Annotated in this window: 49 protein-coding genes (1 of these 49 cut by a window edge); 27 read left to right on the top strand and 22 right to left on the bottom strand. The window is 70.9% G+C overall.

The window, feature by feature from the left end; all coding sequences use genetic code 11:
- The 4 genes from M2352_RS03835 to M2352_RS03850 form a co-directional block, all read right to left on the bottom strand.
- Positions 1-759 carry the 5' portion of a COG4223 family protein gene (locus M2352_RS03835; RefSeq protein ID WP_264663180.1) on the bottom strand. The gene continues 1266 nt to the left of window position 1, outside the view, so the window shows 759 of its 2025 coding nt (coding positions 1-759); its start codon is at positions 757-759; its stop codon lies beyond the left edge, outside the window.
- A 141-nt stretch (positions 760-900) separates the two neighbouring features.
- The gene (locus tag M2352_RS03840) at positions 901-1677 is read right to left on the bottom strand and encodes a uroporphyrinogen-III synthase (RefSeq protein WP_264665298.1); all 777 of its coding nucleotides are present in this window, start codon (positions 1675-1677) and stop codon (positions 901-903) included.
- A gap of 2 nt (positions 1678-1679) precedes the next feature.
- Positions 1680-2606 carry a hydroxymethylbilane synthase gene (hemC, locus tag M2352_RS03845; protein ID WP_264663181.1) on the bottom strand — a complete coding sequence of 309 codons (927 nt, stop codon included), beginning with the start codon at positions 2604-2606 and terminating at the stop codon, positions 1680-1682.
- Positions 2607-2677: 71 nt separating this feature from the next.
- Entirely contained in the window at positions 2678-4264 is a 1587-nt protein-coding gene (locus tag M2352_RS03850) for a hypothetical protein (RefSeq protein ID WP_264663182.1), read from the bottom strand.
- A 170-nt stretch (positions 4265-4434) separates the two neighbouring features.
- Here M2352_RS03850 and M2352_RS03855 point away from each other — a divergent pair, with 170 nt between their 5' ends.
- The 3 genes from M2352_RS03855 (at position 4435) to M2352_RS03865 (ending at position 10109) form a co-directional block, all read left to right on the top strand.
- The gene (locus M2352_RS03855) at positions 4435-6945 is read left to right on the top strand and encodes a helicase-related protein (RefSeq protein ID WP_264663183.1); all 2511 of its coding nucleotides are present in this window, start codon (positions 4435-4437) and stop codon (positions 6943-6945) included.
- Between the two features lie 114 nt (positions 6946-7059).
- Positions 7060-9252, top strand: a complete 2193-nt coding sequence (locus M2352_RS03860; RefSeq protein WP_264663184.1) for a VTT domain-containing protein — start codon at positions 7060-7062, stop codon at positions 9250-9252.
- Entirely contained in the window at positions 9249-10109 is an 861-nt protein-coding gene (locus M2352_RS03865; protein ID WP_264663185.1) for an endonuclease/exonuclease/phosphatase family protein, read from the top strand. Before M2352_RS03860 ends, M2352_RS03865 begins: the two co-directional genes overlap by 4 nt.
- On the opposite strand, the gene mutS is transcribed toward M2352_RS03865, so the two are convergent.
- Positions 10082-12721 carry a DNA mismatch repair protein MutS gene (gene mutS / locus M2352_RS03870; RefSeq protein ID WP_264665299.1) on the bottom strand — a complete coding sequence of 880 codons (2640 nt, stop codon included), beginning with the start codon at positions 12719-12721 and terminating at the stop codon, positions 10082-10084. The two genes, M2352_RS03865 and mutS, sit on opposite strands and share 28 nt — an antisense overlap.
- A gap of 186 nt (positions 12722-12907) precedes the next feature.
- Between mutS and M2352_RS03875 the strand changes: the two genes are divergently transcribed.
- The 5 genes from M2352_RS03875 to pip all read left to right on the top strand — a co-directional run bounded on the left by M2352_RS03875 (position 12908) and on the right by pip (position 18001).
- Positions 12908-13411, top strand: a complete 504-nt coding sequence (locus M2352_RS03875; protein WP_264663186.1) for a hypothetical protein — start codon at positions 12908-12910, stop codon at positions 13409-13411.
- A 126-nt stretch (positions 13412-13537) separates the two neighbouring features.
- Complete coding sequence (locus M2352_RS03880; protein WP_264663187.1) at positions 13538-14233, top strand: EAL domain-containing protein; 696 nt, start codon at positions 13538-13540, stop codon at positions 14231-14233.
- 14 nt (positions 14234-14247) lie between these two features.
- Positions 14248-15741, top strand: coding sequence for a fused MFS/spermidine synthase (locus tag M2352_RS03885; RefSeq protein ID WP_264663188.1), 1494 nt, complete (start codon positions 14248-14250; stop codon positions 15739-15741).
- 88 nt (positions 15742-15829) lie between these two features.
- Positions 15830-17011, top strand: a complete 1182-nt coding sequence (locus M2352_RS03890) for a cyclic nucleotide-binding domain-containing protein (RefSeq protein ID WP_264663189.1) — start codon at positions 15830-15832, stop codon at positions 17009-17011.
- A 39-nt stretch (positions 17012-17050) separates the two neighbouring features.
- Entirely contained in the window at positions 17051-18001 is a 951-nt protein-coding gene (gene pip, locus M2352_RS03895) for a prolyl aminopeptidase (RefSeq protein WP_264663190.1), read from the top strand.
- 47 nt (positions 18002-18048) lie between these two features.
- Here pip and M2352_RS03900 read toward each other — a convergent pair whose 3' ends face one another.
- From M2352_RS03900 to trpS, 3 genes are all read right to left on the bottom strand, one after another.
- Complete coding sequence (locus M2352_RS03900; protein WP_264663191.1) at positions 18049-19719, bottom strand: sensor histidine kinase; 1671 nt, start codon at positions 19717-19719, stop codon at positions 18049-18051.
- A 179-nt stretch (positions 19720-19898) separates the two neighbouring features.
- Entirely contained in the window at positions 19899-20516 is a 618-nt protein-coding gene (locus M2352_RS03905) for a pyroglutamyl-peptidase I family protein (RefSeq protein WP_264663192.1), read from the bottom strand.
- 16 nt (positions 20517-20532) lie between these two features.
- Positions 20533-21531, bottom strand: coding sequence for a tryptophan--tRNA ligase (trpS, locus tag M2352_RS03910; RefSeq protein WP_264663193.1), 999 nt, complete (start codon positions 21529-21531; stop codon positions 20533-20535).
- 234 nt (positions 21532-21765) lie between these two features.
- Here trpS and M2352_RS03915 point away from each other — a divergent pair, with 234 nt between their 5' ends.
- From M2352_RS03915 to M2352_RS03935, 5 genes are all read left to right on the top strand, one after another.
- Positions 21766-22512, top strand: a complete 747-nt coding sequence (locus tag M2352_RS03915; protein WP_264663194.1) for an ABC transporter permease subunit — start codon at positions 21766-21768, stop codon at positions 22510-22512.
- 51 nt (positions 22513-22563) lie between these two features.
- Complete coding sequence (locus M2352_RS03920) at positions 22564-23412, top strand: hypothetical protein (protein ID WP_264663195.1); 849 nt, start codon at positions 22564-22566, stop codon at positions 23410-23412.
- Positions 23409-25112 (top strand): oligopeptide/dipeptide ABC transporter ATP-binding protein, encoded by a 1704-nt coding sequence (locus tag M2352_RS03925; protein ID WP_264663196.1) that lies wholly within the window; start codon positions 23409-23411, stop codon positions 25110-25112. The genes M2352_RS03920 and M2352_RS03925 overlap by 4 nt, the downstream gene beginning before the upstream one ends.
- 164 nt (positions 25113-25276) lie before the next feature.
- Entirely contained in the window at positions 25277-27145 is a 1869-nt protein-coding gene (locus tag M2352_RS03930; protein ID WP_264663197.1) for a sensor histidine kinase, read from the top strand.
- A gap of 43 nt (positions 27146-27188) precedes the next feature.
- Positions 27189-28424 carry a class I SAM-dependent methyltransferase gene (locus tag M2352_RS03935; RefSeq protein ID WP_264663198.1) on the top strand — a complete coding sequence of 412 codons (1236 nt, stop codon included), beginning with the start codon at positions 27189-27191 and terminating at the stop codon, positions 28422-28424.
- 14 nt (positions 28425-28438) lie between these two features.
- Here the strand turns inward: M2352_RS03935 and ccmB are convergent, their stop codons facing one another.
- From ccmB to M2352_RS03955, 4 genes are all read right to left on the bottom strand, one after another.
- A complete protein-coding gene (ccmB, locus tag M2352_RS03940) occupies positions 28439-29104 on the bottom strand; it encodes a heme exporter protein CcmB (protein WP_264663199.1) in 666 nt (221 codons plus the stop codon).
- Positions 29101-29796: a heme ABC exporter ATP-binding protein CcmA gene (ccmA, locus tag M2352_RS03945; protein ID WP_264663200.1), complete on the bottom strand. Its 696-nt coding sequence runs from the start codon at positions 29794-29796 to the stop codon at positions 29101-29103. The genes ccmB and ccmA overlap by 4 nt, the downstream gene beginning before the upstream one ends.
- A gap of 289 nt (positions 29797-30085) precedes the next feature.
- Complete coding sequence (locus M2352_RS03950) at positions 30086-30469, bottom strand: membrane dipeptidase (RefSeq protein WP_264663201.1); 384 nt, start codon at positions 30467-30469, stop codon at positions 30086-30088.
- A 31-nt stretch (positions 30470-30500) separates the two neighbouring features.
- On the bottom strand, positions 30501-31589 hold the full coding sequence (locus M2352_RS03955; RefSeq protein ID WP_264663202.1) for a lipase family protein: 1089 nt from the start codon (positions 31587-31589) through the stop codon (positions 30501-30503).
- A gap of 416 nt (positions 31590-32005) precedes the next feature.
- On the opposite strand from M2352_RS03955, the gene M2352_RS03960 reads away from it, so the two are divergent.
- The 9 genes from M2352_RS03960 to M2352_RS04000 all read left to right on the top strand — a co-directional run bounded on the left by M2352_RS03960 (position 32006) and on the right by M2352_RS04000 (position 43844).
- Positions 32006-33679 (top strand): putative transporter, encoded by a 1674-nt coding sequence (locus M2352_RS03960; RefSeq protein ID WP_264663203.1) that lies wholly within the window; start codon positions 32006-32008, stop codon positions 33677-33679.
- 16 nt (positions 33680-33695) lie between these two features.
- Positions 33696-35387, top strand: coding sequence for a putative transporter (locus M2352_RS03965; RefSeq protein ID WP_264663204.1), 1692 nt, complete (start codon positions 33696-33698; stop codon positions 35385-35387).
- Between the two features lie 222 nt (positions 35388-35609).
- Positions 35610-36380 carry a class I SAM-dependent methyltransferase gene (locus M2352_RS03970; protein ID WP_264663205.1) on the top strand — a complete coding sequence of 257 codons (771 nt, stop codon included), beginning with the start codon at positions 35610-35612 and terminating at the stop codon, positions 36378-36380.
- A 133-nt stretch (positions 36381-36513) separates the two neighbouring features.
- Positions 36514-37317 carry an ABC transporter ATP-binding protein gene (locus tag M2352_RS03975; RefSeq protein ID WP_264663206.1) on the top strand — a complete coding sequence of 268 codons (804 nt, stop codon included), beginning with the start codon at positions 36514-36516 and terminating at the stop codon, positions 37315-37317.
- A 173-nt stretch (positions 37318-37490) separates the two neighbouring features.
- Complete coding sequence (locus tag M2352_RS03980; RefSeq protein WP_264663207.1) at positions 37491-38345, top strand: transporter substrate-binding domain-containing protein; 855 nt, start codon at positions 37491-37493, stop codon at positions 38343-38345.
- A 78-nt stretch (positions 38346-38423) separates the two neighbouring features.
- Positions 38424-39128 carry an ABC transporter permease gene (locus M2352_RS03985; RefSeq protein ID WP_264663208.1) on the top strand — a complete coding sequence of 235 codons (705 nt, stop codon included), beginning with the start codon at positions 38424-38426 and terminating at the stop codon, positions 39126-39128.
- Between the two features lie 12 nt (positions 39129-39140).
- Positions 39141-39833, top strand: a complete 693-nt coding sequence (locus M2352_RS03990) for an ABC transporter permease (protein WP_264663209.1) — start codon at positions 39141-39143, stop codon at positions 39831-39833.
- 33 nt (positions 39834-39866) lie between these two features.
- A complete protein-coding gene (locus M2352_RS03995) occupies positions 39867-40766 on the top strand; it encodes a sensor histidine kinase (RefSeq protein ID WP_264663210.1) in 900 nt (299 codons plus the stop codon).
- Positions 40767-40910: 144 nt separating this feature from the next.
- Positions 40911-43844 (top strand): ATP-binding protein, encoded by a 2934-nt coding sequence (locus M2352_RS04000; protein WP_264663211.1) that lies wholly within the window; start codon positions 40911-40913, stop codon positions 43842-43844.
- Between the two features lie 43 nt (positions 43845-43887).
- Here the strand turns inward: M2352_RS04000 and M2352_RS04005 are convergent, their stop codons facing one another.
- Positions 43888-44913 carry a DUF5666 domain-containing protein gene (locus tag M2352_RS04005; protein WP_264663212.1) on the bottom strand — a complete coding sequence of 342 codons (1026 nt, stop codon included), beginning with the start codon at positions 44911-44913 and terminating at the stop codon, positions 43888-43890.
- Complete coding sequence (locus M2352_RS04010) at positions 44910-45767, bottom strand: DUF6502 family protein (RefSeq protein ID WP_264663213.1); 858 nt, start codon at positions 45765-45767, stop codon at positions 44910-44912. Before M2352_RS04010 ends, M2352_RS04005 begins: the two co-directional genes overlap by 4 nt.
- 178 nt (positions 45768-45945) lie before the next feature.
- On the opposite strand from M2352_RS04010, the gene M2352_RS04015 reads away from it, so the two are divergent.
- Positions 45946-47046, top strand: a complete 1101-nt coding sequence (locus M2352_RS04015) for a multicopper oxidase domain-containing protein (protein ID WP_264663214.1) — start codon at positions 45946-45948, stop codon at positions 47044-47046.
- Positions 47047-47132: 86 nt separating this feature from the next.
- Here M2352_RS04015 and M2352_RS04020 read toward each other — a convergent pair whose 3' ends face one another.
- The 3 genes from M2352_RS04020 to M2352_RS04030 form a co-directional block, all read right to left on the bottom strand.
- Positions 47133-47447: a helix-turn-helix domain-containing protein gene (locus M2352_RS04020; protein ID WP_264663215.1), complete on the bottom strand. Its 315-nt coding sequence runs from the start codon at positions 47445-47447 to the stop codon at positions 47133-47135.
- 318 nt (positions 47448-47765) lie between these two features.
- A complete protein-coding gene (locus tag M2352_RS04025) occupies positions 47766-48362 on the bottom strand; it encodes an ActR/PrrA/RegA family redox response regulator transcription factor (protein ID WP_454464561.1) in 597 nt (198 codons plus the stop codon).
- A gap of 2 nt (positions 48363-48364) precedes the next feature.
- On the bottom strand, positions 48365-49666 hold the full coding sequence (locus tag M2352_RS04030; RefSeq protein WP_264663216.1) for an ActS/PrrB/RegB family redox-sensitive histidine kinase: 1302 nt from the start codon (positions 49664-49666) through the stop codon (positions 48365-48367).
- A 177-nt stretch (positions 49667-49843) separates the two neighbouring features.
- Between M2352_RS04030 and M2352_RS04035 the strand changes: the two genes are divergently transcribed.
- Together M2352_RS04035 and M2352_RS04040 are read left to right on the top strand one after the other, a co-directional pair.
- A complete protein-coding gene (locus M2352_RS04035) occupies positions 49844-50605 on the top strand; it encodes an ABC transporter ATP-binding protein (RefSeq protein WP_264663217.1) in 762 nt (253 codons plus the stop codon).
- Positions 50602-51402 (top strand): ABC transporter permease, encoded by an 801-nt coding sequence (locus tag M2352_RS04040; RefSeq protein ID WP_264663218.1) that lies wholly within the window; start codon positions 50602-50604, stop codon positions 51400-51402. Before M2352_RS04035 ends, M2352_RS04040 begins: the two co-directional genes overlap by 4 nt.
- Here the strand turns inward: M2352_RS04040 and M2352_RS04045 are convergent, their stop codons facing one another.
- From M2352_RS04045 to M2352_RS04055, 3 genes are all read right to left on the bottom strand, one after another.
- Positions 51403-52548, bottom strand: coding sequence for a GGDEF domain-containing protein (locus M2352_RS04045; RefSeq protein ID WP_264663219.1), 1146 nt, complete (start codon positions 52546-52548; stop codon positions 51403-51405).
- 154 nt (positions 52549-52702) lie between these two features.
- Positions 52703-53329, bottom strand: coding sequence for a histidine phosphatase family protein (locus tag M2352_RS04050; RefSeq protein ID WP_264663220.1), 627 nt, complete (start codon positions 53327-53329; stop codon positions 52703-52705).
- Positions 53326-54138, bottom strand: coding sequence for an adenosylcobinamide-GDP ribazoletransferase (locus tag M2352_RS04055; protein WP_264663221.1), 813 nt, complete (start codon positions 54136-54138; stop codon positions 53326-53328). Before M2352_RS04055 ends, M2352_RS04050 begins: the two co-directional genes overlap by 4 nt.
- 153 nt (positions 54139-54291) lie before the next feature.
- On the opposite strand from M2352_RS04055, the gene cobT reads away from it, so the two are divergent.
- Complete coding sequence (cobT, locus tag M2352_RS04060) at positions 54292-55323, top strand: nicotinate-nucleotide--dimethylbenzimidazole phosphoribosyltransferase (RefSeq protein ID WP_264663222.1); 1032 nt, start codon at positions 54292-54294, stop codon at positions 55321-55323.
- Here the strand turns inward: cobT and M2352_RS04065 are convergent.
- Together M2352_RS04065 and M2352_RS04070 are read right to left on the bottom strand one after the other, a co-directional pair.
- Complete coding sequence (locus M2352_RS04065) at positions 55320-55892, bottom strand: DUF2249 domain-containing protein (RefSeq protein ID WP_264663223.1); 573 nt, start codon at positions 55890-55892, stop codon at positions 55320-55322. The two genes, cobT and M2352_RS04065, sit on opposite strands and share 4 nt — an antisense overlap.
- 26 nt (positions 55893-55918) lie before the next feature.
- Complete coding sequence (locus M2352_RS04070; protein ID WP_264663224.1) at positions 55919-56629, bottom strand: NnrU family protein; 711 nt, start codon at positions 56627-56629, stop codon at positions 55919-55921.
- A 209-nt stretch (positions 56630-56838) separates the two neighbouring features.
- Here M2352_RS04070 and M2352_RS26475 point away from each other — a divergent pair, with 209 nt between their 5' ends.
- Positions 56839-57573 carry a cold-shock protein gene (locus M2352_RS26475; protein ID WP_319802016.1) on the top strand — a complete coding sequence of 245 codons (735 nt, stop codon included), beginning with the start codon at positions 56839-56841 and terminating at the stop codon, positions 57571-57573.
- Positions 57574-57671 lie beyond the last annotated feature (98 nt).

Consider the following 57671-nt stretch of genomic DNA (forward strand, 5'->3'; position numbering starts at 1 on the left):
TACGTCCGCCGGCTTGCCGGCGGTAGCGGGACCGGCGGCGGGCTTGGGCGTGTCGGCGACCGAAGTGGGGGCCGCCGGCTTTACTTCGGCAGGAGTGGGCTTGGCCGGTTCGCCGGGCTTGGGCGTCTCGGCGACGCTGACCGGCTTCACCTCCGCCGGCTTCGCGTCGGCGGGCTTGGCGCCGGCGGCGGCGGGCGGCGGGGTGACCACGGTCTTGGGCGTGTCGGCGACCGAGGTGGGGGCCGCGGGCTTCACCTCGGCGGGAACGGGCTTGGGCGCTTCACCGGGCTTGGGCGTCTCGGCGACGCTGACCGGCTTCACCTCCGCCGGTTTCGTCTCGGCGGGTTTGGGCGCGTCGGTCTTCGCGGGTTCGGTCTTGCTGGTGGAATCCGGGGCCTTGGCGGCGGCCGGCTTTTCCTCGGGCGTCTTCATCGGTGCGGCCTTCCCATCGGCGGCTTTGGCCTCGGTTGCGGAACGGTCTTCGGCGGGGGTGGCGGCTTCCAGGTCCGCCTCGTCCAGTTTGATGCGGAGTTTCAAAGCGGTGGCGCGGAGGTCCGCATGGCGGGACAGCGGGATGGCACCGCGCTTCTTCCAGCCCTGCACCGTCGTGACCGGGGTTTTCAGCTTGTTGGCCATGGGCCGGATGCCGCCGAAGCGCTGGATGATGCGTTCGGTGGCATTCATGGAGGAGGGGGACCCCGCCGAGTCGTCGGCGTCGGGTTCCGCTCCGGGTGTGTCGGAGCCTGGACGAAAGGTCATGGAAAGCCTTCTTGGTCGCTTTTCTCGGGTCTGGAAGCCGGTGCTGCGGTCGTGACCTTCTTTTCTTTGGGTGGCTTCTCGCGGATTGGCGTGTGTGGAACGGTGATGGGCAACAACAGCCCCGCCCCCCGCTCCCGGTCCTTACGGGGCACCGAGAAGGGCGAGCAGAGCATCCTGATCGGGCCGCGCCGCCACCTGTACGCGCCGCCAGGACACCGGCCCCGACGGACACGTACACACGGCCTCCGCGACCGCGGGGCTGAGGCAGTACACGTCCACCGTACGGCAACGGGAGATGTGTCCCGCCTCGGCCACCAAACTAACAAACGAACGGGCGGTACGGGGAGAGAAAATCAACACGCCGTCCAGCCGATCATCGCTGGAATCACCGGTCAGCGCGGCGATGGTGGCCGGGGTCAGGCGGCGCGACGGGCGGGCGTCGTACAGGGACAGCCGGCGGACGGCGAACCCATGCTGCGCCAGCATTCCCGCCAGGTCGCCGGCCACCGTCGTTCCTGCGACATGAAGCAGCACGCCGCCCGTGGGCGTGCAGCGTTCCCGGACCAGACCGGCCAGCGCATGCACGTCGCCGGCCGCACTCTCCACCCGCACGAACCCGGCGTCCCGCGCCGCGCGCGCCGTGGCGTCGCCCACCGCCAGGACCGGGCGGTCCCGCCGGCCCGTACGTCTGGTGAAGGCGCGTACACCGTTGGCGCTGGTGAACAGCAGCGCCTGTACGTCCTCCACCTCCGGTTCCGGGCCGTCCAGCCACACCATCTCCAGCATGGGCTCCACCAGCGTGATGAAGCCCGCGGCGGCCAGCCGGGCGGCCAGGGGTGCCGCATCCTCCGCCGGGCGGGTGATCAGCAGCCGGCGGCCCGATGCGTCTCCCGGCACGGTGGCGGTGGTGCGGGCCATGGTCACGGCAGGAAGAAGCCGGGGGGAAGCTGCGCCTTGATCTCGGCGCCGGCATCGGCCCCCATGGCAACCCCCTCATCCGCCGGTCCGGTGCGGCGGGCGCGGAACACCTGCCGCCCGTCGGTGGACAGAACCTTGGCGTCCAGGGTCAGGGTGTCGCCGTCCAGGCGGGCCAAGGCCGCGATGGGCGTGCGGCACGATCCGTCGAGTGCGGCCAGCAGCGCGCGTTCCGCCGTCACGCGGGCCGCGGTGGCGGGGCAGTGCAGCGCCTGGACATAGCCGCGGGTGCGGCCGTCGCCGCTGCGGATCTCGATCCCGATGGCGCCCTGGGCCACGGCGGGCAGCATCTCTTCCGGTTCGAACACCGCGGTCAGCAGGTGGGACATGCCCAGACGGCGCAGGCCGGCCAGCGCCAGCAGGGTGGCGTCCACCTCCCCCGCCTCCAGCTTGGACAGGCGGGTCTGCACGTTGCCGCGCAAGGGGACCACGGTCAGGTCGGGGCGGCGTTCCAGGATCTGGGCCTGACGGCGCAGGCCGGCGGTGCCGATCACCGACCCGGCGGGCAGGGCGTCCAGCCCCGCCCCGGTGCGGGAGAAGAAGGCGTCACGCGGATCTTCCCGTGGCAGCAGGCAGGCGATCTCCAGCCCGTCGGGGAGCCAAGTGGGAACGTCCTTCATGGAATGGACGGCCAGATCGGCGCGTCCGTCCATCAGGGCTTCCTCCAATTCCTTGGTGAACAGCCCCTTGCCGCCGGCCTCGGCCAGCGTGCGGTCGAGGATGCGGTCGCCCGTGGTCTTGAAGACCACGATCTCGATCATGCCGGGGGCGGCCAGTTCGGGGTGGGCCGCGGCCAGACGGTCGCGGGTTTCGTGGGCCTGCGCCAGCGCCAGCGGGCTGCCGCGCGTGCCGATGCGGAGCGGTGTTGTCATAAGATCTGTTTGTACGGCTTCCGCCGCCGCTTTTCAAACGGCGGGGGAAGCCGGGACGTCATCAAAAGGAATCAGAGCTTGCGCTTGGCGGGGGCGGGGGCCTCTTCCTCCTCCTCGTCCTCGCCGCCGTCGGTGCCCTGATCGGCGCCCAGACCCAGCAGCGCGCTCATATCCGTGCCGTTCAGCAGGATCTGGCCCTGGGGCGTGATGTCGATCTTGTAGACACGGGCGTCCTTGCCCTGGGCATCCTTGCCCGGCTGGCCCAGCGCCTGGACCATGGTCAGCCCGGCCAGCGTGTCCTGATCCTCCTTGGTGGGCTTCTTGCCGGGGGCGGGCTGCAGCGCCTTGATGGTGTTGTCCAGCCCGGTCAGGGTGACGGTGAACGCCCCGGTGGTGGCCAGGGCGGCCCCGGGGGCGAAGGTGGCGGCCCCGGCGGCGTGGCCGCTGGTGGCGGGGGTGTTGACCGCCAGCTTTTCCAGGCGGATTTCGCTGGCCGCCTGACCCAGGGCGCCCATCAGCACCCCGGCGACCAGCGCGCCGGTGGTGTCGTCGGTCTTGCCCGCGGCGATGGTCAGCACCTGCGACAGCGCATCGGTGGGCAGCTTCAGCGCGGCGATGGAGAAGCCGGCGCTGCCCGGCATGAAGTCCGCCGGACCCGGCGGCGGGACGATGGCCAGCCCGTCGTGGTCATAGCCGAACCGCACCGAGGTGCTGGGGGTGTCCAGCCCGTCGATGCCCATGGACAGGGCGAAAGCCTTCAGCCCCACGCGCGTCTTGTCCTTGGGATCGAAGAAGGTGGAATCGCCCAGCGACACCTTAAACCCCATGCCGCCGAACAGCCCGCGGAAATCGGCGGGGGTCAGGGACGGGGGGGCGGGGTTGGGGTCCGCCCCCGCGGTCTCGGCATAGGTCCGGGCCGTCTCGGTCAGCTTGCGGCTCTTTTCCAGATCGACGCGGGTGTAGGTGAAATCGGTGCCGAACGAGCCGATGGTGGCCAGCGGGGTGCCCGTCTCGTCCTGGACCGCCAGATTGGCGATGGTGAAGGCGCCGGGGCCGCTGTACAGCGCGCCGCCGCCGTCGGGGCGCAGGTCCATGCGCCCGGCCATCGACCCGATCTTCAGCAGCGTCTGGTTCTTGGCGTTGGTGGCGGCCAGGGCGCCGAGGGAGACGTCCAGCGCGGTCAGCGTCTCATAGGCGGGAACCCACACGCCGCTGATGGCCTGGGTGCCGATGGTGACGGTCCCGTCCGCCGCCCCCTTGGCGTCGAAGATGGGCAGGCTGGCGGGAAGCTGGGCGGTGAACGCCTGGGTGCCGTCGGTCTGCGGCTTCAGGCGGAAGGTGATGATGCCCACGTCCATCCGCGCCCCGTCGTCGCCGGCAAAGGACAGCGCCGGCAGCGTCACCTTGTACGCATCGCCGTCGGGGGTGGCGGTGACGGCACCGATCCAGCGCGCCCCGCCGCCCTGGGGGGTGTGGGGCAGAAAGCGCTTCAGCGCCGTGTCGATGCTGGCGGCCAGCGTCTTGGCACCGGTCTCGTCCACCGTGGTGGCGGCAACAGGCGCCGGGGCCGGAGCGGTCTGGGCCAGAAGGGGGGATGCCGAAAGCGCCGAGGCAAGCAGGGCGGCGGCAAAGGCGGTGCGGGGGAATGAACGGCCCATGGTCTTACGCGAAGGCTCCGGTTGTTCGGGCGTCGGGTTGTTGTTTTCCGGTCGGAAAGACACCGGGCATGATTTTCCCATGTTCGGGCCCGTGCGTCTATTGGCCCAAACGATACACATGGCATAGGCCGTGCTTGCAAAACGGTGTTGCCCCGCCGATTCTCCTGTCCATGCCCGACGCGCGCCCCCTTTCCGTTCCGTATAATCCCCAGGGTGTGGAGGGCCGTCTGGTCGCCGTCCTGGGGCCGACCAACACCGGCAAGACCCATCTGGCCATCGAACGCATGCTGGGCCACCGCACCGGCATGATCGGCTTTCCGCTGCGCCTGCTGGCCCGCGAAAACTACGACCGCATCGTGGCGCAGAAGGGGCGGGAGGCCGTGGCCCTGGTGACGGGGGAGGAAAAGATCCTGCCCCGCCACCCGCGCTATTGGGTGTGCACGGTGGAATCCATGCCGCTGGACCGCCCGGTGGATTTCCTGGCGGTGGACGAGATCCAGCTTTGCGCCGATCCCGAACGCGGCCATATCTTCACCGACCGCCTCTTGAACGCCCGCGGCCTGGTGGAAACCATGGTGCTGGGGTCCGACAGCATCCAGCCGCTGATCCGCAAACTCGTTCCGCGGGCGGAATTCATCAGCCGTCCCCGCTTTTCCCAACTGACCTACGCCGGGTTCCGCAAGCTGACGCGGCTGCCGCCGCGCTCGGCGGTGGTGGCGTTCTCGGCCACCGACGTCTATGCCATGGCGGAGTTGCTGCGCCGCCAGCGCGGCGGCACGGCGGTGGTGCTGGGCGCGCTCAGCCCCCGCACCCGCAACGCCCAGGTCGGGCTGTATCAGGCGGGGGAGGTGGACTACCTCGTCGCCACCGACGCCATCGGCATGGGGCTGAACATGGACGTGGACCATGTGGCCTTTGCCCGCATGACCAAGTTCGACGGCCAGCAGCCCCGCCGCCTGCGCGCCGCCGAGGTGGCGCAGATCGCCGGGCGCGCCGGGCGCCACATGCGTGACGGCACCTTCGGCATCACGGACGAGGTGGAGGCGCTGGAGGCGGACCTTGTGGACCGGGTGGAAAACCACCGGTTCGAGGCGCTGAAGACCCTGACGTGGCGCAACAGCGCGCTGCGCTTCGACACGCCGGGCTATCTGCTGCAATCGCTGGAGGCCCGCCCGCCGATCCCCGAGCTGGTGCGGGTGCGCGACGCCGACGACCATCTGGCGCTGCAGGCCCTGGTCCGCGATGGGGACGTGATGGAGCGCGCCCGCGGCCGCGCCGCCGTCGGCCTGTTGTGGGAGGTGTGCCAGGTTCCTGACTTCCGCAAGGTGCTGTCGGACGCCCACACCCGCCTGCTGGCCCAGATGTTCCTGCACCTGCGCGCGCCCGCCGGGCGGCTGCCCACCGACTGGGTGGCGCAGCAGGTCGCCCGCCTGGACCGCATCGAGGGCGACATCGACGCGCTGGTGGCCCGCATCGCCCACGTGCGCACCTGGACCTATATTTCCAACCGCCCGGCGTGGCTGGCCGACCCGCTGGAATGGCAGGAGCGCACCCGCGCCATCGAGGACACGCTGTCCGATGCCCTGCACCAGCGGCTGACCGAGCGTTTCATCGACCGCCGCTCCGCCGTGCTGGCCCGCACCCTGAAGGAAGGCCGGGCGCTGTCCGCCGGGGTGCGCACGGACGGCGAGGTGGTGGTGGAAGGGCACGCCGTGGGCCGGCTGGAGGGCTTCCGCTTCTCCCCCGACGCGGTGGACCGGCCGGAGGAGGCGCGCGCCCTGCTGACCGCCGCCCGCCGGGCGCTGGGGCCGGAACTGAACAAACGCCTTGTTCGTTTCGAGAAAGAAACGGATGGGGCGTTCACCCTGCGCCCCGATGGGGTGCTGGCGTGGGGGGATTTGCCGGTGGCGCGGCTGGCCCCCGGCCCGTCGGTGCTGATGCCGGCGGTGGTGCCCGATCCCGACACGCTGCTGGATCAGGCGCAGCAGGACCGGCTGCGGGCGCGGCTGGTCCGTTTCCTCCAGGACCGGGTGGCCCGGCTGCTGAGGCCGCTGCTGGATCTCCGCGACGCCGACGGCCTGAGCGGCAGCGCCCGCGGGCTGGCGTTCCAGATCGTGGAGGGGCTGGGGGTGCTGGACCGCCCGTCCGCCGCCGGGCTGATCGAGGGGCTGGAGCGCGACGGGCGGCGGGCGCTGTCCCGCCACGGGGTGCGGCTGGGGGTGCGGCACCTGTACCTGACGGCCCTGACCAAGCCGGGGGCGGTGGAGCTGCGGGCGCTGCTGTGGGCGGTGCGCCACGGCATGGCGCTGCCCGCCCCGGTGCCGCCGCCGGGCCGGGTGTCGGTGGACCGCGCCGAGGGACCGCCGCCCGGCTTCTGGCAGGCCATCGGCTATCCCGCCGCCGGCACGCGGGCGGTGCGCGTCGATATGCTCGACCGGCTGGAGGTGGAGGTGATGACGCCCCCGCCCGACGGCGCCCCGCCGCGCAGCGACGCCGACCTCGCCCGCATCATCGGCTTGCCCCCCGCCGCCCTGGCGCCGGTGCTGGAAGCGCTGGGCTACAGCCGCAAGGACGAGGGCGGCCCCTGGCGCCGCCGCCCGCCCCGCAAGCCCAAGGCGCGGGACGCGCGCCCGGTGGCGGAAGATCATCCGTTTGCGAAACTCGCTCACCTGAGGCGCTGACGCGGCGGGCTGCCGCCCGCACCCGCGTGGGGGCAGGCAGCCCCACACCCTCCCGGAACCCGACCCTCCCCCCAAGCGTTCCCCAGGCACCGTTTCCGCCTGCGAGGTCCGCCGATGACCGCTGTGCCGATGCCGCATTTTCCCTGTTCCGATCCGCCGCCGCTGTTCGTGCCGGGAGAGACCTGCTGGCGGGTGGAGCGGGCGGAGCGGGTGGGGGTCATCATCGACGCCGAGGATTATTTCGCCGTCGCCAAGGCCGCCATGCAGCGCGCCCGCCGGTCGATCCTGCTGACCGCGTGGGATTACGACAGCCGTGTGCGCCTGACCCCGCAGAAGCGCCACCCCAGCCGGCCCGACCGGCTGGGGCTGTTCCTGAACTGGCTGGCGGCGCGGCGGCCCGGCCTGCACATCTATGTGCTGAAGTGGGATTACGCCGAGCTGTTCGACATCAAGCGCTACCAGCAGCCGCTGTTCATCCGCCGGCTGTTCAGCCATCCGCACCTGCATTACCGGCTGGACGACGATCATCCCACGGGTGCCTGCCATCACCAGAAGCTGCTGATCATCGACGACGCGCTGGCGTTCTGCGGCGGGCTGGACCTGACCGCCAACCGTTGGGACACCCGCGCCCACCGGGCCGACGAACCGGCCCGCCGCCAGCCCGACGGCTCGTGCTACGAGCCGTTCCACGACCTGATGATGGCGGTGGACGGGGATGCGGCCCGCGCGCTGGGCGACCTGTTCCGCGAACGCTGGCGCCGCGCCACGGGGGAGGTGCTGGACCCGGCCCCGCCCGGTCCCGGCATCGATCCCTGGCCCGCCACCCTGAAACCGCTGCTGACCCGCCAGGACATCGCCATCGCCCGCACCGAACCCGCCGTCAACGGGCGGGAGGAGGTGCGGGAGGTGGAGGCGCTCTACCGCGCCGCCATCGCGTCGGCCCGCCGCACCATCTATCTGGAAAGCCAGTATTTCGCCTGTGACGCCGTGGCCCAGGCGCTGAAGGCCCGGCTGGAGGAGCCGGACGGGCCGGAGGTGGTGGTGGTCAACCCCATCCGCACGTCGAGCTGGCTGGAAAACCAGGTGATGATCGGCGCCCGCAACCGGCTGACGACCATGCTGCGCAACGCCGACCGCTCTGGGCGTTTCCGCATCCTGGCCGCGGTGACCGACGGCGGGCGCTGCATCACCGTCCACGCCAAGGTGATGATCGTTGACGACCGGGTGCTGCGCATCGGCTCGGCCAATCTCAACAACCGTTCCATGGGGCTGGACAGCGAATGCGATCTGGCGCTGGAGGCGGCCCCCGGCGACCATGCCACCGCCGCCGCCATCCGTGCCGTGCGCGACGATCTGGTGGCCGAGCATCTGGGGGTGGCGCCCGATGTGGTGACCCGTGCCATGGCGGACAACGGCGGCTCGCTGATCCGGGCCATCGACGCCCTGCGTTCCACCGGCACCGAAGGCCGGACTCTGGTGGATCTGGAATCGCCCGAACCCACGCCGTTCGCTGCCGCCCTGCTGGACGCCCGGTTCCTCGACCCCGAACGGCCGGTCACGGCGGCGGAACTGGTGGACCGGGTGCTGCCCTCGCTGATCCCCGGACGGCTGCACCACTGGCTGGGCGGGCTGGCGCTGGCGGCGGCGGCGGTGGGCTTGTACCTGCTGTGGAACACCACGGCGCTGAAGGAGTGGGCCACGCTCGACACCGCGCTGGGGCTGATCGAGCAGGTGCGGGCCATGCCGCTGGGGCCGCTGGCGCTGGTGGGGGTTTATGTGGCGGCGGGCTTCGTCGCCTTTCCCCTGCTGCTGCTGGTGGCGGCCACGGCCATGGCGCTGGGGCCGGTGGAGGGGTTCGCGGTCGCCATGGGCGGGGCGGTGGCGTCGGCGGCCGCCCTGTTCCTGGCCGGGCGGCTGGCGGGGCGCCGGCTGCTGGAACGGCTGGCCGGGCCCGGCCTGCACAAACTCTCCCGCCGGCTGGCGGACAGCGGTATCGTCGCCGTGGCCACCATCCGGGTGGTGCCGGTGGCCCCCTTCACCGTGGTCAATCTTGTGGCGGGGGCCTCCCCCATCCGGTTCTGGGACTATGTGATCGGAACGGTGTTGGGATTGGCGCCGGGCACCCTGGCATTCAGCCTGCTGGGACACCAGTTGGAGAGCACCATCACCAACCCCACGCCGTCCGGCATCGCCCTGTCGGCGGGGCTGGCGGTGGTGGCCGTCGGGCTGGGCTGGGGGGCGGGCCGGTTGGTGAACCGGCTGCGGAACAAAGGGCCGTCTGCGGAACAGGAGGAACAAGCGCCGTGATTCGATTGAGCCGTGAGCGGATGGTCCGTCTGGCCGGTTTGTTCCGGGAAGCGCGCGACCGCCGCAAGGCCCGGCGTCAGGAGCGCCGCCAGCGCGACCGCCGCGACGGGGCGTGCCCCGAGGGGATGGCGCCCTTGCGCATCGCCACCTGGAACATCCATTCCAGCGTCGGCACCGACGCCCGCTTCGACCCGGCCCGCATCGCCGAGGTCATCCGCGGCCTGGACGTGGACCTGATCGCGCTGCAGGAGGTGGGGTGGCACCACCGCGGCGAAATCGGGCTGGACCAGTTCGCCTTCCTGGCCGAGGCCACGGGCATGAGCGCCTATGCCGGCCCGACCAAGCACAACCCGCGCGCCCATTACGGCAATTGCGTCCTGTGCCGGCTGCCGGTGATCGCCTTCCGTCCCTTCGACATCAGCGCCGGCGCCCACCGCGAACCCCGCGGTGCGGTGGAGGTGGTGGTGGAGACCGGCGGCCACCCCGTGCGGGTCATCGCCGCCCATCTGGGGCTCGACCCGTGGGAACGTGCCCAGCAGGTGGACCGCATCCTGTCGGTGGTGGACGAGAAGCCCGGCCTGCCGACGGTGTTCATGGGCGACCTGAACGAGTGGACCCGCAATTCCCCCCGTCTGCGCCGGCTGGCCGCGGCGTTCGGGGATGTGGCGAGCCCCCGCAGCTTTCACGCCCGTCTGCCGACGCTGCGGCTGGACCGCATCTATGTGCGCCACGCCCGGCTTGCCGCCTTCGAGGTCGTCCGCACCAAGGCCACCCGCCACGCCAGCGACCATCTGCCGGTGCGCGCGGTGATCGGGGTGGGGGATGTCGCTCACCCCAGCAGCGACCGCAGCCGGTAAAGCTCCTCCAGCGCCTGCCGCGGGGTCAGGTCGTCGGGGTTGACGGCGCGCAGGGCGTCTTCGACCGGCGACGGTTCCGCCGGGGCCGCTGCCGCCACGGGGGCGGGGGCGGGGGGCCGTTTCAGCGCGGCGCTGAACAGCGGCAGATCCTCGGCCAAGCGGTGGATGGCGGCGTTCTGGTCGCCGGATTCCAGGATCTTCAGCACCTCCTCCGCCCGCGACACCACCGGTGCCGGCAGCCCGGCCAGCTTGGCCACATGGATGCCGTAGCTGCGGTCCGCCGCCCCCGCCGCCACCTCGTGCAGGAACACCACGTCGCCCTGCCATTCCTTGATGCGCATGGTGTGGCAGGACAGCGCCGGCAGCTTGGACGCCAGCATGGTCAGTTCGTGGTAATGGGTGGCGAACAGCGCGCGGCAGCGGTTGACGTCGTGCAGGTTCTCCACGCAGGCCCAGGCGATGGACAGCCCGTCGAAGGTGGCCGTTCCGCGTCCGATCTCGTCCAGGATCACCAGGGCGCGCGGCCCCGCCTGATTGAGGATCGCCGCCGTCTCCACCATCTCCACCATGAAGGTGGAGCGCCCGCGGGCCAGATCGTCGGCAGCGCCGACGCGGCTGAACAGCCGGTCCACCGCCCCGATGTGGGCGGCCCGCGCCGGCACGAACGATCCCATCTGGGCCATCACCGCGATCAGCGCGTTCTGGCGCAGAAAGGTCGATTTACCCGCCATGTTGGGGCCGGTCAGCAGCCACAGCCGGTTGTCGGCGGCCAGATCGCAGTCGTTGGCGACGAACGGCCCGCCGTGGGCGGCGTCCAGCATCGCCTCCACCACCGGGTGCCGCCCGCCCTGGATCAGAAAGGCGGTGCCGCCGTCCACGCGGGGGCGGCAATAGCCGCGCTCCGCCGCCAGCTCGGCCAGTCCCAGCGCCACGTCGGCGGCGGCCAGGGCGCGGGCGGCCACGGCGATGGGCTCGGCGGCGCCCACCACCTCCGCCACCAGCGTCTCGAACAGGCCCAGTTCGATGGCGAGCGCCTTGTCGCCGGCCTCGGAGATGCGGCGCTCCAGATCCGACAGCTCCACGGTGCCGAAACGAACCGCGTTGGCCATGGTCTGGCGGTGCATGAACAGCTCGCGGTTCCTGCCCGACAGCAGCTTGTCGGCGTGGGTTGCCGTCACCTCGATGTGATAGCCCAGCACGTTGTTGTGCTTGATCTTGAGTGCCGGCACCCCGGCGGCCTCGGCGTATTTCGCCTGAAGCCCGGCGATCAGCCGGCGGCTTTCGTCGCGCAGCGTGCGCAGCTCGTCCAGGGCCGGGGAGAAGCCGGGGGCGATGAAGCCGCCGTCGCGGGCCAGCAGCGGCAAATCGGCGGCCAGCGCCTCGCCCAGCCGCATCACCAGGGCCGAATGCTCGCCCAGGTCGCGGGCGATGGCGGCCAGCCCCTCGGGCAGCGGGTCGGCGACGGTGTTCAGGCGCGTCCGCACCTCCCCCGCCCGTTCCAGCCCGTCGCGCACCGCCGCCAGATCCCGCGGGCCGCCGCGGCCCAGCGTCAGCCGGGTCAGCGCCCGTTCCAGATCGGGGCAGCGGGCCAGCATCGCCCGCACATCCCCCCGCAGCCGCTCGTCGCCCAGCGCGAATTCCACCATGTCCAGCCGCCGGGCGATCAGGCCGGGGTCGGTCAGGGGGGCGGACAGGTGCACCGACAGCAGCCGGGCGCCGGCCCCCGTCACCGTGCGGTCGATGGTGGCGAGCAGGCTGCCGCGCCGCTCGCCGGTCATGGTGCGGGTCAGTTCCAGGTTGCGGCGGGTGGCGGCGTCGATTTCCATCACCGCACCCGGCCCCACCCGGCGCGGCGTGCCCAGCCGGGGCACCCGCCCCTTCTGCGTCAGCTCCACATAGCCGACCAGGGCGCCCGCCGCCGCCACCTCGGCGCGGGTGAAGGCGCCGAAGGCGTCCAGCGTGCCGACGCCGTAGAGCGTCAGCAGCCGCTGCCGCCCGTTCTCGCTGTCGAAGCGCGGGTTGGGCTGGATGGTCAGGCGGGATTTCCAATCCCCCCACACCTCGAACAGGTCGGGGTGCTGGGCCAGCCGTTCCGGGATCAGAACCTCCTGCGGGTCGAGCCGGCCCAGCGCCGCCCCCAGCCCGGCGCGGTCGATGGGGGCCACCGCCACTTCGCCGGTGGACAGCTCCAGCCACGCCAGCCCCATGCCGCCCGCCGTCTCCGCCACCGCCGCCAGCCAGTTGGAGGCGCGGGCGTCGAGCAGGCTGTCCTCGGTCAGGGTGCCGGGGGTGACGATGCGGATCACGTCGCGCCGCACCACCGATTTCGCCCCGCGCTTCTTCGCCTCCGCCGGGTCTTCCATCTGTTCGCAGATGGCGACGCGGAAACCCTGGCGGATCAGCCGCAGCAGGTAGGATTCGTGGGAGTGGGCCGGCACGCCGCACATGGGGATGTCGTCGCCCAGATGCTGGCCGCGCTTGGTCAGCGCGATGTCCAGCGCCTGCGCCGCCGCCACCGCGTCGTCGAAGAACATCTCGTAGAAGTCGCCCATGCGGTAGAACAGCAGGCAGTCGGGGTGCGCCTGCTTGATCTCCAGATACTGGGCCATCATCGGGGTGGGGGCGGCGGCGGCGGAAGGGGCGTCGGACACGGCGGCAACCAAAAGGTTCAAGAGGTAGGGTGACGGAACGGGGCAGACCCTAGCACGGGCGAGGCTCTGGCGCACCGCCCCCGCCGGGGCGTAAGCTGGATCAACACCATAAAGCCAATCGACCGCATCAATCCGGGGAGACACACCATGACCGACCGCGTGACCGACACCGAAACGACCGTGCGCGAGGTGGTGGCCCTGTTCGACACCCGCGCCGCCTTCGACCGCGCCGTGGCGGGGCTGCTGGACGCCGGCTTCGCCCGCGACGACATCAGCGTGCTGGCCAGCCACACCACGCTCGACGCCGCCGACACCGCCGCCCCGCCGTCGGACGAGGCCCTGACCGGGCTGGTGGGCGAACTGAAATACGCCTTCCCCCTGGCCACCGCCGGGCTGATCGCCATCGTCGGCGGCCCGGTCACCGCCGTGGTGGCCGCCGCCGTGGCCGCCGGGGTCGGCGGGCTGGCGATCAAGGACTATCTGGACGAGGTGACGGCCCACCCCGACCCCGGCGCCTTCGCCCGCGCGCTGGAAGAGGGGGGCGTGGTCCTGTGGGTCCGCGCCGCCACCCCCGCGGAGGAGGAGCGCGCCGCCGCCATCCTGGCCACCACCGGGGGCCGCAACGTCCACACTGCCGAACGGGAGGCATGATCCAAGGCTTGTTCCGAACTCGTCATAAAAAGAGCCGCCGGAAAAATGACCAAAGGGGGATGACGGATCATGGCCGGACCATGCGAAGCGTGCCGAAACGGGGAATCTTTCACCATTCCATTCAGCATGGCGTTCCAGCCGGTCATCGATCTGGAGACCCGCCGCATCGTCAGCTACGAAGCACTGGTCCGCGGCCCCGAGGGGCAGGGTGCCTTATGGGTGCTGTCGCAGGTGACGCCGGAAAACCGCTATGCCTTCGATCAGGCGTGCCGGGTGCGGGCGCTGGAACTGGCCGCGTCCGCCGGGCTGGACCGGCGGCTGAACATCAACTTCCTGCCCAACGCGGTCTATGAACCGAAAGCCTGCATCCGCCTGACCCTGGAAACGGCGGCGCGGGTGGGCATTCCGCTCGACCGCATCACCTTCGAGATCGTGGAGGACGAACGCATCGGCGACCTGACCCATCTGGCCGGCATCGTCGGCGAATACCGGCGCCAGGGATTCAAGGTGGCGCTGGATGATTTCGGTGCCGGTTTTTCCGGCCCGAACGTGCTGCACGGCCTGCACCCCGATCTGGTCAAGCTGGACATGGCGATGGTCCGCGACATCGACACCGACCGGCGCCGCCGCATCATCGCCCAGGGCATGATCCAGGTCTGCCACGCCCTGGAGATCGACGTGGTGGCCGAAGGGGTGGAGCGGGCCGGGGAGGCCGCGGTCCTGCGCGACTGCGGCGTGCGCCTGTTCCAGGGTTATCTCTTCGCCAAGCCGGCGTTCGAACGGCTGGTGGGGGACGACGCCATCACCTATCCCGCCCTGTGACCGGGACGCCCGCCATGATACCGCCCGCCCGCCCGCTGCCGACCCTGGGTGCCGCCGCCTTTGCCGGGGGCTGGGCGCTGATGATGCTGGAGATCCTGGGCGGGCGGCTGATGGCCCCCCACTTCGGCTATTCCGTCTATCAATGGGGGGCGGTCATCGGCGTGGTGATGGCCTTCATGGCCGCCGGCTATTGGGCGGGGGGACGCATCGGCGACGGGCCGGACGCCCCCCGGCGGCTGGTGCAGGCGCTGCTGGCCGGGGCGGCGTGGGCCGCTCTCAGCCCGTGGATCGGTCCGCCCATGCTGGCCCGCATCGCCGCCGGCAGCCCGCCCGACGAGGGGTCGATCATCGCCGCCACCGCCCTGTTGGGCGTGCCGTCGTTCGCGCTGGCCATGGTGTCGCCGCTGTGCGCCGGCATCCTGAACGCCGGGCAGACCGGCGGCACGGCGGCATCCGCCGGGCGGGTGTCGGCGCTCAGCACCATGGGCAGCATCGGCGGCACCTTCTTCGCCGCCTTCGCCGCCATTCCCCACATGGGAGTGTCCGCCGGATACGGGGCGGCGGCGGCGGTTCTGGCCCTGGGGCTGGCGGTGCTGGCCGGCGGGCGGCTGTTCGCCGTTGCCGCCGCGCTGCTGGCCGTGGCGGCGGGGCCGGCGGCGCTGAAGGCGGGGGAGGGGTTCGCCCTCTACCGCGAAAGCGCCCACAACACCCTCTATGTGCGCGACGACGGGGTGGAGGTGCGGCTGCACCTGAACCTGCTGAACGCCACCCAGACCCGCATCCGCCGCGACGGGCGGCCCACCGGGCTTTATTACGACCTGTTTCCGGTCACCCCGGCGCTGGCCGCCGGCCTGGCGCCCGGTGCCGCCCCGCGGGTGCTGATCCTGGGGCTGGCCGGCGGAGCGGCGGCCACCGGCATTGCCGCCCGGTGGCCCGGAGCATCCATCACCGGGGTGGAACTGGACCCGGCGGTGGTCGATGTCGCCTACAGCCATTTCGGGCTGGGGCAGGCGGCGGGGGTGCGGCCCGTGGTGGCCGACGCCCGCGGCTTCACCGAACGGGACGAAAATCATTACGATCTCGTTATCATCGATCTTTACAGCGGGGCCAGCATCCCGTTCTACACCGCGACCCAGGAGTTCTTCACCGCGGTGCTGCGCCGCCTGGCCCCCGGCGGGGCGGTGGTGATGAACATCGCCGCCCCCGCCGACCGCGATGCCCTGACCGGTCCGCTGGGCGCCACCCTGGCCGCGGCGGCGGCGGACGGGCTGGCGGGCGGCGGGCCGCTGGGGGTGTTCGTGGCCGACGCCGGGCGGGGCAACCATTTCCTGATCGCCACCGCCGGGACCGCGGATGTGGAGGCCGTGCGCGCCCGGCTGCCGATGGACAGCCCGCTGTCCCGCACCCTGGAGCCGTCGGTCACCGCCGGCCAGCCGGTGCTGACCGACGACCGCAGCGACATCGACCTGCGCACCATCGCCGCCCTGTTCGGGGGGCGGCGGGGATGAGCATAAGGAAAGCCTCATCCCCCTCGCCGCCGTTTGGCCGATAGGGTACTCTGGCGCGGACTTTCCCCTTTCCCGTGCGGAGTTCTGCGTGCCGCCTCTTCCACCCCGCACCATTCTGGACGGCTTGCCGCTGTTCGAGGGCTTCGACGACGCCCAGCGCGATGCCATTGCCGGGCGGGGCCGGGTGATCGAGGTGCCCGCCGGCCATGTGGTGCTGCACGAGGGGGAAAAGGGCGACACCCTCTATGCCCTGATCCAGGGCAGCGTGCGCATCCAGCGCCAGGATCCGGTGGGCAACCCGGTGGAACTGGCCCGCCGCCACGCCGGCGAATGCTTCGGGGAGATGGAGCTGATCGACGGCGGCCCGCGGTCGGCCACCGTGATCACCGCCACCCCGGCGCGGCTGTTCGTGCTGGAGCGGGGGGCGTTCCTGGACCTGACGGTGCAGGTGCCGGCGCTGCTGTCCCGGCTGCTGCGGGATCTGTCGGGCAAGGTGTCCGACACCTCCGCCCGGCTGGTGCAGCAGGACATGAACGCCCGCCTGCGCACGGCGGAAGCGGAACTGGCCCGCCACCGCGCCATCGTCCAGGCGGTGACCGGGCTGGCGCACGAGATGAACACGCCGCTCGGCATCTGCGTCACCACCGCCAGCCACATGGAGATGCTGGCCGAGGCGGGGGACACGGCGCTGCGCGAGCCGGCGGCGCTCCTGCGCGCCAACCTGGGCCGGGCGGTGGCCCTGGTGGAAGCCTTCACCGCCATCGCCGCCCTCTGCCCCGACGAAAAGCCCCAGCGGCTGGATCTGGCCGACGTGTGCGAGCACGCCGCCGCCCTCTACGCCATGGAGAACAGCACCCGTCCCCTGGACGTGACCATCGCCGGGCGGGACCGCGCCTATCCCTGGTGGGGGCTGCGCGGGCCGCTGGAACGGGCGCTGACCGCCCTGTTCGACAATTGCGCCAGCCACGCCTATCCCGGCCGGCCCGGCGGTCCGGTCACCGTCGCCATCGCGCCGGAGCCGGCGCTGCCCGGCCGCAGCGGCCGGGCGTGGGCCGTGCAGGTGATCGACCGGGGCGCCGGCCTCCCCGCGGATGCGGTGCCGAAGCTGTTCGACGCCTTCTTCACCACCGCCCGCGGCCGGGGGCACAAGGGGTTGGGGCTGACCATCGTCTACAACGCCGTGTGCGGTCCGCTGGGCGGGCGGGTGTCGGCGGCGCCCACCCCCGGCGGCGGTGCCACCATCACCCTGACCCTGCCCGGCGCCTCTTGAGAAGAGCACCGGAAACGCGCCGTCAACCAAGGACCATCCATGCCCCGCAGCGAGATCTTCCCACCCCTGGAACCCTATGAGACCGGCATTCTGCCGGTGGACGAGATCCATACGCTCTATTGGGAACAGTGCGGCAATCCCGGCGGCGCGCCGGTGGTGTTCCTGCACGGGGGGCCGGGGGCCGGCGCCTCGCCCACGCACCGCCGTTTCTTCGACCCCCGCCATTACCGCATCATCATCTTCGACCAGCGCGGATCGGGCCGGTCCCGCCCGCTGGGCGAGGTGCGGCGCAACACCACCGAGCTTCTGATCGAGGATATGGAGCGGCTGCGCCGGCACCTGTCGGTGGACCGCTGGCACCTGTTCGGCGGGTCGTGGGGATCGACGCTGGCGCTGGCCTATGCCCAGGCCCACCCCGACCGCTGCCTGGGCATGATCCTGCGGGGGATCTTCCTGCTGCGGCGGTCGGAAATCGACTGGTTCCTCTATCACATGCGCATGGTGTTCCCCGAAGCCTGGGCCAGCTTCACCGCCCACATCCCGGCGGAGGAACGGGGGGATCTGCTGGAAGCCTATTGGCGCCGGCTCGATTCGTCCGACCCGCGGGTGCGCATGGCCGCGGCGCGGGCGTGGAGCATGTACGAGGGGGCGTGCTCGTCCCTGCTGCCCGCCCCCGATCTGGTGGCCGCCTCGGGCGAGGACCGCCATGCGCTGGGGCTGGCGCGGATCGAGGCGCATTACTTCCGCACCGGCATCCTGACACCCGAGGACAAGCTGCTGCGCGGCGTGGACCGCATCCGCCACATCCCGGCGGTGATCGTCCAGGGCCGCTACGACATCGTGTGCCCGATCGTCACCGCCGACGAGCTGCACCGCGCGTGGCCGGAGGCCGATTACCGCATCGTCCACGACGCCGGCCATTCGGCCATGGAGCCGGGCATCCGCGCCGCCCTGGTCCAGGCCACCGAACGGTTCAAGACGCTGCGCTGATGTCCTTTTCTTCCGATCTCCCCTCGGCCCGGCGGGGCGAGGGGAGATCATGGGGACGATCGGCTTTCCTTGTCGTCCGGGGCGGCAGGGCCGGCGGGGGGAAGGACGCGGGCCGGCGGGAACAGCAGGGTGACGGCGGTCCCGTGGCCGGGGCTGCTGTCCACGTGCAGCGATCCGCCCATCAGCCGCGTCAGTTCGCGGGCCAGCGGCAGGCCCAGCCCGGTGCCGCCGTGGCGGCGGTGCAGCGGATCGCCGCCCTGGGAAAAGGGTTCCATCACATGGGCGATGTCGTCGGCGGCGATGCCGCTGCCGGTGTCCTGCACCGTCACCGCCAGTCCCGACAGGCCGGCGGCGGCGTGCACCGTCACCCGCCCGCCCGGTGGCGTGAACTTCACCGCGTTGGACAGCAGGTGCATCATCACCTGTGCCAGCCGGGTGCGGTCGGCGCGCAGGTCCGGCAGATCCCGCGGCACCGAGGCCGTGAGCGTCAGCCCATGGCCGTCGGGCAGCCCGCGCGCCTGTTCCAGGCAGGCGTCGAGAAGGGGGGGAAGGGATACCCGCTCCTCCGTCACCACCACGCTGCCGTCCTCCAGCCGGGCGAAGTCCAGCACGCCGGAAATCATGTCCAGCAGATGGGCGCCGCTGTGGTGGATCAGACCGGCGTAGCCGCGGTAGCGCTCGTCCAGCGGGCCGAACATCTGGTGGACCATCACCTCCGAATAGCCCAGGATCGCGTTCAGCGGCGTGCGCAGCTCGTGGCTCATGGCGGCGAGAAAGGCGGATTTGGCGGCGCTGGCCGATTCGGCGGCGCGGGACGTGCGCTCCAGTTCCGCCGACGCGGCGGCGTGGATGCGGATGCGGCGGACCAGCAGCCCGCTCAGCACCAGCAGCACCGCGGTCAGCATCACCCCCACCAGCACCGTCCGCCACGTCTTTTCACGGAAGCCGGCCAGCACCTCGTCGCGGTTCAGCCCCAGCATCACCCCCACCGGCAGGTCGTCCAGCAGGTGGGAGCTGATGAGCAGCGGCCCGGCGCCGGGGGCGGCCCCCTCGAACACCTCCCCGCCGGCATAACGGCTGACCAGATCGAACAGCGGCCCGTCGCGCAGCGTGCCGCCGAAGGTGACGGCGGCGCCGGTGCGCCGGACGTATTCCTCGCCCTCGCGGCTGAACAGGCTGATGATGCCGGCCTTCCCCACATCCATCCCCTGGTAGAGCCGGACGAAATAGGCGGGGTCGAGCAGGATCGCCATCACCCCGGCGAAATTGCCCTGGGCGTCCCGGATGCTGCGGGAAAATCGCATGCGGATTTCGCCGCTGCGGCGGGTCAGCACCGGCTCGCCGATGAACAGGCCGCTGTCCGGCGTGCTGCGGTGAAAGCGGAAATGCTGGCGGTCGGCGTAGTTGAGCCGCCCCCCGATCGGCTCGCTGCTGAGCACCAGCCACCCGTCGCGGTCCAGCAGCGAGATGGAGATGGGAAGCCCCGTGGGTTGAAGCTCATGCCGCAGCAGCGCCACCGGATCGAACCCGGCGGGATCCTGGGCATAGCGGTGCAGCAGGAAGACGAGCGCCTGATCGACCGACTGCACCGTGCGGCGCGCGTGCTCCTCCAGCGCCAGGGACAGGTTGTGGACCAGCGCACGGCTGTCGCGGGTGTCGCCGCTGTAATCGTCGATGATCGCCCTGGTCAGCCCAACCCAGAGAACGACAATGGCCAACCCTGTTAAAAGGATGACGTTAAGCTGAAGCGTAAAGAAAGGATTAAATTTAGAACGCCGCGGCGCCAGCATTTCAGCAATCATCGCGTCAGGATGGGCTGAGGAATTCTACCGAAAAACAGCATGAAAACGCAAGGAGCACCCCTGCGGCAGGGGGGTAACCTTTCGGTCAGAATGTCTTACCCTTCGGCGAGAATCTGGCGCAACGCGGTGACCAGTGCCATGGCGCCCGCCTCCAGCCGGTCCAGGGACAGGCCGCGGCGGTTCGGTTCGTCCGCCACCTGCTCGGGCAGCGGGGGGGTGTGGAGGAAGGCCATGGGAAGGTCCAGCCCCTCGGTCTCGATCCAGTGACGGGCCTGATAGAACAGGTGGTTGCACACGAAGCCGCCTGCGTGGTCGCTGATGGCCACCGGCATTCCCGCCGCCGCCAGCGTGCGCATCAGGAACGGCGCCGGCATGCCGGCGCCATAGGCGGTGGGGCCGTCCTCGTCGATGGCGCTGCCGGTCCGCACCGTGCCGGCGTTGTCGGGCCGGTCGCTTTCGTCGCGGTTCCAGGCGAGCTGTTCGACCAGGATGAAATCGCTGTGCCGGGCCATGCCGAAACAGACCGCCGCCATGGGCTGATGCTGCGCCACCGCCGCACGGAAGGCGGTGGCGCAGGCGCCGTATTCGACGGGCAGCACCGCCGTGACCACCCCCTCCGCCGCCGCCATGCGGTCCATCAGCAGGGCGGTGGGGTTGACGGTCCCCCCGTCGAACGGCTCGAAACCCGTCAGCAGAACGGGGGGTGCGGTCATGGTGTCCTCTTCGCGGTCAGGGACGCAGCAGGCCGATGATGTCCTTGATTTCCACAAGATGACGTTCGGCCAGGGCGGTGGCCCGCTCTCCGCCGCGGCGCAGCAGCCGGTCGATCTCGCCCTTGTCGGCCAGCAGTTCGTTCATGCGCCGGGTGATCGGGGCCAGCTTGGCGACCGACAGGTCCACCAGCGACGTCTTGAACGACGAGAACTGGGCACCGGCAAAGCTCGCCAGCACCTTTTCCCGCGTTTCCCCGGCCAGGGCCGCGTAGATGGTGACCAGATTGTCGGCTTCGGGCCGGGCTTCCAGCGCTTCCACGGTGTCGGGCAGGGGTTCCGGGTCGGTCTTGGCCTTGCGGATCTTCTGCGCGATGGTGTCGGCGTCGTCGGTCATGTTGATGCGCGAATATTCCGACTCGTCGGACTTGCTCATCTTCTTCCGGCCGTCGCGCAGCGACATGACGCGGGTCGCCTCGCCCAGGATCTGGGGTTCGGGCAGGGGGAAATAGTCCTGGCCGTAATGGCGGTTGAAGGCGCCGGCGATGTCGCGGGCCAGTTCCAGGTGCTGCTTCTGGTCCTCGCCCACCGGCACGTGGGTGGCCTTGTACAGCAGGATGTCGGCGGCCATCAGCACGGGGTAGGAGTAGAGGCCCAGGTTGGCCTGGTCCTTCTGCTTGCCGGCCTTTTCCTTGAACTGGGTCATGCGGTTCAGCCAGCCCAGCGGCGTGTAGCACGACAGGATCCACGCCAGTTCCGAATGCGCCGGCACGAAGGACTGGTTGAACAGGATGTTCTTTTCCGGGTCGATCCCGGCGGCGATGTAGGCCGCGGTCACCTCGCGGATGTTGTTGCGCAGGACCTCGGGTTCCTGGCTGATGGTCAGCGCGTGGAGATCGACCACGCAGAAGACGCATTCATACTGATCCTGAAGCGCCACCCAATTGCGCAGCGCCCCGAGATAATTGCCGAGATGAAGCTGCCGGGTCGGCTGCATGCCGGAAAAGATGCGGTTCACGGGGACGCCTCGCAAGTCACGGTTCAGGACGAAACACACGCGGAAGTCCCCCGTGTTATCCCCCCCGCTCCCGCCGGTCAAGCCGCGAAGGCGCGCATGCCGGGGCGCGCGTGCCGCAGGGGGACGGGTGAAATCCTTGCCCTGCGGGCGGCAACCCGCTTACCGTCACGGAACGTTCCCCTTCATAGGACAAGGGGGGTGCCGCCCCGCCCCGTTTCCCGCCGTCCCGGAGCCATGCTGCGTTTCGCCCTCAGCCGCTGCGCCGGCCTGATCCTGCCGCTGTTGCTGCTGGCGGTGATGGTGCTGGCCCTTGCCCCCGACCCCGGTGCCGCCGCCGCCCGCGCGCTGGGCGCGCTGCCGCGCACCGCCGGGCTGGTGGCGCTGGTGCTGGCGCTGGGCTACGGCGTCGGCGTGCCGCTGGGGCTGGCCGCGGCCATGCCCGCCGGGGGGCCGGTGCCGTCCCGTCTGCTGGGCGGGGCCGGGCGGGCGCTGGCGGCGGTGTCGGGCGGGGTGCCGGGGTTCCTGGCGGTGGCCGCGGCGGTGGCGCTGGCCGGTGGGGCCGGTGCCGCACCGCACGTGCCGGCGGCGGCCCTGGCGCTGGCGCTGGCCCCGTTGACCGAGGCGGCGCGGCTGGCGCGCAACGCCCTGGCGGCCCAGGCCGGTGCCGGCTTCGTGCTGGCCGCCCGCAGCCGCGGGATGGATGAGCGCACGGTCCTGGCCCTTTATGCCCGTCCGCCGGCGGCGGCGGCGGCGCTGGCATCGCTGGGGCCGGTGGGGGCCGCCGTCCTGTGCGGTGCGGTGGCGGCGGAGGTTCTGTTCGGCCTGCCGGGCTGCGGGGCGGTGCTGGTGGGGGCGCTGCACGGGGGTGACGGGGGCACGGCGGTGGCGGCGTTTGCCGCCCTGGCGGCGCTGGCCCTGCTGCTGCATGTGGGGGGGGCCGTGGCCGCGGCCCGGTTCGATCCCCGGCGGCTCGTGCCATAGGCGCGGCGGGTCAGGGGTGTGTCAGGGACAGCGGGGGTTTCGGGAAAATTGATGGACGGTCTTGCCGGTGACGGATTCGGGGTGCCCCCCTGGCGGGCGGCGTGGCGGGGGTTCCGCGCCAGCCGGGCCGGGGTGCATGGGCTGGGGGCGCTGGCGGCGGTGTGCTGCGGCGGCCTGCTGGAGCCGGTGCTGAGCGCCGGTGCCCCGACGGCCGGCGGCGTGGGCGATGCGGTGGTGACGGCGCTGGACGCGGTGGCCGCCTCCCTTCTTCTCGGGCTGGCGGCGGCGGTGCTGGCGGCGGTGGCGGCGCTGCTGTGGGGCGGCGGGGCCGCGCTGGCCGGCGGGCGGGGGATGCGGCTGGTCACCCTGGCCGGCTTTCTGGGGGCGCTGCCCCTGCCGTTGCTGCCGCTGATGGCCGGCGGGCTTCTGGATGCCGATCTTCTGCTGTTCACCGTGGTTCTCGGGCTGGCGGCGGCCCCGGTGCCGGCGCTGGCGGTCCATGGGGTGACGGCCGCCGCCCTGCGGTCGGACATGGCGGCGGCGGCCCAGGCCGCGGGGCTGTCCCGCGGGGCGCTGCTGGGGCGCCGGGTGCTGCCGGCGGTGGCGGTGCCGCTGCTGGCGGCGTGCTGGGGGGCGTGGCCCCGCGCGCTGGCCATGGAGGGCTTCGCCGGGCTGGTCCACCTCGGCCCCGTCCGCGGCGCGGGCGAGGCGGCGACATGGGGGTCGCTGCTGGGGGACGCGGTGGCCGGCGGCGGGCCGCTGGACCTGCTGGGGCCGGGGCTGCTGCTGGCGGTGACCCTGTGGGCGCTGGGCGCCATCGGCGAGGGGCTGGCCCACGCCGCCGCCGCGGCGGTGCCCGGCGTCTCCCTGTCCGCGGCGGGCCGGCGGGAGGGGCCATGACCGACGTGATGACCGCCCTTTCCTCTCCCTATCACCGGATCTTGACCGCCGAGGGGCTGGGGCTGCACCGCCGCCGGGGCGGGGGCCGGGGGGATGAGACCCTGCTGTCCGCCGCACACCTGACCCTGGACGCGGCGGAGGTGGTGGCCGTGACCGGCGACGAGGGCGCGGGCAAGACCCTTCTGCTCCGCGCCCTGTGCGGCCTGCTGCCGCCGGGGGTGGAGCGCACGGGCACGGTCGCCCTGACCGAACGGGTGGTGCTGGTGCCGGCGGGCGGCGGCCTGCTGCCGGGAGAGACGGTGGGGGAGCAGTTCGCCGCCGCGCTGTCCGCCGTCGGCCTTGGCCGCGGGGCGGCGCTGCGGCGGGCCGAACGGCTGCTGGCCCGGATGCATGCGGCCGACCCCGCCCGCCTTCTGTCCCTCCATCCCCACCAGATGGGGGAGGGGAACCGCTGGCGCGTGGCGCTGGCGCTGGGCATGGCGGCGCTCAACGGCGGCACGGGCACCGAACGGACGGGCGGGCTGTTCCTGGCCGACGCGCCGGGGGCCGGGCTTGACCCCACGGTGCGGGCGCGGCTGCTGCATCTGCTGGCCGATTGGGTGCGGGAAACCGGGGCGGCGGCGCTGCTGGCGGGCCGGGCCGGCGACGGGCTGGACGGTCCCGCCGACCGGCTGCTGGCGCTGTCCGCCGCCACCCTCGGCCCGGCACCGGAGCGGGAGGAGGCCACCGCCGCTCCCGCCCCGTCCGCCGGGGCGCCGGTGCTGTCGGTGCGCGGCCTGCGGGTGGCGGTTCCCCTGACCCGCGGCGGCGGCGGCCCGCTGGTGGTGACCGACGCCGGCTTCGACGTGGGGCGGGGGGAGACGCTGGCCCTGGTGGGCGAAAGCGGCAGCGGCAAGGCCGTGCTGCTGCGCGCCCTGGCCCGGCTGATGCCGGCGGCGGCGGGGCGGGCGTTGTGGATGGGCCACGATCTGCTGACCCTGGACGACGGTGCGCTGCGGGCGGTGCGCGGCGACGTGCAGATGCTGTTTCCCGATCCGCGCACCGCGCTTGCGCCGGCGCTTGCGCTGGGGGCACAGATGGTGGAGGCGCTGGCGGCGCTCCAGCCCGGCTTCACCCCGGCGGAACAGGCATCGCGGGTGGCGGCGGCGCTGGAGCTGGCGGGGCTGCCGCTGGCCGCCACCGGCTATTACCCCGGACGCCTGCCCGCGGAACTGGCGGCGGCGGCCGGGCTGGCCCGCGCGCTGGTCACCGGGCCGCGGCTGCTGCTGGCCGACGAGCCCTTCGCCGGCCTCGACGGCGGCGGGCGGGAACGGTTCCTGGAACGGCTGCTGCGGGTGCAGCAGGCGCGGTCCCTGACGCTGGTGGTGGCGACGGCGGACGCGGACGCCGCCTGCCGGCTGGCGCACCGGGTGCTGGTGATGCTGAACGGCCGGGTGGTGGAGGAGGCGGACACCGCCGATCTGGTGCGCGACCCGCGCCATCCCTATACCCGCGCCCTGCTGGCGGCGGCGGAGGGGCACCGGCCCGCGCTGGACGGGGATCCGCCCGGCCTGTTCGCCGTGCCGTCGGGCTGCCCGTTGCGGCGGCGCTGTCCGCGGGTGCGCGATTTCTGCGCCCAGGCGGTGCCCGAGCCGGAGCCGGTGCGCCCCGGCCACCGCGTCGCCTGCCATTATTGGGACGTGGGGGGGGAGGGGGCCTGATAAAGCCCCAGCGCAATGGTGCGTTGAAAAAAGGCGTCAGTCTTTTTACTGGGACCAAATGCCGCACAGACGTGGTGCGGCTGGCACCGTTCCCGGCCTCTGCTACAAACGAACCTCCCTTGTGCTAAACTCTTCCTCCTCCTTGATCCGTGAGCCATCGTGCCATGACCGCCCCCCAGCTTGACATCGCCGCTGCCGGCGGGCTGGCCTTGCTGGATGTCTTGTCCTCGCCGGTTTGGCTGGCCGACGCCGGGGGCGGCATCGTGTGGTTGAACAGGGCGGGGATTGACTTCCTCGACCTGCCCGATGCGGCGGCGGCCCGCCATGTGCGCCTGCGCTGCCCCCACCCCGATGCCGGGCGGGGTGAGGGGACGCTGGTGTTCCAGCGCGCCGGGCGGGACACCGCCCTGACGGTGGACGGAACGGCGGTGGCGGTGGACGGCGCCGCCTGCGGCCGGGCGGGGGAAACCCTGTGGCTGGTGGAAGCGCCGCCCGACACCGCGGCGAAACAGGACGTGATCCGCCTGACCGAGCAGTTGATCGCCCTGTCCTATGCCTATCCCGACATGCGGTTCGAGTTGCGGCGGGACGGGTCGATCCTGGATTTCGCCGCCGCCAGCCCGGCGGACCTGAACGTCCCCGCCGAACGCTTCCTGGAAGCCCGCGTGCAGGATGTTCTGCCCGAACCGGCCAGCGCGCTGATCGACGCGGCGCTGGGCCGGGTGACGGCGGGGGAAACGGTGGTGGGGGTGGATTTCTCCCTGCCCGACCCCGGCGGCGGGGCGGGGGGCGAACGGTTCTTCGAAGCGCGGCTGGTGGCGCTCTACGACGGCCAGCGGATCATGTGCAGCGTGCGCAACGTCACCGACCGCGTTCTGGCGGAGCGGGAGGTGCTGCGGATGCAGGAACGGCTGATCGACGCCATCGAAAGCATCACCGACGGGTTCGTGCTGTACGACGCCGACGACCGGCTGGTGCTGTGCAATTCCAAGTACCGCGACCTGTTCGACATCAGCCGGGAAATGGCGCAGCCGGGCCGGCCCTTTTCCGACGTGCTGCGGGCGGGGGTGGAGCATGGCCTCTACGTCATGCCGCCCCAGCAGGACACGGAAGCCTGGATCGCCGAGCGTATCGCCCGCCACAACGCCCCCGGCGAACCGTTCGAACTGGAGCTGAGCGACGGGCGCTGGGTGCGGGTGCAGGAGCGCCGCACCAGCGAGGGCGGGGTGGTCGGGGTGCGCACCGACATCACCGACCTGAAACGGCGCGAGGCCCAGTTGCGCGCCGCCCGCGACGAGGCGGAACGGGCCAACGCCGGCAAATCCGATTATGTCCATCACCTGAGCCACGAGCTGCGCACGCCGCTCAACGCCGTGATGGGCTTCGCCCAGATCGTGGCGGACGAGATGATGGGGCCGCTGGGCAACCCCCGCTACCGCGATTATGCCGGCCAGATCGCCGCCGCCGGCGCCTATATGCTGAACCTCATCAACAACCTGCTCGACCTCGCCAAGATCGAGGCGGGGCGCATGCCGTTGAACGAGGAGATGTGCGACCTCCACCTCCTGGTGGACATGACCTTTTCCATGCTCCACGCGCGGGCCGCCGAACGGGGGGTGCGGCTGGAATCCGACCTGCCCGACAGCCTGCCGCCGCTCCTGGCCGACGTGTCCCAGCTTCGCCAGATGCTGACCAATCTGGTGGGCAACGGCATCAAGTTCGCCCGCCCCCCCGCCGCGGTGCCGGAGGGGCCGATGGTGCGCATCGACGTGGGCATGGACGATGCCGGCACCTTGACCGTCACCGTGCGCGACAACGGCATCGGCATGGCGCCCGAGGCGGTGCCGCGGGCGCTCGACGCCTTCGGCCAGGTGCACGACCGCACCGTGTCGTCGGACCGGGGATCGGGGCTGGGGCTGCCGCTGACCCGCGCGCTGGTGGAACTGCACGGCGGGCGCTTCGCCATCGACAGCGCACCGGGGGTGGGCACGGAGATCCGCCTGACCTTCCCGCGCGACCGGGTGATGGGATAGGGTGCGGGCGTACCCCTTTTCCCGATCACGCCGGTTTCCCCCCATGAGCATCGACGACCTGCGCGCCCAGTACGAAGCCTATCCCTATCCCGCGCGCGACCCGAAGGACGAGGCCAGGCGGCTGGTCACCGGCTCCCCCAGCCATCTGGACGAGGTGAGCCATTACGTCTTCGGTGGCCGGCTGACGGGGCGGGACCGCCCGCTGTCGGTGCTGGTGGCCGGCGGCGGCACCGGCGACGGCACCATCATGATCGCCCAGCAGATGGCCGACGCCGGCATCGCGGGCACCGTCACCTATCTGGATCTCTCCACCGCCTCGCGGGCGGTGGCCGAGGCGCGGGCGGCGGCGCGGGGGCTGACCAACCTGCGCTTCGTCACCGGCTCCCTGCTCGACGCGGCGGGGCTGGGGACGTTCGACTACATCGACTGTTGCGGCGTGCTGCACCATCTGGACGACCCGGCGGCGGGGCTGCGGGCGCTGGTGGCGGCGCTGGCCCCCGGCGGCGGCATGGGCATCATGGTCTATGCCCCCTATGGCCGCGAAGGGGTCTACCCGCTTCAGCAGGCGCTGCGCACGCTGGGCGGGGATCTGCCGCTGGCCGAACAGGTGGCGCTGGCCCGCCGGCTGGTGACCCATCTGCCGCCCACCAACGGCCTGCGCCGCAACCCGTTCATGAGCGATCACCGGGGGCCGGACGCAGCGCTCTACGACCTGCTGCTGCATTCCTGCGACCGGCCCTACACGGTGGGCGAGCTGGCGGAGCTGGCCGCCGCCGGGGGCATGAGCATGACCGCCCTGGTGGAGCCCATGCGCTACGACCCCGCCCTGTGGGTGACGGATGCCCGCATCCTGAAGCGGCTGGAAAACCTGCCGTGGCTGGAGCGCGCCGCCTGGGCCGAGCGGGTGGGGGGGAGCCTGTCCAAGCACATCGCCTATCTGACCCGCCCCGAGGATGCCGCCGCCGCGGTGGCCGCGCCGGACGGGCCGGGGGTGGTCCCGGTGCTGCGCGACCTGGACGGCAAGGCCATGGCCCGCGGCCTGCCGCCGGGTGCGGTGATGGAGGCCGATCTGGCGGGGATCACGGTGTCCCTGCCGCTGCCGCGTCTGGCCGGGCCGATCCTGGCGCGCATCGACGGGCGCGCCGACCTCGCCACCCTGCACGCCCAGGTGCAGGAGGCGGCGGGGGTGGTGCCGTGGGACACCTTCAAGAGCCAGTTCGACCAGCTTTTCAAGGCGCTGAACGGAATCGGGAAGATGTACCTGCGGCGGCCTGCCTGACCGGCGCCCGCCGCCTATTCCAGCGCCTGCCGCAGCGCCGCCGCCCCGGCAAACGGGGCCAGCGGCAAGGCGGCGGCCAGGATGCCGCCCAGCAGCAGCAGGTGCGGGCGCGGCGTCAGCCCGGTGACCGCCGCGTCGATGGCCCCGGCGCCGAAGATCAGCACCGGGATGTACAGCGGCAGGATCAGCAGCGACAGCAGCACCCCGCCGCGCCGCGCCCCCAGCGTCAGCCCGGCGCCGATGGCGCCGATCAGGCTCAGGATCGGGGTGCCCACCGCCAGCGTCAGAACCAGCACGCCGAATCCCCCCGGCTCCATGTTCAGCAGCAGCGCCAGGATGGGGGCGGCGACGATCAGCGGCACGCCCGTCACCAGCCAATGGGCCAGCACCTTGGCCAGCACCACCGCCTCCAGCGGCAGGGGCGACAGGGACAGCAGCTCCAGCGACCCGTCCTCGTAATCGTTCTGGAACAGCCGTTCCAGCGACAGCAGCGAGGCCAGCAAGGCGGCCACCCAGATCACGCCGGCGGCGATGCGGGCCAGGATGTTCGGCTCCGGCCCCACGCCGAAGGGGAACAGCACCACGCACAGGACGAAGAACATCACGGCGATGGTGGCGTCCGACCCCTGGCGCAGCGCCAGCCGCAGGTCGCGCATCACCAGCGTGCGGAAGCGGTTCACGGCGCGGTCCCCCCTGCGTGCGTCTCGTCGTCGTCTTCGTCGTCATCATCGTCCGCGCCGGGACCGGCGGGGGTGAAATGGTCCAGGTGCAGCGTGCGGGCACCGTCCATGGCGATGTCCATGTGGGTGGACAGCACCACCATGCCGCCGCCCGCCCGGTGTTCGGCGATGATCTCTTCCAGCAGGCGCACGGCGGCGCGGTCCAGCGCCACCGTCGGTTCGTCCAGCAGCCACAGAGGTGCGGGGGCCGCCAGGATGCGCGCCAGATTGAGCCGCCGCTTCTGCCCCGCCGACAGATACCGCCCCGGCACCGCGGCGATGTGCGGCACCCCCAGCCGGTCCAGCGCCCGCCGGGCGTTGCCCGCCGGGTCGTCCGCCCCGCCCAATGCTGCCCAGAAGGCGAGATTCTCGGCGGCGGTCAGCACCGGCTTCACCGCGTCCTGGTGGCCCACGTAATGGGTGCGGCGGCGGTGGATGTCGGGATCTTCGGCCAGCGCCGCATCCTCCCACGCCAGGGTGCCGCGGAACGGCTTGAGCAGCCCGGCCATGATGCGCAGCAGGCTGGATTTCCCCGACCCGTTCGGCCCCAGCAGCGTCAGGGCATCCCCCGGAGCGACGCGGAAGCCAAGGCCGGTGAACACCAGCCGCCCGCCGCGCAGGCACGTCAGTTCGGAACCGGCAAAAGCAGCCATGGGGGGAACGCGCGGCCTCACGGGTCAAAGGGACAGGACGCTGCTGCTATAGCACAGGTGACCGGCGGGGAAAAAAGAAACGGCCACCGCAGGGGGTTCTGCGCGGTGGCCGTAAAACCCAGCCGGGGTCTGGCTGGATCGTGCCCTCGCGGCGCCATGATGGCGGGCCCTTGAAAGCGGGCCGGGCGTCGCAAGGCATCCCGTTACTGGTTTGTAAGATAGGCTTACCTTATGTCCGGGGTACGTCGAGAAAATGGCGAAATTTTGATTTGTAGGGGGCCGCCCGCCTCTATCCGGTCACCGCCGCGAACACGCGGGCGTAGTTTCCGCCCAGGATGGCCGCGGTTTCCGCCGGCTGGAACCTCTGGCGCGCCAGCGCTTGGCGCAGGCCGGGAAGCCGGGTGTAGCTGGGAAACACCGACGCCGACACCAGCCCCAGCATGTCGCTGCCCACCCCCACATGCTCCACCCCCACCACCCCGGCCATGCGGGCGATGCCGGCGGCATAGGCGTCCAGATCGGGAAAGCGGGTGGCCGGCGGCCACACCCCGATCACCCCGCCGGTGCCGGCCACCAGCGCCCAGCCGCCGAGGCTCACCCGCTGCCCGTCCAGGGCATCGGCGGATGCGGCGAAGACCGCGGGCCATGAAACCGGGTGCAGGGTCGGATCCATGCTCCCTTCCTATCATGGCCGGCGGGCCGCGTCAGGTGGTGGCGTGCCCCGTATCGACGTGGGGCAGCGGGTAGGGGGCCGTGCCGGGCAGGGCCGAAATCTGCGTGTGATAGACCGGCGGGAAATGCTGGTATTCCAACTGGTCCACCCACGACAGCGTGCCCGTCTTCACCGCCCCCGGCAACTCGGTGACCCCCTTGGCGGGCTGGGCGAAGGGCGGGACGGCCCAGCCCAGCCCCTTGATGATGGTGGCCAGCCAGCCGGGGCAGGGGGCGCCCGCCGGATTCTGGTGCGCCCACAGCAGCAGGATGCCGTTCACGTCGCCATAGGCGCAGGGCACCATGTCCAGCGTGTTGATCCAGATGCCGGGGTTGGCGAAGCCGGCGTCGAACACGGTGGACGCGAACAGGCCGTTGCCGGCGGTGGGCGGGGCGAAGGCTTGCGGCACGATCGTGGCCCCCGGCACCTTGGCCGCCAGATAGGGGGCCAGCACCGTGGTCAGGGCACCGCCCAGGCTGTGCCCGGTCACCACCACGGGCGTGCCGGGATGGGCCGACAGGTAGGTGGCGAGGCAGGCGGCGATGTCCATCGATTCCTGCTGCCCGGCCATCACCGCCGTCAGCTTCGTCACCGTGGCCAGCGCCGAGCAGGTGCCCTGGGCGATCTTCGCCTCGGTGGTGAGGGAGGGGATCAGGCAATCGTGGGCCAGCGCGTTGGCCCAGCTCACCTGGATGGCGTCGCCCAGATCCTGGAAGAGCTGCTGGGCCAGACCCAGCCCGCCGGCGTAGATGTCGGTGCCGCGGGCCACCACGGCGGCGAACACGGGCGATCCCTCGGCATCCACGTAATGGCAGACGTACAGAAGGTTGCTGTTGTCGGCGTCCACCGCCGGCCCCCACACCATCTGCCAGGATCCGGCCACCGTCTGCTGCGAGTCGGCGGTCTGGGGCAGGGCCGGCAGGCCGGTCACCGCCGCCGGAAGATCGGTGCCCACCTTCGCAATCGCCGTCTTGGCCGAATCCGTATAGGCGATCGTCGCCAGGGCAAGATAAACGAGAGAATAATAGGCGTTCTGCGTGACGCTCTGCTGTGCCGACAGGCCCGCCGGTGAAAGAGCCATTGCGTATCCTCCCGAACTTTTTTGTCTGTGCCGATACCCTATCGGTGATCGGCGCTCCTGCTGCATAACAATCGCCGGATGTGCCGCCGGGTGGGAGAAAAAGCCGCAGCGGGTGGTCATAAGACCCGTACCGGGAATTGTGGATTACCTGGAAATACTGAAAAAATCGCGCATTGAGTGTGATTGTCTTCACCCATCACGATACATTATTTCCTAATCGGGTGCGAATCGGGGCTTTTACCAGACGAATTTATTCGTTTTAGTATTGTTGTGCCGACTTGACCTATTTCCGCCGCTCCCTGACCGCAGGCGCGGCGGGTGGGGGCGGTTCCGACAAAAAATCTCAACAATTTCCGTGTTGCGGGGCACAAGGGCGGCAGGCATTCATGGCCCCCTTGATGGTATGGGGAGTCGGTATGCTCGAACTGTTCAACGCCCTGCCCGACGTGGCGCGCATCATGGTGGTGCTGAGCGTGGTGGCCGTGGCCGGGCTGGCGCTGGGGCGCCTGACGGTGGGGGGGATCGGGCTGGGCATCGGCGGGGTGCTGTTCGCCGGGCTGGCCGTGGGGCATCTGGCGGCGGTGTCGGGGATCGCCATCGACGTCCACGTCCTGCATTTCGTGCGGGAATTCGGGCTGATCCTGTTCGTCTACACCATCGGGGTGCAGGTGGGGCCGGGCTTCTTCGCCGCCCTGAAGCGCCAGGGGCTGGGGCTGAACCTGATGGCGGCGGCCATCGTGGTGCTGGGCGGGATCACGGCGGCGCTGATCCATCTGGTGATGGGGGTGCCGCTGCCGGTGGTTCTGGGCGTGTTCTCGGGGGCCGTCACCAACACCCCGTCGCTGGGGGCGGCGCAGGAGATCCTGGCCGCGGTCGGCGCCGGCGGCGAGCGGCAGGTGCTGCCCAGCCTGGGCTATGCCGTGGCCTATCCCTTCGGCATCGCCGGCATCCTGATCGCCATGACCGTGGTGCGGGCGGTGTTCCGGCTGGACATCGGGGCGGAGGCCGCGGCCTTCGACCGCCAGCGGTCGGCGCAGGTGGCGGCCCTGGAAAAGCTGGACGTGGCCATCCGCAACCCCGGCGTCGTCGGCACCTCGCTCAAGGACATCCAGCTCATGGGCGAACTGGGGGTGGTGGCGTCGCGCCTGCTGCGGGGCGGGCGCCTGATGGTGCCCCATCCCGACACCCGGATCGAGTCGGGCGACGTGCTGCATCTGGTCGGCCCGCGGGAGAACCTGGACCGCATGAAGCGCTTCCTGGGGCAGGAGGCGGAGGTCACCCTGACCACCAAGGGCACCGACGTGCGGTGGGACCGGCTGGTGGTGACCAGCGATCATGTGCTGGGCAAGACCATCGCGCAGCTCAACATGGCGGATTCGTACGGGGTGGTGATCAGCCGCGTGAACCGGGCCGGCGTGGAGCTGGTGCCCAGCCCGGCGCTGACCCTCCAGTTCGGCGACATCCTGACCGCCATCGGCAAGCCGGCCGATCTGGCCCGCGCCGCGGCGGTGCTGGGCAATTCCCAGCGGCGGCTCCAGCAGGTGGACTTCATCCCCGTGTTCATCGGCATCCTGCTGGGGGTCATCATCGGGTCGATCCCGCTCTATCTGCCGGGGATGCCGGCGGCCATGAAGCTGGGGCTGGCCGGCGGACCGCTGGTGGCGGCCATCGTCCTGGCCCGCATCGGCCATCTGGGGCCGCTGGTGTGGTTCATGCCGCCCGCCGCCAACCACGCGCTGCGCGAAATCGGCATCGTGCTGTTCCTGGCGGTGGTGGGGGTGCTGTCGGGCGGCAAGTTCCTCGACACGCTGATCCACGGCGACGGGCTGGCGTGGATGGCCTATGGCGCCGTCATCACGCTGGTGCCGCTGCTGCTGGTGGGGTTCTACGCGCGGGTGGTGGCCAAGCAGAACTACCTGACCATCTGCGGCCTGCTGTCGGGCAGCATGACCGATCCGCCGGCCCTGGCCTTCGCCAACGCGCTCAGCCCGTCGGAGGCGCCGGCCCTGGCGTACGCCACCGTGTACCCGCTGGTGATGTGCCTGCGCATCCTGGCGCCGCAGATCCTGGTTCTGCTGTTGTGGTCGTGACCGAGACGAGGCCGTCATGCATCTGATCGCCGAAGCCTTTCTTGCCATGCCGCCCATCGCGCGGGTGATCCTGGTGCTGGGGCTGGTGTCCGCCGCCGGGCTGGCGCTGGGCAACATCCGCATCCGCGGGGTCGGGCTGGGCATCGGCGGGGTGCTGTTCACCGGCATCGCCGGCGGCCATCTGGCCAAGGAGGCCGGGGTCCATTTCAACACCGAAATGATGGACTTCATCCGCGATTTCGGCCTGGTCCTGTTCGTCTACACCATCGGCATCCAGGTCGGCCCCGGCTTCTTCGCCGCCCTGAAGCGGCAGGGGCTGGTGCTGAACCTGCTGGCGCTGGTGGCGGTGGCGGGAAGTGTGGCGGTGGCCGCCGTGCTGGACGTCACCGGCGTGATCCCGCTGGGGGCGGCGCTGGGGGTGTTCGCCGGCGGGGTGACCAACGCCCCGGCCCTGGCCGCCACCCAGCAGGTGCTGACCGAGGTGCACGCCGACGCCCTGACGCTGGCGCTGCCGGGGCTGGCGTTCGCGGTGACCTACCCGTTCGGCATCGCCGGCAACCTGATCGCCATGGGGCTGGTGCGGCTGGGCTTCCGCATCGACCCGCAGGCGGAGGCCGCCGCCTTCGACGCGCGGCGGCGGGCGGAGGCGGCGGCGGTGGACACCGTGAACGTCACCGTCACCAATCCGGGCGTGGAGGGCGTGCGGCTGGGCGACCTGCACATTCTGCCGCAGATGGGGGTGGTGGCGTCCCGCATCCTGCGCGGCGGGCGGCTGGAGGTGGCGGGGCCGGACGTGGCCCTGCGCCTGGGCGACGTGCTGCATCTGGTCGGCCCCCGCCCGCGGCTGGCGGAGGTGAGCCGGCTGCTGGGCACCGAATCGGCGGCGGTGCTGTCCACCAAGGGCACGGACGTGCGGTGGGAGCGGGTGGTGGTGACCGCCAACGCCGTGCTGGGCAAGCCCATCGCCACCATCGTCGCCGCCATCGAGGCGCGCACCGCGCAGGCCGTCGTCATCAGCCGCGTGACCCGTGCCGGCGTGGAACTGGTGCCCAGTGCGGCGCTGAAGCTCCAGTTCGGCGACATCCTGACCATCATCGGCCACCCGCCCGACGTGGCGGTGGCCGCCGGGGTGATCGGCAACTCCACCCGCCGGCTGCAGCAGGTGGAACTGGTGCCGGTGTTCCTGGGCATGGCGCTGGGCGCCGTCGCCGGGTCGGTGCCGCTGTTCCTGCCGGGGATGCCGGCGCCGCTGCGGCTGGGGCTGGCCGGCGGGCCGCTGATCGTCGCCATCCTGCTGGGCCGGCTGGGCCATCTGGGGCCGCTGGTGTGGTTCATGCCGCCCGCCGCCAATCTGGTGCTGCGGGAGATCGGCATCGTGCTGTTCCTGGCCGTGCTGGGGGTGGCGTCGGGGGACCGTTTCGTCGAGACGCTGGCCAGCGGCGCCGGGTGGCCGTGGATGGCGTGGGGCGTGCTGGTGACCCTGGTGCCGCTGCTGGTGACGGGCGTGCTGGCGCGGGCGGTGTTCCGGCTGGATTTCCTGTCCATCTGCGGCCTGATGGCCGGCGCCCAGACCAACCCGCCGGGCCTGTCCTACGCCAACGCCGTGGCGCCGTCGGAAGCCCCGGCCCTGGCCTATGCCACCGTTTATCCGCTGGCGATGTGCCTGCGCATCCTGGCGCCGCAGGTGATGGTGCTTCTGCTGTCGTAGGGGCGGGGCCGGGTCAGGCGCCGGCCCTGGGTATCGGCAACGATGCGGTCTTGATGGCTGACGAACGGCCCGCCGTGGAACCGAGCCGGTTCCCTATTCCCGTTCGGGACGGGCGGTAGGAAAGTACGCAATTTTCTTCGACATTGCCGGGTGATCGCATAAGCTTGGCAACGGCTCTTGGAGCGCATTTGCAAAATCAATATTTTGGGACGATGGCTTGCAATGTCATGGGATCATAAAAAAAGTGTTAAAGAATTGATCAGGCACATAATATTTAATATAGGGGCTGGCCGCCTTCTTCTTCTCAATAAAAAGAGAAATGGGCATATTATTGATCATTTGAGCGCGCCGACACCTGAAGAACGATTTTCAATGATATATAATCTTGGTGTTTGGGTTCATTCACAAGAGCAGGAGGCTTTGTCCGGTCTTGGGTCGGAGATCAGATTTACGTCGAAAATCATCCAGGAATTGCCTTCCCTTCTGGAACGGCTTGGCAGTCAACACCTCTTGGACGTTGGCTGCGGCGATTGGAGCTGGATGCAGGCCGTCAAACTGCCTTGCGATTACATCGGCGTCGATATCGTTCCCGAGGTGATTCGGGCCAACCGCCGTCACGAACGGCAGGGCGTCAGCTTCGCGGTCGCCGACGCCATCACCGGCCCCCTGCCCAAGGCCGACGTCGGGCTGTGCCGTGAGGTTCTGTTCCACCTGTCCCTTGACGATGGGCTTGCCGCGCTGGCCAACATGAAGAATTCGGTTCGCTGGCTGGTCGCCACGACCAATCCGTCGCTTTGGTTCAACAGTGATATCGCGACCGGCGATTTCCGCGAAATCAACCTTCAGCGGCCCCCCTACTGCTTGCCTCCGCCGCGGGAACGGATCTTTGACGACGGGGTGCAGCCGGGACGGATACTGGCGGTATGGGCGGTGGAGGACATTCCCGGCATCCGCCGGAAAGCTTTGGCGAAATCGGCATCCGGGGCGTGCTGATACCCGTGGTGGGCCCGAAACAGGCCCGCTCCCCCCGCCGTCCGTGGGGCTGAAACAAAAATACTTTGTTCCCGCCGCGGTGTCGGTCTAGCCTGTCGGGCATCCCGTGATCCCGCCATTGCCGCCACACCCGATGCATCGACACCCCCCGATCAACCCCGGTGCCCCCGACGCCGTTGTCGTCCACGACCTGCACAAGAGCTTCGGCCCCCTGGAGGTGCTGAAGGGCGTGTCCCTGACCGCCAAGGAGGGCAGCGTGGTCACCCTGATCGGCTCGTCCGGGTCGGGGAAGAGCACGCTTTTGCGCTGCATCAACCTGCTGGAGGTGCCCGACCGCGGGCGCATCGTCATCGGCGGGGAGGAGATCGGGCTGAAGACCACCCGCGGCGGCCGCACCATCCCCGCCGACCAGCGGCAGGTGGAGCGCATCCGCACCCGTCTGGGCATGGTGTTCCAGAGCTTCAACCTGTGGACCCACATGACGATCCTGGAGAACGTCATCGAGGCGCCGGTCCACGTGCTGGGCGTGCCGCGGGCCGAGGCGGTGGACCGCGCCCGCAAGCTGCTGGACAAGGTGGGCATCCTGGCCAAGGCCGACGCCTATCCGGTGCAGCTTTCCGGCGGGCAGCAGCAGCGCGCCGCCATCGCGCGGGCCCTGGCCATGCAGCCCAAGGTGATGCTGTTCGACGAGCCCACCTCCGCTCTCGACCCCGAACTGGTGGGGGAGGTGCTGCTGGTCATCCGCCAACTGGCGGACGAGGGCAACACCATGGTCATGGTCACCCACGAGATGGGCTTCGCGCGCGAGGTGTCCACCGAGGTGGTCTTCCTCCACCAGGGCCGGGTGGAGGAGCAGGGGCCGCCCGACCGCGTGCTGGTCACCCCCGAATCCGACCGGGTGCGGCAATTCCTCTCCCGCCATTTGAGCGGCGGGTGAGGCCCGGGCGGTGGATTTCGCTTGACCGGCTGACCCAATGGGCAATGCTGGAGGGCCGGATTCTCCGGTTCGGTAACAAATAAAACAAACGGAACAACCGGCGCATTCCAAGCGCCGGGCGGAAGAGCGAATCAACGGCCTGAAAACGGGCTCATGCAAGGAGGGTGGTTCTCGTGAAAAAGACGTTTGCGTCCCTGATGATCGGTCTGGGCCTGACGGCCCTGTCCCTGGGGCTGGCTGCCGGCGGTGCCGAGGCCAAGGAATGGAAGAAGGTCCGCATCGCGACCGAGGGCGCCTATGCCCCGTGGAACGCCACCGACGCGTCGGGCAAGCTGATCGGCTTCGAAGTGGATCTGGCCGCCGACCTCTGCCGCCGCATGAAGGTGGAGTGCGAGGTGGTGGGCCAGGACTGGGACGGCATGATCCCCGCCCTCCAGCAGGGCAAGTACGACGCCATCATGGCCGCCATGTCCATCAACGAGGAGCGGCTGAAGGTCATCGACTTCGGCGGCCCCTACGCCAACGAGCCGACCGCCTTCGCCGCGCCGAAGTCCTCGCCGCTGGTGAAGTTCGACGCCAAGACCGAACGCGTCGATCTGGCCAAGGAATCCGCCGAGGGCAAGGCGGCGCTGGACGCGCTGGCCAAGGCGCTGGACGGCAAGACCGTGGGCGCCCAGACCTCCACCCTCCAGGCGTCGTTCGTCGAGCGCTACCTGAAGAAGTCCAGCCTGCGCACCTATGACAAGCTGGACAGCGCCGGCGTCGATCTGTCGGCGGGCCGCCTGGACGCCATCATCGGCGACCGGTCGGCGGCGGAGGCGGTGGTGAAGACCGACGCCGCCAACATCGTCATGTTCGGCCCCAACTTCGTCAACGGCGTGCTGGGCCAGGGCATGGGTGTGGGCCTGCGCAAGGCCGACGGCGACCTGAAGGCCCTGTTCAACAAGGCCATCGCCGAGGCGAACAAGGACGGCACCATCGCCAAGCTGTCCACCCAGTGGTTCGGCTACGACATCTCCGTCAAGTGATGACGGGGAGCCGGTATCCGGTGCGGGGGCCTTTCGGCCCCCGTCTTCTTTCCAGCCGTTTGACGGGAGCCCCGCGCGATGCTTGAGGTGCTGTCCTTCGGGCCGCAGGGGTGGGGCTGGCAGCTTCTGTCCGGGACGCTGATGACCCTGGCGGTGGCGGTGTCGGCCTTCGGCGCCGGTGTGGTGTTCGGCTCGGCGGGGGCCGCGGCCAAGCTGTCGGGCAGCCTGCCCCTGCGTCTGGCGGCGGAGGTCTACACCACCGTCATCCGCGGCATTCCCGAACTGCTGGTGATCTACCTGCTGTTCTTCGGCGGGAACGAGGCGGTGACCGCGGTCGCCCGCCTGTTCGGTCACGACGGGCGGGTGGACCTGAACGCCTTCACCGTCGGCGTGCTGGCGGTGGGGCTGATTTCCGGCGCCTATTCGACCGAGGTGATCCGCGGTGCCGTCCGTTCGGTCCCGCCGGGCCAGATCGAGGCGGCGCGGGCCTGCGGCATGGGCCGGTTCCTGACGCTGCGGCGCATCCTGGTGCCGCAGACCCTGCGCTACGCCCTGCCGGGGCTGGGCAACGTGTGGCAGTTGACGCTGAAGGACACCTCGCTGGTGTCGGTGACGGCGCTGGCGGAGATCATGCGCATCGCCCACACCGGGGCCGGGTCCACGCGGCAGTATTTCGTGTTCTACACCGCCGCGGCCCTGCTCTATCTGCTGCTGACCACTCTGTCCACGGCGGTGTTCGAGCGGGCGGAGCGGCGCGCCATGCGCGGTGCGGTGCGGGCGTAAGGGGGGCCGCCGATGAATTGGGATGTCATGATATCGTCGGTGCCGACCCTGCTGTCGGGGGTGCCGCTGACGGTGCAGCTGGTGGGGCTGGGGGAAATCCTCGGCCTGGCCATCGCCTGCCTCGCCACCTGGGGCCGGCTGTCGGGCAATCTGGCGGCGGCGGGGGTGTCGCGCCTTTACGTCTTCGTCTTCCGCGGCACGCCGCTGCTGGTGCAGATCTACCTGATCTATTACGGGCTGGGGCAGTTCCCGGCGGTGCGGGAAAGCTTTCTGTGGCCCTTGCTGCGCGAACCCTACTGGTGCGCCATCCTGGCGCTGGCGCTGAACACCGGGGCCTACACCAGCGAGATCCTGCGCGGCGCCATCCAGTCGATCCCCCAGGGGCAGGTGGAGGCGGCGCGGGCCTGCGGCATGGGGCGGCTGCTGATGTTCCGCCGGATCATCGTGCCCATTGCCATCCGCCAGGCGCTGCCGGCCTATGGCAACGAGATCATCCTGATGGTCAAGGCCAGCTCGCTGGCCAGCATCATCACGCTGCTGGAGATCACCGGGCTGGCCCGGCGGCTGATCCCGCAGACCTACGCCGTTTTCGAAATCTTCATTGTTGCGGGTCTTATCTATCTCGGCTTGAACTTCGCCATCGCCCAGGCGGTGCGCTGGGCCGAATGGCGGCTGACCCCGCATCTGCGGGCGCGGGCTTCGTAAGGCCGGCGGTTTTTCTCGGGACGGCGGTATTTCATGGAACAGACGGCGCTTGCGGTGCTGGTGGGGGCGGGGGGGGCCGCCGCCGGGGCCGCCCTGACCGCCGCGGCGCTGGCCCACGGCTGGCGCCGCCAGCGCGATGCGGCACGGGCCGAACGGGACCGGCTGGCCGGGCAGGTGGAGCATCTGACCGCCGCGCTTGCCACCGCCCAGGCCGCCGCCGACAGCGACCGCCAGTCCAAGGCGCAGTTCATCGCCACCATGAGCCATGAACTGCGCACCCCGCTCAACGCCATCATCGGCTTTTCCGAAATCATCGAGGCCGAGGTGATGGGGCCGGTGGGCGAACGGCTCTACGTCAGCTATGCCGGCGACATCCGCGAAAGCGCGGTCCACCTTCTGGAACTCATCAACACGATCCTGGACGTCGCCAACGCCGACGGCGGCGGCGGGCACATGGCCGAACGCCCGGTGTCGCCCACCGATCTGGTCAACGCCAGCCTGCGGCTGATGCGCGACCGGGCCGGGCGCAGCCGGGTGACCCTGGCCGCCGACATGGACGACGCGACGCCCGCGGTGATGGCCGACGAGGGGATGGTGATGCGCATGCTGGACAATGTGCTGTCCAACGCCGTGAAATTCACCCCCGCGGGCGGCACCGTCACCGTGTCGGTGGCCGAGGACGCGGCCGGCGGGCTGGCGTTCCGCGTCACCGACACCGGCATCGGCATGGCGGAAGAGGCGCTGGAGCGCATCTTCGACCCCTTCTTCCAGGTGGACGGCCGGCTGAACCGCCATTACGAAGGGGCCGGGCTGGGGCTGGCGCTGACCCGCGCGCTGCTGCTGCGCCACGGCGGCACCATCGCGCTGGACAGCGCGCCGGGGCGGGGCACCACCGTCAGCCTGCGGTTCCCGCCCGAACGGGTGCTGCGGTAACCCGCGGCGGTTTTTCGCCGATTTGTGCTGGGGTGTTGGTGACGCATGGGGTATCGTCTGCTGCATACCCTTTTGTTCCGGCCCCTTTTGTTCCGGCGGCCCGATCCCGGCGGTGTTCTCCATGCCCAGAAGCTTTCGTCCCGCATGACACCAGCCGATCCACCCATCCCCACCCCGCCGCGCGGTGCCGCGGCTGATGCCCTGCCGGTGGTGCCGCGGGTCCGTTTCGGCATCCGCTGGCGGCTGTTCATCGCCGTGATGGGTGTGGCGGGGATGATCCTGCTGGGCAGTGCCGTGTCGTGGCTGGGGTACGGCACGGTGCAGGGGCTGCTGGACGGCATGCTGGGGCAGAGCTTTCCCCGCGTCACCGCCGCCCTGAAGCTGGCCGAAGCGTCCAGCCGCCTGATCGCCACCCTGCCCAGCCTGGATCTGGCGGAAAACCATCTTCAGCGGGAAAGCACCGCCTTCGCCCTTCAGCAGCAGGCGCAGCGGCTCAAACGCCTGCTCGACCAGCTCGGCCGCGGCGACGGGCGGGAGGAGCTGCCCGAACTGCGCCAACTCGTGGACAGCCTCGCCGCCACCGTGCCGCAGCAGGACAGCCTGGCCGAACGCCGTCTGGAGCTGGCCCAGCGCCTGTCCAGCGCCGGCGAGACGCTGCTGATCCTGCGCCGCGATTACCGCGGGGTTCTGGGCGACCTGCTGCCGCGGGCCTTGCCGGGGATGGCCGGTGCGGCGATGCTGCCGCCGGCCCCCGAACGCTCCCCCGCCGACACCGCGCCCGATCCGCTGATGGACGCGCTGCGCGGGGTGGACGGGCTGCTCGACCAGTTGTCGCGGGTCGAGGCGGCGGCACGGGCGGAGGCGGTGGCCGACGACCGCCGGACCTTCGTCCAGGGGGCGGCCCGGCTGGATGCGGCCATCGCCCATTTGCCGCCTGAGCCTGCGCTGGTGCCGTTGCGCACCGTGGCTCACGGGGTGGTGGCGCTGGGCAGTGGCGAGGGCAGCCTGTTCGACATCCGCGAGGCGCAGTTGCGCCTGATCCCCGAAATCGCCGCCTTGACCCGCCAGACCCACCGCATGGCCGCCCGCCTGTCGATCATCGTCGGGCGGCTGGTGGATTCGGCGGAGGCCGACGCCCAGCGCGCCGGGGCCGCGGCGGCGGAGGAGCTGTCCGCCGGACGCCGGCTGGTGCTGATCATCGCGCTGGCCACCGTGCTGGGGCCGGTGCTGTTCCTGTGGACCTGGATCGGGCGGGGGATGGTGTCGCGGCTGAAGGCGCTGGCCGGCGCCATGCACGCCATCGCCGAGGGCCGTCTCGACACCCCCATCCCCCCGTCGCGCAGCCATTTTTCCGGTGCCGACGAGATCACCGGCATGGCCCGCGCGCTGGAGGTGTTCCGCGGCGCCACCGTCCAGTTGCGCGCCCAGGGCGAGGCGCTGCGCCGCAACCGCGCCGAACTGGAACGCGCCAAGGAGGCGGCGGAAGCCTCCAGCCAGGCCAAGAGCGAATTCCTGGCGGTGATGAGCCACGAGATCCGCACGCCCATGAACGGCATCATCGGCATGGCGCACCTGCTGCTGGACACCGGACTGACGGCGCAGCAGCGTGACTATGCCGACACCGTGCGCCAGTCGGGTGAAGCGCTGCTGGCGATCCTCAACGACGTGCTGGACTTCTCCAAGCTGGAAGCCGGGCGGCTGGAATTCGACGACGCCCCCTTCGACCTGCACCGCACCCTGGCCGGCATCCTGTCGCTGATGGGCACGCGGGCGGAGGAAAAGGGGCTGGGGCTGTCCCTGTCGGTGGACGAGACGGTTCCGGCGGCGGTGGCCGGCGATGCCGTGCGCCTGCGGCAGGTGCTGCTGAACCTGATCGGCAACGCCATCAAATTCACCGAGACCGGCGGCGTCACCGTCAGCGTGACCGTGACCCGGCGGGATTCCGCCCAGGTCCGCCTGTCCTTCGCCGTGGCCGACACCGGCATCGGCATTCCCGCCGACGCCATGGGCAAGCTGTTCCGGTCCTTTTCCCAGGCCGACAGCTCCATCACCCGCCGCTTCGGCGGCACGGGGCTGGGGCTGGCCATCTGCAAGCGGCTGGTGGAATTGCAGGGGGGCGTGATCGGGGTGGAAAGCGAACCGGGGCAGGGCAGCCGCTTCTGGTTCGAGCTGCCGTTCCGGGTGTCGCGGGTGGCGGTGCCCGACACCGGCCCGGCATCCACCCCCCGCGTGTGCGCGCCGCTGCAGGTGCTGCTGGCCGAAGACACGCTGGTCAACCAGCGGGTGGCGGTGGCGCTGCTGGAGCGTCAGGGGCACAGCGTCCGCGTGGTCCCCGACGGGGCCGCGGCGGTGGAGGCGGTGCGGACCCAGCGTTTCGACCTGATCCTGATGGATGTCCATATGCCGGTGATGGACGGGCTGGCCGCCACGCGCGCCATCCGTGCCCTGCCCGGCGCGGAAGCGGCCCTGCCCATCGTGGCGCTGACCGCCGCCGCCAGCCTGTCGGAAAACCAGGCCTGCCGCGACGCCGGCATGGACGATGTGGTCGCCAAGCCCTTCCGGCCCGAGGATCTGTACGCGGCGCTGGCCCGCTGGGCGCCCGACCGGGCGGTGGCCGGATCTCCGCCCGTCCGGCCCGCGGCCCCCGGCGGCGGCGCCCTGGCCCCGTCGCTGGCCGCGGATGCGGAAAGCGAACCGCCGGTCTTCGATTCCTCCATCGTGGAATTCGCCTTCGGCGGCATGAGCGCCGAGGTGCGGACCATGCTGACGGAATTCCACGGTTCCATCGCCGGCATGACGGCGCAGATCCGCCGGTCGCTGGACACCATGGCCGGGACCGCCGCGGGCGGCGACGGTGAGACGTCGGCCCTCGACGCCGCCCGCCGCACCGCCCATGCCGCCGCGGGCAGTGCGGGCAGCATGGGGGCGCTGCGCCTGCGCCGCCGTCTGTCGGACGTGGAAAGCCATCTGCTGGCCGGGCGCCCCGACGATGCCGCCGCCGCCCTGACCGCCGCCGAAACCGCCCTGCGCGAACTCTCCTCCGCCCTGGCCGGGCAGGGCGTGCCGACGGAGGCGTGAGGGGGTCGGACGTTCGGTGTCCTCAGTGGACGCTCAAGTGTCCTCAGTGTTTGCCGTGTCCCCCGCCGGCCCCGCGCCCGCGGGCTCCCGCCTGGCCCTTTCCCATCCCTGGCGGGCCGGCTCCCGGCGGTCCGGCGGCGCCGGTTTTGCCGATGCCCGGAGCCGCGGCCAGACGGCCCGGTTTCAAGGCGCCGGCACGGTCCACCGTTCCCTCGACGACGACGCGGCCCGGCAGATCCGCCGCGATGCCCAGCGCCGGGCCCGCGCCGGCCGGGTGGCCGGCGGCATCGACGTAGACCTCGACCGACAGGGCGTTCACCGTGGCGCCAAAGGGGTTCAGCGGGTCCGGTGCGGCCTCTGCCGCCACGGCTCCGCCGGGGCCGAAGCGGCCTGCGGCGCGCACCGGCTGGCCAGCCTCCGGCGCGGTCAGGCCCGGTGCGAGGCGTGCGCGGAAGCCCGGCAGGGTGAGTTCGCCCGGCGCGCCGGCCACCGCGGTGCCGCGCAGCAGCCAGCCGCGCGCCGGATCCCACGGCTCGACCAGTCCGGCGGCGATGCCGCCGTCCGGCCGCCGCAGGCCCGACACCGCCACCCAGGCCCCCGGCTGGGGGAGGGCCGCCATCACGGCGCCGGTCAGATCGACCCGTTGGCCGAGCACGGTCAGCCCGCCGCTCTCCACCGCCTCGACCGGGCCGGCGGCCGCATAGCGCACCGCGACAGCACGGGCCGTGGCATCGGCGCCGTCCGCCGCCGCCCCGGCATCGACCGCCACCACGTGGCCGACGCGCACGGCGCCGATTCCGGCTGGGTGGCCCTCGACCTGCACCGCTGCGGACGGCGGCAGCGCCACCCGGTGACCGTTGACCCAGATACTGCCGAAGGCGGTGACCGTGCCGACAATGCCGGTGCCGCCGATGCCACGGTCGGCGATGGTGCCGGTGCCGCCGATACCGCGCTCAGCGATGGAGCCGGTGCCGCCGATGCCACGGTCGCCGGAACGCACCGGCGCGTCGGTGCCGCACCCCGCCAGCAGCGCGGTGGTCAGCAATGCGGAAAGCAGCCGGCGGTTCACCGGCCCTCGTCGGCGGTTGGCCCATCGGGCGCGTCATAGCCGTAGAGGCCAAGGGTGAAGCGGTGTTTCGGTTCGACCGACACGGCGTCGCGGCCGCTCAGCTCGGCCGCCAAACGGTTGAGACGGACCAGCATCTCCATGCTCTGGCGCTCCGCCTCGGCCCGCAGCGCCGCGACCGAAGCCGCCGTCAAGCCGTCGTGAAACATGGCGCGCTCCAGGAAGGGCGGGGTTCCGCCCATCAGATTGTGTCCAGCCGCCGCCGCGTGGTCGGCAAGGTTCCGGCCATAATAATAGGCCAGCCGGTCCGGGTCGCCATGGGGCAGATGCGCCCGCGCCGACAGATCGAGCCGCCCGTCCTCACGCTCGCGCACCAGACCGGAGCGCAACAGTTCGTCCAGCAGGGCGCGGGGGCGGATATCCTTGCTGATGCCGGCGGCCAGCGATTCGAAGGACGGCTCCGCCCCGGCCCGCGGCAGCGGCAGCGGCTCGCCGTCGGCGCCGTGGAACGCCGGATCGCCCAGCCAGCGCGCCAGCACCTGCGCCGGCAGCGAGGGCGGTGCCGCCGCGGCCTCCCGCGCCGGTTCGGGCAGGCCGCGCAGGCTGCGCACGTCCTTGCGGTGGACGCCGGTCAGCAGCGACACGCGGCTGTCGGTCATGGGCCGGTCCGGCAGCGCGAAGGCGGCCTCCGCCACCTCCACGTACACCCCCTTGAGCAGGGCCGACAGCGTGGGAAAGGTGATCCCGAAGTGGATCAGCACCTGCGCCACCGGCCTCAGAACGCGCTTCACCGCCACCACCACCGCAGGCGGCGGGCCGGGCGTATCGTCGGGTGAAGGGGGGGCGTCGGGGACCATGGGCCGGGAGGGTGCCGGTTCGGTGTGTGGGAAGACTGCCCACAAAATAACGCATCGGTGGCGTCAGGGAAGCGAAATCTTCTTGACGTGGGAAATTATCACACGCACCCTGACCTCGTGACGTGTGAAATATTCCCACATTCTGGCCCCTCTCTTCACCGCAACCGGAGATTTTCCCATGACCATGCCCATTCCCCGTCCGGTCAGCCGGCGCGGCTTCCTCGGCCTTGGCGCCCTGCTGGCCGGGGCCGCTGCCCCCGCCATGGCGCAGACGATGCCGCACCATGCGTCACACCATTCTCAAACCCATGGGTCACCCCTCTCCGAGCGCCCCGCCGGTGTGCATGGCGGCGTCCTGCCGGCGGGCACGGTGAACCACGCCCGCAACGGTTTCGACCCGTACGCCATGCTGACCGATTGGGATACCGGAACGCTGACCCGCGATGCGCAGGGCCGCACGGTGCGCGCATTCACCATCGTGGCCGAGGAGAAGGACATCGAGATCGCCCCCGGAATCCTGTATCCGGCCTGGACCTACAATGGCCGCGTTCCCGGCCCGGCCCTGCGGGTGGTGGAGGGGGAACGGGTGCGGGTGACGTTCATCAACCACACCTCCATGCCGCACACCATGCACTTCCACGGCATTCACGCCGCGCGCGTCGATGGCCTGACGGGTGCCGGGGAGCCTGAGCCGGGCGAGCGTTTCGTCTATGAGTTCGACGCCTTTCCGTTCGGCTGCCACCTCTACCACTGCCACACGGCGCCGCTGTCGCCGCACATCCAGCGCGGTCTGTACGGCATGTTCGTCATCGACCCCGACCCGGCCCGCCACGGGGAACTGGCGGATGCGGCCCGCTCCCGCCTGCTCGGCACGGCGGAGAACGCCCGCTGGCAGGAGCTGATGATGGTGATGGCCAGCTTCGATTTGAACGGTGACGAAAAGAACGAGGTGTATTCGGTCAACACCGTCGCCAACATTTACGCCGACCGGCCAATCCTTCTGGACCGCACCCGCCCGGTACGGATCTACCTGCTGAACATGACGGAGTTCGACCCGATCAATTCCTTCCACGTCCACGCGAATTTCTTCGACTACTACGATCACGGCACGACGCTGACGCCGACGCTGCGGACCGTGGACACGGTGATGCAGTGTCAGGGCCAGCGCGGCCTTCTGGAGATCGATTTCTCACGCCAGGAGCCGGGCAGCTTCATGTTCCACGCCCATCAGGCGGAATTCAGCGACAAGGGCTGGATGGGGCATTTCGAGGTCGCGTGACCCCTTGTCTGCGTAAAGGACATTTTTTCACGCATGTGAAATTTATCCAGATCAAATTTCACGATGTGTGAACTTGATGCCGGGGATCAGAGGGGGGCTTCCGGCTCGTCCGAGGGGGATGCCGCAAGATGTGCCAGGGTGTTCTGGGCCAGTTCAAACGGCAAAGCCGTCGGAATGCCACGGTAGATCCAATCCAGCGAGACGCCGAAGCGGTCGGCGAAGGGCAGGATTTGCAGCAGGTCTGGGAAACGCCGTCCATTTTCGTATTGGGACCACGCGCTTTCTCCGATGCCGGTGGCGCGGTGGATGTCACGGGCGCGCAAGCCCAAGGCAAGCCGCGTCGCCTTGAGGCGGCGGCCAATTTCTTCACGGGCGTGAGGGGGAGACGGCAGCGTGTTCACAGGGGTGAGTGTGCCGCAGGGCCATAAGGGCTGTCAGTTAACGTGGTCCCAAAAGATAATTTTAAGGTATGTGAAAATTATCCCGCTCGGATGCATATTAGAGTCCTTCAGGTGCTTATTGAAGCACCTGAAGGACTCTAAGTTTTTGGTTTTCCCGTGTGATTCACGCTTCAAACGATTCCGTTTGAACCGATTACACTCTATAGGCAGAGGTATGCGGGCGGACGATCGCCCCCTCGGTGGGCGCAAAAAAACGGGCGGGGAGAGCCGATGCTCCCCGCCCGTTCCATTTCCGGGTCAGGCGTTGCCCGCGGGCCGTCAGCCGCGCGGGGCGTGCTTGTTCAGGATGCGCTGAAGGGTGCGGCGGTGCATCTTCAGGCGGCGGGCGGTTTCCGACACGTTGCGGTCACACTGCTCGAACACGCGCTGGATATGCTCCCACCGCACGCGGTCGGCGGACATGGGGTTTTCCGGCGGGGCCGGCAGCGGGCGGCCGTCGGCCAGCAGCGCGGATTCCACGGCGTCGGCGTCAGCGGGCTTGGGCAGGTAATCCACCGCCCCGGCCTTCACCGCCGCCACCGCGGTGGCGATGTTGCCATAGCCGGTCAGCATGACGATCCGGGCGTCGGGCCGCGCATCGCGCAGCGCCTTCACCACGTCCAGCCCGCTGCCGTCGGCCAGACGCAGATCGACCACGGCAAAGGCCGGGGCGGATTCCTGCGCCACCTCGATGCCCAACTGGACGCTTTCCACCGCCACCACGTTGAAGCCGCGTTTTTCCATGGCGCGGGCCAGACGGATGCGGAACGGCGCATCGTCATCGACGATCAAAAGACTGCGGGTGACGTCGCCCGTGAAGGTCAGCTTGACCGATTCGGTTGCCGTGCTGTCGTCCGAAACCGTTGAATTTTCCACCACTAGTCCCTCGGCTCAAGAACCGTGCGGTTCCAGCGTACGACAATGCGTGCGCCGCCGCCACGGTTATTGCTGTACGTCACACTCGCTCCGGTCTTTTCCAGGAGCGTTTGCGCAATGAAAATACCCAACCCCATGTGGTTCCCTCGCTCCTGACGCGAGGAGATGTAGGGTTCGCCGATGCGGTTGAGCACATGGGGCGGGAAGCCCGGCCCGTCGTCGGTGACCACCACGGCCACCGTGGTCTCGTCCCACGACACCGCCGCCGTCACCCGCCGGTGGGCGAACTGGTGCGCGTTCTGGACGAAATTGCCGATGCCGTGGATGATTTCGGGGCTGCGGCGCACGACCGGTTCCTCAACCCCGTCCTCCCCCATGGGATCGACGGCGAAATCGACGCTGCCCAGCCGGTGGGGGGCCGCCGCCGCCTCCACCAGGGCCGTCAAGGGCAGGCGTTCGAACGGGGCGCCGCCGTCGGCCTCGGGCTTGCGGGCCAGATCGGCCAGGATCTCGCGGCAGCGCATCACCTGGCTTTGCAGCAGCGCCACATCCTCGGTGAACGGGCTGTCGGGGGGCAGGTCGTGGGCCAGTTCCTTCGCCACCACCGCGATGGTGCCGAGCGGCGACCCCAGTTCGTGGGCCGCCGCCGCCGCCAGCGCCCCCAGCGCCCCCAGCCGCTGTTCGCGGGCCAGCGCCACCTGGGCGGCGTAGAAGGCTTCGGCGAAGCGCCGCGCCTCCGCCGCCACGCGGAAGACGTACGCCGCGATGAACACCGACGACACCGACAGCGACAGCCACATGCCGAACGCGTACAGCGGTTCCACCGCCGGCTGCGGCTTGGGCCAGGGCAGCGGGAAATGCCACAGCGCCAGCACCGTCAGACAGACGAGGTTCAGCCCCGTCAGCAGCACCGCGCTGTACCGCGACAGCACCGCCGCACCCACGGTCATGGGGGCGAGCAGCAGGATGGCGAAGGGGTTCGCCAGGCCGCCCGTCAGGTACAGCAGCAGCGAGAGCTGCAGCGTGTCATAGGCCAGATAGAGGGCGGCGTCCCGGTCGGCCAGCCGCAGCCGCCCGCCCCGCTGGGCCATGGCGATGACGTTGAGCAGGATCGACGCGCCGATGGCGGCCAGCACCGGCCCCAGCGGCAAGTCGAACCCCGGCATGACGCGCACGGCGACCACCGTCGCCAACTGGCCCACCACCGCCACCCAGCGGATGAGGATCAGCGTGCGCAGGGTCACGCGCCCGTCCTGGGCCGACCAGATGGCCGGGGCCATGGAAAAGGGCGGCAGGGCCGGCATTGCGGCGCCTGCGGATGGGGATGGGCTGGCGGTCATGATCCGTGGGTGTCTTCCATTCCGATTCCTCCCAGAACGGGGTGCTGCCTTGGGTGGCGGCTTGGGGCTTTTTGAATCATTCTTATCCCATGGCCGCGTTCGTGCTGGCGCAGCCCTTGCTAATATCCATATTCTTGGCCCATGAGCCAACCCGCCATCAAGGCCGAAGGGCTGACGAAGCGCTATCAAGCCGTCACCGCGGTCGATTCCATCGATTTCACGGTCGAGCGTGGCTCCGTCACCGCCCTTCTGGGCGGCAACGGGGCGGGCAAGACCACGACCATCTCCATGCTGCTGGGGCTGCTGATCCCCACCGGGGGGCGGATCTCCATCCTGGGCCATGACATGGCCCGCGACCGTTATCCCGCCCTGGCGCGCATGAACTTCTCCTCCCCCTATGTGGAGCTGCCGCACCGGCTGACGGTGCGGGAGAACCTGACGGTCTATGCCCATCTCTACGGGCTGGACCATGTGGGCCGGCGCATCGGCGAACTGGCGGAGGAACTGGACATGACCGGCTTCCTCGACCGGGCGGCGGGCAAGCTGTCGGCGGGGCAGAAAACGCGGGTCGCCTTGGCGAAGGCGCTGCTGAACCGCCCCGACGTGCTGCTGCTGGACGAACCCACGGCGTCGCTGGACCCCGACACCGCCGACTGGATCCGCACGTATCTGGAGCGCTACCGCTACGCCAGCGGCGCCACCATCCTGCTGGCCTCCCACAACATGCCGGAGGTGGAGCGGCTGTGCGATTCGGTGCTGATGATGCGGCGCGGGCGCATCGTGGACCGCGGCACGCCGTCGGCACTGCTGGCCCGCTACCGCCGCGACACGCTGGAGGAGGTGTTCCTGGACATCGCCCGTGCCGCCGACATCACCACCACCGAATCGGAGGCGGCGGAATGACCGGCCTGTCCGTCCGGCGCGTCTACGCCATGATTCTCCGTTACTGGTACCTGCTGCGCGGGTCGTGGCCGCGGCTGCTGGAGTTGATGTACTGGCCCACCATGCAGATGATCCTGTGGGGCTTCATCAACCAGTTCATGGCCCAGCAAAGCGCGTGGGTGGCGCAGGGGGCCGGCGTGCTGGTGGCGGCGGTGCTGCTGTGGGACGTGCTGTTCCGCGCGCAGCTCGGCGTGTCCATCTCCTTTCTGGAAGAGATGTGGTCGCGCAACCTGGGCCACCTGTTCGTCAGCCCGCTTCGCCCCGGCGAATGGGTGGTGGCCATGATGACCATGAGCCTGATCCGCACCGTCATCGGCGTGGTGCCGGCGGCGCTGCTGGCCGGGCCGCTGTTCGGCTATTCGGTGTGGTCCATGGGGCTGCCGCTGGGGCTGTTCTTCGCCAACCTGATGGTGATGGGCTGGGCGCTGGGGATCCTGGTCGTCGCGCTGATCCTGCGCTACGGCATGGGGGCGGAGGTGCTGGCGTGGCTGCTGGTGTTCCTGCTGTCGCCCATCGCGTGCGTCTATTACCCGGTGTCGGTGCTGCCGGGGTGGCTGCAGCCGGTGGCGCTGGGCCTGCCCACCGCCCACGTGTTCGAAGGCATGCGCGCGCTGGTGTTCCACGGCGTGCTGCGGTGGGACAGCCTGGGCATGGCGGCAGGGCTGAACGCGGTCCTGATGGCGGTGTGCGCGGGCGTGTTCCTGCTGGCGTTCCGCGACGCGCGCCTGCGGGGGGCGCTGCTGCAGACCGGGGAATGATTACGGCGCGGCCGCCCCGGTCTGGGGCGCGTCCGTCGGGGGGGTGGACAGGCAGTAGCGGTTCTTGCCGTCGTGCTTGGCCTGGTACATGGCGGCGTCGGCGGCGCGCAGCAGCGCTTCGGTCGAATCGCCGTCGCCGGGGAACAGGGCGATGCCGATGCTGGCCGTCACCCCCAGCGTGATGCCGGGGTACGGGGCCGCCGCCATGGCGGTCAGCTTTTCCGCCACCACCGCCGCCCCTTGCGCGTCCACCCCGCCTTCCAGCACCACGGCGAATTCGTCGCCGCCCATGCGGGCGATGGTGTCGCTTTCCCGCAAGACCGCGCGCAGCCGTTCGGCCACCGTCACCAGCAGGTGGTCGCCGCTGTGGTGGCCATAGGTGTCGTTGACCGCCTTGAACCCGTCCAGATCCATGTAAAGCAGCGCCAGCCCGCGCCCGTCGCGCCGGGACCGGCGGATGGCATGGCCCAGCCGGTCCTCCAGCCGCATGCGGTTGCACAGGCCCGTCAGGGCGTCGTGTCCGGCCAGATGGCGCAAGCGTTCCTCCAACGCGCGGCGGCGGGTGACGTTGCGGGCCACGGCGTCGATGCCCACCGGCTGCCCGGCGGCGTCATAGCGCAGATAGGCGTTGATCGACATCCACACCACGGTGCCGTCCTTGCGCCGGACCGGCACCTCGTGATGGTTGACGCGCCCGCCCTCGCGCCGCAGCGCTGCCAGGAACCGCTCGTGTCCGCCGGGTTCGGCGGAAATGAGCGCCAGCGATTGCCCGGTCAACTCATCGGCGCTGTAGCCGAATTCCTGCTGGCAATGGGCCGACGCCATCTCCACCCGTCCATCAAGGGTGGTGCGCAGGAACACGTCCGGCAAGTGATCGACCAGGGATTGCAGCGCGCCGTTGGCCTGTTCCAGCCGGTCGCGGGCGGCCCGCAGGTCGGCGGCGACCGCCGCCCGCCGCCTGAATTCCCGCCGCAGCCCCCCGTAGAGAACCGCCGTGGTGAAGGCGACGAAGGCGATCCCCTTGGTGCTTTGAACAAACTGTCCATCCCCGCCGGGAACCAGAGTCAAGGCCCAGTCGGAACACAAGATCCACAGGACCGAGGCCAGAGCATAGGCACCGGAAATCCGTGCCGCGGAAGACAGCATGGTCACCCAAGGAAAAAAGAGACGCCCCGCAGCCAAGATTAGCCGCTTCCGCAGATCACGTCCATGAACAGATTCACGGACTCTTTGACACATTGCATTTTATCTTTTTCGGCCCTGCCTTACGGCAAGCCATTATCCTTGCAGAAAACAAAACTTATGGAGGTGTCAGCGCGGCGCCCGGCGGCAGGTTGACGCCGCACAGGCGCCACACGGCATCGCCCCCCGGCACCGCCACCCGGTCCAGCCGGGTCAGCGACAGCGGATCGACGCGCACCGGCAGCGCGCGGGCCGCGGGGATGCCCAGCGCCGCCGCCACCGCCGCGCGGATGGGGCCGGCATGGATCACCGCCACCACGTCGTCCGCCGCGCCGTCCGCCGGCCGGGAATGGCGCAGCAGCGCCGCCTCCACCCTCCGGGCCAGGGTGTCGAAGCTTTCGCCGCCGGGGGGCACCGCGGCGGCCGGGTCGTCCCAGAACAGGGCCGCGGCGGTGGGGTGGGCGGCGGCGATGGCATCCCACGTCAGGCCCTGCCACGCGCCGAAATCCTGTTCCATCAGGTCCGGTTCGGCCAGGGTGTCGGTCACCCCCAGCGCGGCGGCGGTGCCGCGGGTGCGCGACAGCGGCGTCGTCAGCCACCGCGCCCCCGCCGGCAGCACCCCGCGCACGGCGGCCAGCGACGCGGTGTCCGACAGGTCGGCGGGCACCTCGCCCTGTCCATAGAGCGTGCGGGCGGGGTTGATGACGGGGGCATGGCGGATCAGCCACCAGCGGGTGACGCTCATGGGGCCGCCGCCGCGGCCAGCGCCAGCAGCACGGCGGTTTCCGCCACCTGCTGGGCGGCGCCGAACACGTCGCCGGTGTAGCCCTTCAGCCGGCGCAGCGCCATCAGCGCCACCGCCCCGGCACCCGCGGCACCCGCGGCGGCGGCCAGAACCGGCACCGTCCAGGGCAGCCCGGCGGCGGCGGCCGATGCTGCCGCCACCGCCGCGGCCAGCCCCAGCGCCAGCGCCACCCGGCGGCCCGGCGGGCTGCCCTGCGACGCCGCCAGCCCATCCTTGCGCGCCGGCTCCATGGTCCAGGCGATCACCGGCAGCAGGGCGCGCGACACCGCCCCTCCCATCACCAGGGCGGCCACCGCCAGGGCCGGGTTGAGAAACGCCGCCAGCGCCGCCGCCCGCAAGCCCGCCACCAGCACCAGCGCCAGGGCGCCGAACGAGCCGACGCGGCTGTCGCGCATGATCTCCAGCGCGCGCTCGCGGGTGCGCCCGCCGCCCAGCCCGTCGGCCAGATCGGCCAGCCCGTCCTCGTGCAGCGCGCCGGTCAGCAGCGCCATGGCCCCCAGCGCCAGGAACCCGCCGGCCAGCGGCGGCAGGTGCAGCGCCAGGGCCGCGGCCAGCACGCCCCCGCCCGCCAGCCCGATGCCGGCGCCCACCAGCGGGAACCAGCCCATGCAGCGCGCGTGCATGGCCGGGTCGGGGCCGTGGCGCAGCGACAGCGGCAGGCGGGTGAGGAAGATCACCGCCAGGGTCAGTTCGGCGCGCCAGCCCGTCAGGCGGGAGCGTCGGTGGGGGGGTGGGGAAAGGCCGTCCATCCACCGGGTGTACGGCTCCCGGTGGCGGGGCGCAAGAGAGGGGCGCCAACCGCTTTGACGGCGGGCGGAAATCCTGCCAATGTCCCCGCCGTTTTTCCCATCACGCCGCTTGGTTTCCCCTCATCTCCCTACCTCTGCCAAGGTCCGTTGTCCATGAGCACGCCCGAACCCGCCCTGTCGTTCGAGGAAATGCGCGCCCTGGTGCGCAACCTGCCCGGCCCCGATCTGGGGGCCGCCACCGCCGCCGTGTCGCGTGAACGCACGCTGACCAAGCCGCCGGGATCGCTGGGCCGGCTGGAGGAGCTGGCGGAATGGCTGTCCACCTGGCAGGGGCAGCACCCCCCCGTGGTGCGGTCGCCGCGGGTGGCGGTGTTCGCCGGCAACCACGGCGTGGCCGCCCGCGGCGTGTCGGCCTATCCCGCCGAGGTGACGGCCCAGATGGTCGCCAATTTCCAGAACGGCGGCGCGTCGGTCAACCAGCTCTGCCGCGTGGCCGATGCCGACCTGCGCGTCTATGAGCTGGACCTGGACAATCCCACGCGGGATTTCACCCAGGGTCCGGCCATGGATGAAGAGGAATGCTGCCGTGCCATGGCCTATGGCATGATGGCGTGCGAGATGGGCATTTCGCTGCTGGCGCTGGGCGAGATGGGTATCGGCAACTCCACCGCCGCCGCCGCCATCGCGTGCGCCCTGTTCGGCGGGGACGCCGCCGACTGGGTGGGCCGCGGCACCGGCGTGGATGACGCCGGCCTGGCCCGCAAGGTGGAGGCGGTGAACGCCGGCCTCGCCGCCAACCCCGGCGTCAGGGACGATCCGTTCGAGGCGCTGCGCTGCTTCGGCGGGTACGAGCTGGCGGCCATCGCCGGCGCCATCCTGGCCGCGCGCATGGCCCGCGTGCCGGTGATCCTGGACGGCTTCGCCTGCACCGCCGCCGCCGCCGTGCTGTTCAAGGCCGACCGGCGGGCACTGGATCATTGCGTGGTGGCCCACCGGTCGGTGGAGCCGGGCCACACCCGCCTGCTGGACATTCTGGGCAAGCGCCCGCTGCTGGATTTCGACATGCGTCTGGGCGAGGCGTCGGGGGCCGTGCTGGCCATTCCGCTGCTGCGCGCCGCCGCCGTGTGCCATGCCGGCATGGCCACCTTCGCCCAGGCCGGCGTCAGCAACCGGGCCGAAGGTTAACCGTCTGACGGGGGCGGGGCGGCGCGGCGCAGAACCACCCGCACCTCCCCGTCGATGGTGGACACGCCCACCCGTTCCCATCCCCGCGACTCGGCCTCGGCGTAGAGCAGCACCGGGTCGCGGTCCAGGTGCGCGATGACCACCCGGTCCGGTTCCCGTTCCATCAGCCGCAGCACGGCGTGGAGCGGGCCGGGCGGGGTCATGCCGCGCACGTCGATGTGAACCACCGCCCCTTCCTGCCACACCTCCCCCGGCAGGCGCGGCAGGGGGGACGGAGCGCCGCCGCTGCCGCCGCCTTCGCGCCGGCAGCAGATGCGCCAGTGGCCGGGCGCCACCTCCCGCCCCTGGGACGCGAAGCCCTTGCCGGCCAGAACCCGGCGCAGCGGCGCGGGGTCGAACGGCGCGTCGATCACCAGAAAGCCCCCCGGTTCCACCCGCGTGGTGCCGTCCATCACCTGCACGAAGGGATCGGTGCCCGCCGCCAGGGCCGGGCGCACGTCGATGCGCACCGTCTCGGCGGCGGTGTCGGCCTGGGCGAACCAGTCGGCCGCGGGGGAGGGGGTGGTCATGGGGGAAACTCCCTAAGAAAAAACGGTCAGGACAGCCAGAACAGCGGATCGACGCCGAACACGCGGGGATGCGCCGCCAGCACCGCCGCCCACGCCGCCAGGGCGGCCAGCGGGCGCCACGGGCCGGTTTCGCGCGCGGCGGCGGCCCACGCCGCGGGCCGGCGGCTGGCCGGGGCGGCGAAGGGCACGGCATGGGCGGCGGCGAACAGGCGCCGCGCCCCTTCGCTATCGGCGTGGCGCAGCACCCAGCCGTTCTTGACGATGGCGAACAGGGCGATGGCGGCCATGGTGGCGAACAGCACCAGCCGGCGGCTGTCCCCGGTGGCCAGCAGGTGCAGCCCGGCCCACAGCAGCAGGCCCAGCGATCCCGGCGCGCGGGTGATGCGGTACAGCCCCCGCGGCGGATGGGGATCGTCGGCGGGGCCGAAGGGGGCCGTGAGGCGCCAGACGATCAGGGTGAAGGCCACCGGCATGGCAGCCACCGCCAGCGGTGCCGCCCAGGACGGCGGGGTGAACACCGCCGCCGTGTCCGCCGCCCGGTAGGCCAGGACGAACAGCGCCAGCGCCGCCAGCGACAGCAGGGAATAGAGCGTCGTGAACCCCGTCCGTCCCAGCGCGGCCACCAGCCGGGGCCGCACGCCGGGCCACGAGGGCAGGGCGTGGCTGGCCGCCAGCACCAGCGCCGCCGCGGGATAGGCGGCGGCGGAACCGAAAAAGCCGTCGAGCGCGGTCATCATGGCGCCATCCGTTTTCCACAAGCTGCACCGCATGGTGCATCCTTTTCCATCGAAGCACCACTTTCCGGGGGGTGGGTTGACCGCCATCAAGGGAGGCATGTGCTATTTTTCGGCTTTAAGACTTGCGCCCGCGGCCTGCCGGGGCGATTTGTGCTACACGTCGCCTTCACCCGACGCCTTCCGTGTACTTGAGCCGAGCACACCGTCCCATGCGCAACAGTCAACCGCCCCGTCATGTCTTCCGCCAGCCCAACGTGCTGGCGACGGAACTCACCGCCACCGTCAAGTGGTTCGATCCCAACCGTGGCTTCGGGTTCGTCCGTCCGTCCGACGGGTCGCCCGACGCCCTTCTGCCCGCGTCCATCGTTGCCGGCGCCGGCCACGACTCCCTGCCGGAAGGCACCACCGTGGTGGTGGACCTGACCGAAGGGCGCAAGGGTGCCCAGGTCAGCGCGCTTCATTCGGTCGATACCTCGACCGCCCGTCCGGCCGCCCCCCGCGGCCCCCGCCCCGAGCGCGGCGGCTTCGGCGGCGGCTATGGCGACCGTGACCGTGGTGAGCGGGGCGGCTTCGGCGGCGACCGCGGCGGCTATGGTGACCGCGGTGGCTTCGGCGACCGTGGCGGCTATGGCGACCGCGACCGTGGCGAGCGCGGCGGCTTCGGCGGCGACCGCGGCGGTTTCGGCGGCGGCCCGCGCCGCGGCGGCGGCCGGCCCGTCGCCGACAGCGGCGAGACCACCGCCACCGACGGCACCGTGAAGTGGTTCGACGCCGGCAAGGGCTACGGCTTCATCACCCCCGACACCGGCGGGCGCGACATCTTCGTGCACGTGCGCGCGGTGGAACGCTCCGGCCTGTCCACGCTCAGCGAAAAGCAGCGCGTCCATGTGACCGTCCGCCAGGGCGAAAAGGGACCGGAAGCGGTGTCGGTCGAACAGGCCTGATCCGTCCCCGGACAGCAAAAGGCCCCCGCCATGGCGGGGGCCTTTTTGTTTGGGGCCTTTTTGTTTGGGGATGCGGGGGGCCGCCGGCCTATCCCGCC

This window comes from Azospirillum fermentarium, from assembly GCF_025961205.1.
GTDB classification, from domain to species: Bacteria; Pseudomonadota; Alphaproteobacteria; order Azospirillales; family Azospirillaceae; genus Azospirillum; species Azospirillum fermentarium.

Coding starts and splice junctions, on each gene's coding strand:
- M2352_RS03840 (WP_264665298.1), bottom strand. CDS start 1,677: ATGGCCCGCACCACCGCCACCGTGCCGGGAGACGCATCGGGCCGCCGG.
- hemC (WP_264663181.1), bottom strand. CDS start 2,606: ATGACAACACCGCTCCGCATCGGCACGCGCGGCAGCCCGCTGGCGCTG.
- M2352_RS03850 (WP_264663182.1), bottom strand. CDS start 4,264: ATGGGCCGTTCATTCCCCCGCACCGCCTTTGCCGCCGCCCTGCTTGCC.
- M2352_RS03855 (WP_264663183.1), top strand. CDS start 4,435: ATGCCCGACGCGCGCCCCCTTTCCGTTCCGTATAATCCCCAGGGTGTG.
- M2352_RS03860 (WP_264663184.1), top strand. CDS start 7,060: ATGACCGCTGTGCCGATGCCGCATTTTCCCTGTTCCGATCCGCCGCCG.
- mutS (WP_264665299.1), bottom strand. CDS start 12,721: ATGATGGCCCAGTATCTGGAGATCAAGCAGGCGCACCCCGACTGCCTG.
- M2352_RS03875 (WP_264663186.1), top strand. CDS start 12,908: ATGACCGACCGCGTGACCGACACCGAAACGACCGTGCGCGAGGTGGTG.
- M2352_RS03880 (WP_264663187.1), top strand. CDS start 13,538: ATGGCGTTCCAGCCGGTCATCGATCTGGAGACCCGCCGCATCGTCAGC.
- M2352_RS03885 (WP_264663188.1), top strand. CDS start 14,248: ATGATACCGCCCGCCCGCCCGCTGCCGACCCTGGGTGCCGCCGCCTTT.
- pip (WP_264663190.1), top strand. CDS start 17,051: ATGCCCCGCAGCGAGATCTTCCCACCCCTGGAACCCTATGAGACCGGC.
- M2352_RS03905 (WP_264663192.1), bottom strand. CDS start 20,516: ATGACCGCACCCCCCGTTCTGCTGACGGGTTTCGAGCCGTTCGACGGG.
- M2352_RS03915 (WP_264663194.1), top strand. CDS start 21,766: ATGCTGCGTTTCGCCCTCAGCCGCTGCGCCGGCCTGATCCTGCCGCTG.
- M2352_RS03920 (WP_264663195.1), top strand. CDS start 22,564: ATGGACGGTCTTGCCGGTGACGGATTCGGGGTGCCCCCCTGGCGGGCG.
- M2352_RS03925 (WP_264663196.1), top strand. CDS start 23,409: ATGACCGACGTGATGACCGCCCTTTCCTCTCCCTATCACCGGATCTTG.
- M2352_RS03930 (WP_264663197.1), top strand. CDS start 25,277: ATGACCGCCCCCCAGCTTGACATCGCCGCTGCCGGCGGGCTGGCCTTG.
- M2352_RS03935 (WP_264663198.1), top strand. CDS start 27,189: ATGAGCATCGACGACCTGCGCGCCCAGTACGAAGCCTATCCCTATCCC.
- ccmA (WP_264663200.1), bottom strand. CDS start 29,796: ATGGCTGCTTTTGCCGGTTCCGAACTGACGTGCCTGCGCGGCGGGCGG.
- M2352_RS03950 (WP_264663201.1), bottom strand. CDS start 30,469: ATGGATCCGACCCTGCACCCGGTTTCATGGCCCGCGGTCTTCGCCGCA.
- M2352_RS03955 (WP_264663202.1), bottom strand. CDS start 31,589: ATGGCTCTTTCACCGGCGGGCCTGTCGGCACAGCAGAGCGTCACGCAG.
- M2352_RS03960 (WP_264663203.1), top strand. CDS start 32,006: ATGCTCGAACTGTTCAACGCCCTGCCCGACGTGGCGCGCATCATGGTG.
- M2352_RS03965 (WP_264663204.1), top strand. CDS start 33,696: ATGCATCTGATCGCCGAAGCCTTTCTTGCCATGCCGCCCATCGCGCGG.
- M2352_RS03970 (WP_264663205.1), top strand. CDS start 35,610: ATGTCATGGGATCATAAAAAAAGTGTTAAAGAATTGATCAGGCACATA.
- M2352_RS03975 (WP_264663206.1), top strand. CDS start 36,514: ATGCATCGACACCCCCCGATCAACCCCGGTGCCCCCGACGCCGTTGTC.
- M2352_RS03985 (WP_264663208.1), top strand. CDS start 38,424: ATGCTTGAGGTGCTGTCCTTCGGGCCGCAGGGGTGGGGCTGGCAGCTT.
- M2352_RS03990 (WP_264663209.1), top strand. CDS start 39,141: ATGAATTGGGATGTCATGATATCGTCGGTGCCGACCCTGCTGTCGGGG.
- M2352_RS03995 (WP_264663210.1), top strand. CDS start 39,867: ATGGAACAGACGGCGCTTGCGGTGCTGGTGGGGGCGGGGGGGGCCGCC.
- M2352_RS04000 (WP_264663211.1), top strand. CDS start 40,911: ATGACACCAGCCGATCCACCCATCCCCACCCCGCCGCGCGGTGCCGCG.
- M2352_RS04010 (WP_264663213.1), bottom strand. CDS start 45,767: ATGGTCCCCGACGCCCCCCCTTCACCCGACGATACGCCCGGCCCGCCG.
- M2352_RS04015 (WP_264663214.1), top strand. CDS start 45,946: ATGACCATGCCCATTCCCCGTCCGGTCAGCCGGCGCGGCTTCCTCGGC.
- M2352_RS04030 (WP_264663216.1), bottom strand. CDS start 49,666: ATGCCGGCCCTGCCGCCCTTTTCCATGGCCCCGGCCATCTGGTCGGCC.
- M2352_RS04035 (WP_264663217.1), top strand. CDS start 49,844: ATGAGCCAACCCGCCATCAAGGCCGAAGGGCTGACGAAGCGCTATCAA.
- M2352_RS04040 (WP_264663218.1), top strand. CDS start 50,602: ATGACCGGCCTGTCCGTCCGGCGCGTCTACGCCATGATTCTCCGTTAC.
- M2352_RS04045 (WP_264663219.1), bottom strand. CDS start 52,548: ATGCTGTCTTCCGCGGCACGGATTTCCGGTGCCTATGCTCTGGCCTCG.
- M2352_RS04050 (WP_264663220.1), bottom strand. CDS start 53,329: ATGAGCGTCACCCGCTGGTGGCTGATCCGCCATGCCCCCGTCATCAAC.
- M2352_RS04055 (WP_264663221.1), bottom strand. CDS start 54,138: ATGGACGGCCTTTCCCCACCCCCCCACCGACGCTCCCGCCTGACGGGC.
- cobT (WP_264663222.1), top strand. CDS start 54,292: ATGAGCACGCCCGAACCCGCCCTGTCGTTCGAGGAAATGCGCGCCCTG.
- M2352_RS04065 (WP_264663223.1), bottom strand. CDS start 55,892: ATGACCACCCCCTCCCCCGCGGCCGACTGGTTCGCCCAGGCCGACACC.
- M2352_RS04070 (WP_264663224.1), bottom strand. CDS start 56,629: ATGATGACCGCGCTCGACGGCTTTTTCGGTTCCGCCGCCGCCTATCCC.
- M2352_RS26475 (WP_319802016.1), top strand. CDS start 56,839: ATGCGCAACAGTCAACCGCCCCGTCATGTCTTCCGCCAGCCCAACGTG.